This window comes from Vibrio sp. 10N.247.311.51 (genome assembly GCF_041467855.1).
In the GTDB taxonomy this organism is placed as follows: domain Bacteria; phylum Pseudomonadota; class Gammaproteobacteria; order Enterobacterales; family Vibrionaceae; genus Vibrio; species Vibrio coralliirubri.
In genome coordinates this window covers 57,672-115,342 of sequence record NZ_JBFSVK010000015.1, presented here as the reverse complement: position 1 = coordinate 115,342, position 57,671 = coordinate 57,672, and the positions used below count along the sequence as shown (strand labels likewise).

Below are 57,671 nucleotides of genomic sequence, written 5' to 3'. Positions count from 1 at the left end.
ATAAAAAACAAAAGCAAACGGTTGCATTGGTATAGAAAAACAACAAATGACATAAAACCACCTACTTTTCGAGGGCTTTCATCTCTGCTCATATTGATAAATGTAAAGGATACGTGTAAAACTTCTCGCGAAATATTAATCCAATGGTACATCGTACATTGGTGAGTAATTCTGGGATTTTTATATTTAGTAGCACAGAGGTTATGGAAGTGTTAAAAGAAAAGAGTTTACTAAGCAACATCGGCGTTCAAGTCGTTATTGCAATGATCATCGGTACCCTAGTCGGTGCGATGATGGGTGACAGCGCAACTATGTTCGCTCCACTGGGTGCTATCTTCATCAATTTGATCAAGATGCTGGTTATCCCTCTAGTCGCGGTTGCCCTAATTTCAGGTGCTGCTGGTCTAGGCAACAGCTCATCAGCAGGTAAAGTGGGCGTGACCACTCTAGGTTACTTTGCACTAACGTCTGCACTTGCTGTAGCACTAGCGCTAGTAATGGGTGAAATATTCGAACCAGGTCGTGGTATCGATGTTTCTGGCGTTGAAGGCATGTTCTCTTCTGAATACGCTGCCAAAGGCGAACTTCCAACGTTCTGGGCAACCATAACGGGTATGATCCCAACCAACGTTTTCCAATCACTGAATGAAGCAAACATTCTTCAAATTCTAGTTTTCTGCTTATTCTTCGGTATTGCGATTTCTAAACAAGCGAAAGAGAAACGTGACCCTATCATCAATGGCGTAAACGCGATTGTTGACGCAATGGTTTGGATGATCAACAAGGTTATGATCATTGCACCACTTGGTGTATTCGGCCTAATGGCAGAAGCTGTGGGTACATTCGGTTTTGGCGCACTTATGGTTGTGTTCAAACTGTTCGTTGTTTACATCGCTGCGATTCTAATCTTCGGCTTTGTTGCTTACCCGCTAATGATTCAAATCTTCACTAAGACTTCAGCTAAGAAGTTCCTAGTAGCAATGAAGAAGCCTCAAGCGGTTGCACTATCAACAGCATCTTCAATGGCGACACTGCCAGTAACAATGGAAACGGTAGAGAAGGAACTTGGCGTTCGTAACTCTACGGCTTCATTCGTTCTGCCTCTTGGTGCGACGATCAACATGTCTGGTAACGCAATTTACTACGGCCTAGTTGCTATCTTCTTCGCACAGCTGTTCAACATCGACCTATCTATGGGTGCTTACGTTGCTATCATCGTAACGTCGACTCTAGGCGCAGTTGGTCAAGCAGGTGTTCCTGGTCCTTCTTTCCTAGTGGTCGCAGTTCTTCTAGCGGCTGGTATCCCTATCGAAGGTCTACCTCTGTTGTTCGCTCTAGACCGTATCTTCGACATGATCCGTACTGCTCTGAACATCACTGGTGATGCAGCATGTGCAGTCATCGTTGATTCTCTAATCGAAGACGAAGCGAAAGAAGCTGAGCTACAAAAACAGCAAGCGTAATATTAAGCTTCAGTTTTGATTGATAAAAAAACCGCCTTCACACAGGCGGTTTTTTATTAGGTGATGATCAATATTGAGTCGGTAAACCTTACCCTTGTTAGGCTAATTGATTAGTCCAAACGCACGAGGCAGAGCCAAACTAATTTCAGGAATAAAAGTAATAGCCAACAGTGTGACGATCAGTACGGCACAAAACGGCATGATACTTCTTATAACATTCTCAATCTTAGAGCCACTGACACTACAACCCACAAATAGCGCCGTGCCAACGGGTGGCGTTGCAATACCAATACATAAGTTGAAGATAATCATCATCGCGAAGTGAATTGGATGCATACCTAAGTGCTCAGCAATCGGCATAAAGATAGGGGTAAAGATCAATACGGCTGGCGTAAGGTCCATAAACATACCCACGATCAGTAGAATCAGGTTCATCAGAATAAAAATGATAATTGGATTATCTGAAATAGAGAGCATCCAATCGCTGATCATGGTTGGTAGTCCGGTAAACGCCATAGCCCATGACATGATGGTAGAAGCACCAATCAAAAACAGCATAATGCCAGTGACCTGAACTGTTTCTCTACAAATTATCGGGAAGTGTGCCCATTTAAGAGTTCGGTAACAGAGTGACAGTATAAAAGAGTAAAGAACCGCGATACACGCCCCTTCTGTCGCAGTGAAAACACCACCAATAATACCGCCAATAACCACTACAATAAGCCCTAAGCTGGGCGTTGCTTGCCAAACAATATTCAGCACATCTTTCGCTGTGAAGCCGTCATTGGCACTTGTTTTATAGCCTTTCTTTTTAGCGATGAAATAGGCGACGACCATACAACTTAAGCCCATTAGAATACCTGGGACATAACCTGCGATAAACAACGCCGCAACGGATGTTCCACCCGATACCACTGAAAATACGATCAGTGAATTACTCGGCGGTATTAGTAAGCCTGCTGGGCAGGATGCAACGTTTACTGCTGTTGCTAAGTTTTTATCATAACCATCTTTTTCTAATTCAGGACCTAAGGTTTTACCAACCGCAGCAGCTGCTGCAACGGCTGACCCTGAAACAGCACCAAACATCATATTGGCGAAGATGTTGACGTGAAAAAGTGAGCCCGGAATCCAACCAACCAAGAGCTTTGCAAGGTTGATAAGTCGACTCGCAATGCCACCCACATTCATTATATTCCCAGCGAGGATAAAGAAAGGGATAGCTAATAAACTGAAACTATCGATACCGGTAATGATTTTTTGACCCGCAGTAATACTCGCGACTTCAAACGGTAAGATGAAATACATGATGGTTAAAGATGACATAGCAATTGCAATCGCAATCGGCATGCTTATCGCGATCATGAATAAGAATAGGCCTAGCAGCCAAACACCAATGGACAAATCCATAATATAGAGTCCTTTTAAACTTACTTTTTGTTGGGTTCACAAAAAAGATCAAACGTATTCATGACCAAATAGATGAGGATAATAACGGCTGAAATCGGCAATATTGAATACACCGTCGACATCGGTAATTGCAGTGCTGGAGAGAGTTGTTGTGTGGTTCTTCCCATTAAGGCGATGCCACCTTGAAGCATTGCTAGAAATACAAATGCGCCAGAAATCACATTGATGAGTAGGTGTAATGCTATGTGCGCTTTACCCTTAAGATAACCATCCAATAACGTTATAGCTAAATGCCCTTTAATACCGAATAAGTAGCTTGCTCCTAATAGTCCAAGCCATACCATCGCATAACGAGCAAGTTCATCAGTCCAGTTACTTGGGTCATTCAAAACATAGCGACTAAAAACCTGCCAAGTGACAGTAACGACAAGTAACATTAATGCAAAAGAAGAGACAAAAAGAATCAACCTATCAAGTAGGTTTCTGAAAGTTGCTAACATGGTGTGATACCTCAAAAAATTTTGCCTTAGCAAAGCCAAGGCAAAATTATATTTTCACTAAGACTGATTACAGAACTTCAATTTTTTCAATGAACGAAGCTAATTTAGGGTCTTTTTTCGCTTCATCAATCATAGGTTTAACAGCGGCACGGAACGGGGCTTTATCAACTTCAACAAACGTCACGCCTGCTTTCATTCCTTTCTCTTTGTTCATGTCATCTGTTGCATCCCAGATTTTGATCTGCTCTTCAAGAGACTCAGCTGCAGCTTCTTTTAAGATTTTTTGCTCGTTAGCCGTTAAAGAACCCCATTTGTATTCTGAAATGATGATCACGTCAGGTGTCATCATGTGCTGGTCCATAGAGTAAAATTTGGCAACTTCACTGTGTTTCATTTCAACTAAGCTAGAAATATTATTCTCAGCACCATCAATTACACCTTGTTGCAGAGCCGTGTATACCTCATTGAAAGGTACAGGCGTTGCTTTACCACCAAGTAGGTTAACCATTTCCATCATGGTTGGAGAACCAGGAACTCGAACTTTCATGCCAGCTAGATCAGCTGGTGAGTTGATGGCTTTCTTAGCGTAGAAGCTACGTGTGCCTGAATCATAGAATGTAAGACCGATGAAACCTTTACCTTCACTTGAAAGCAGCATCTCTTGTGCAGCTTCACTTCGCATGAAGGTTCTCATATGTGGAACGTCACGGAATAAGAAAGGCAGTGCATTAACCTTAAACGTTGGTTCAAAAGATTCGGCTAACCCACCATTGATTTTGGCCATATCAATCGCGCCAGTAACTACTTGCTCCGCTTGGTCACGTTCAGAGCCTAATTGACCGTTTGGAAAGATCTTAATCGTAAGTTCACCATTCGATTTTTCTTTAACTTTATCAGCCATGATCACCATGCCTTGGTGAGCTGCGCTTTCTAATGACATTGCATGCCCTAACGTCAAAGTTTTTGCTTGAGCGCCAAATGCCATAAGAATTGAAGCCGCTGCAATCGTCAGTAGGTGTTTTTTCATGTTCTTCTCCAGAATCCATTTTGTAAGAGGTACAGTTTTTATATGCAACGCTATAGCTAAGTTTGAAATCTAACGTTCAATTGCACATCGCTCATAGCAGTAACGTTTCATTACAATATTCTTACCCTATGAATTTTGTATTACAATACTATATGTATATTTTGTGAACTAAGGTTTATCTATTGGCCTGAGAACCTAATTGATTGTGATACCAATCATATTTGGGACTAATTAGACCATTAATCAGTTCTACTTTGGATTTTTTGGTAATTTCGATTACTTTCAACTGCTTTAAGAACAATCTCTTAGTAAAAAAGCACCGATCTATTTATGTTATTTTAAGACATTAAATTCAGTTATGGAGCACGACAAAGAAGGTCTCCTCGCTCGAAAACGCGAGTCGTGAACAGCGCTTTGTGAGGTGATGAAGGCAAGGTTTTCGGTTGGATTTAGGTAACAAGAATAGATAAAGGCAATAGAGAGAAGCTTGAGAGGATGAATTATTTGCAACAAAAATCCGAGAGCCTTACAGCCCTCGGATTTTTGTTTTTGGTGTTCTAATTTTTAGGCGTTAGACGAATTACAAATCAGCGCCATAGATATCAAACGTGAAGTACTTAGCGGCGATCTTGTCGTAAGTACCGTTTGCTCTGATCTCTTCAATCGCAGCATTGAATTGTTTCGCCAATTTTGAATCCTGCTTTCTTAGTGCTAACGCCGTACCTTCGCCAATGTAGGCTTTATCGGTTACTGCTTTACCTTTGAACTCAAAGCCCTCGCCTTCTTTCTTATCTAAGAAAGCCAATGAAAGTTGATCTGAGTTGCCGAAGGTTAGATCTAAGCGACCATTTTGCAGATCCAGATACACTTCATCTTGCCCTGTGTAACGCTTAATGTTGGCAACACTGCCAAACTTGTCGGTTACGTAGCGATCGTGAATCGTACCTTGCTGAACACCGATGGTTTTACCCGCTAAGCCTGCCTCATCAACGCTGAATTCTGCGCTTTTAGCAGCAACAAATACGGCTGGTGTTTGGTAGTACTTATCAGTAAACAAGATCTTACGCTTACGCTCTTCGGTGATACGCATCGAAGCCATGATCACATCTGACTTTCTTGCCAATAAGCTTGGAATTAGCGAGTCCCAGCTTTGTGAAACCCAAGTACAATCGAGTTTAGCTTGCTCACATAGAGCATCAGCTATCTCGATATCAAACCCGACAGGCACACCGTCGCTGTTTTTATAGTTGAATGGCGGATACGTAAAGTCCGACGCCAAACGGATTTCTTTCGCCTGTACCGTTGTACCAAGTAAAGCGGCCGCACAAGCAAGTCCTAGTATTATCTTCTTCATCATTGCCATCCTAGATATGATCTTTGTCGAGTTGAAATTGAGGTTCTCTATCTTGAAGCTGTTGGATTTGTTGCTTCTTGTCTAATTCGGTTTGGTAACTTACAAGTGACGCTATCACTTCCCCCATGCTCTCTGGGCTACCAATGCTGATTCGAACACAGTGACGTAATGCGGGCTCATGATGTTGACTCCTTGTCACAATGCCATCTTTCGCCAATACACTAAACAGTTCGTGTTCAGGCTTGTGGCGCAATAACACAAAGTTGGTAGAAGACGGGTAAACGTGCTCAATGAAATCAAACTGATTCAGTTCAGAAGCAAAGCAATTACGTAGTTCAACCAACTTTGACGTTGCTTCTTGCATCACGGCAACACGCTCATGAGATAATGCCTCTAAAACTATCTGAGACGAACAATCTGGCATTGGGTATGGCGGAATGAGCTTAGAGACATACTGCATCACATTTTGACTCGCCAAGATAAAACCACAGCGTACAGCTGCCAGTCCAAATGCCTTAGACAAGGTGCGAATAACAACCAAGTGTGGGTAGCGTTTAACCAGGTTCACAGCTGATGTTTGAGGTTCAAACTCAATATACGCCTCATCCACTACAACCAAAGATTTACCTTGAGTCCCCTCAAGCACATGGATCAGATCTGATTTCGGAATCACATTGCCCGTTGGGTTGTTCGGTGAACAAAGGAAAACAATATTGGCCAACTCAGCTTTATTCACGATGTCAGCAACATCTAAGCTGAAATCTTCCTGCAAAGGAGAGTCGAGCGTTTCAATCGCTAGTGCATCAGCGCAAAACTCATACATGGCATACGTTGGTGAACAGATAAGGATATTATCTTGAGCGGGTTTGCAGAATGTTCTGATCAGTAAATCAATCGCTTCATCGGCACCACGCACCGCAACGGTTGCAGCGTCAGTTTCGCAATAAGCTTGGTAAGCCTTGGCAATGTCTTGTGGTAAAAAATCCGGGTAACGATTATGGCTGGCTTCTCCTTGAAACAGAGCACTTTCCAATTCATTTGCATTTAACCAGACACGTCCATCACCACCAATTCTTCTTGCTGATTGATAAGGTATTAATTTTTTTACAGCCTGAGGCACTAAGCTATCAATAAAAGATGTCAAGAAGCTATCCCTTTCACATAATCACATTGTCTTCATCACTGCTTTCATATTCAAAAAATGTGATTTATACACATATTGAATCACTAATGATGAGTAAGTATTTACATTCAAACAGAACACTATTGATAAATGAATCGAAATAATTACATAATAGCCATGATAAAAAGTCATAGGTAAAGATATGAACAACACACTGCCTTCAACCAAAACCTTGCTCGCATTCCTGTCTACCGCAAGGCATCTCAACTTTACACGCGCGGCACATGAGCTCAATGTGACGCAAGGTGCGGTGAGTCGTCAGGTGTTGTCGTTTGAAGAAAGCCTTGGGTGTGATCTCTTCTATCGCCATGCTCGTGGTCTGTCATTAACGCCTAAAGGGGAAGAACTTGTTCCTCTCATTCAAGGGACCATTCAGCAGCTGCAATCGGCACTTAATCAGGTCGCGAGTTCTCCCTCTAAGATAAAACTCAATGCCCCAAGTTGCATCACTTCTTGGTTGCTACCCAAACTAATGTCGTTTCAACAGGCCTATCCTGAGATTGATGTCGAGCTCACATCGACCATCAAGCACGTTTTTGAGCCAAGCTTTGATCCCTTCGATGCGGTGATTACCTATGGCAAGAAACCAAGCCAGCACTCTATTGTTAGCCAACTGCTATTCAACGAACAACTCGCCCCCATCTGCCAAGCACAGAGTATTGTTCCAAGCCACCTGATTGACAGTACTTCAACTGTCATCAAGCCACACAAGCTCGCTCAATACACTTGGTTACACGCCAACAATGAGCAGAGTGATTGGCGACTTTGGTTAGAACACATCGGCAGCCACGAACTTTCTAGCAAGAACAACCAGCAATTTGCTACGCTTGATCAAGCGATGAACGCAGCCATTCAAGGGTTTGGGATAGCGATAGGCGATATCACGCTGGCTAAACAAGATATTGATTTAGGGCGGTTAGTGAAAGTGAGTGAAGACAGTGTATTTTCAGGAAACGGTTACTTCTTATTGCAACCGAGGAATCGCCAGAATACGTCACTAACCGTGTTAGTTGACTGGCTTTTAGGCTAGGTATTGTCAAAATCGTTGTAGATCACATCGCCGCTCGATCGTCATAATGAGAATCTAATTATTCTCAAAATAAAACTATTATCCGCCAGCTACGTATTGTTTCAGTGAGAAGCGAGAACACTTTATTTTAACTATCTGAAAAGAAGATTATTTCAGGATGGCACGGGAAATGTTCCGGAAAACTAGACAAAATGGCATTTGATTTGCTTTGTCATAGATAACCCAACCAATATACAGCAGGTTGCACTAATTATTATCACTGCAGCTTGTCACGGAGGATAGGCTATGACCTTACAAAGACATACGTATTACGGCTTAATTCACCATGGAATTAAAACCCTACTAATGGACAGAGTCGGCCACTTTACTGAGCGCGAATATCACGAGTATCTTGACCTAACGACAGGAAAATCCACGTGCTTCGCGATGAGTGAACAAGAGCTGGAGAACACTTTAGACAATCTGAAGAGTGAAGGTTATTTAGAAGATATCAAGAAGCTGATCCCTCGCTACCAAACGTCATCGATGCGTTGAAATTCTGCCAGCTTCAATCAGTTTAATACCCAATTGTCTCGAGCTGTTTTGCATCGAGACAATTTTAGTTAGACTGTCGGTAACTCAACTAACCGGATATTCAGTCCACATGAAACAAATTCTTGATTTCATCCCTCTCATCATTTTCTTCGCGCTTTACAAGATGTACGACATCTATACGGCTACTGGGGCATTGATTGTCGCTTCTGCACTACAAATCGTTTTGACGTACTTCATCTACAAAAAAATAGAAAAAATGCAGGTGATAACGTTTCTGGTGGTTGCGGTATTTGGTGGAATGACCATCTTCTTGCACGACGACAACTTCATAAAGTGGAAAGTCACCATCGTTTACGCTCTATTCGCTATTGGCCTAACCGTAAGCCACCTAATGGGTAAACCTGCGATTAAAGGCATGTTGGGTAAAGAGATTACACTTCCGGATGCGGTATGGGGCAAGATCAACTGGGCATGGACATTCTTCTTCACTCTATGCGCAATCATCAACGTATATGTTGCTTTTAACCTACCATTGGATGTATGGGTTAACTTCAAGGTGTTTGGCCTGCTAATAGCAACATTACTATTTACGCTGCTTACGGGCGTCTACATCTATAAGCATTTACCAAAAGAGCAGCAAGAGCTAACTGATAAAAATACTGACAAGAAGTAACCCCAAGGGGTGAGTCCTCATTCCGTTTTTGTTACAATTCTTGTCAATATGCTATACCTAGCGGCCAATGATACTTGTGATCATTGGCCGTTAGCTTTTTGGTGTTGCGGAAACTGGTCAAAATAAAGCCTATTATTTAATGTAAATCGCACTAAATTATTGGCTATCTGATCTCTGTTGTTCATTGCGCTCGTTTGCCAATGCGCTTCACCAACCAACACTTCTGTTTTTATTTAGATAATCAATACCACCAAGAGTACAACAATGACGATTCAATCAACTTTGAACCCAATTGGTTCCCTACTTCTTCGCACATTAGCGATGCCTTCTGATACCAATGCAGCAGGTCAAATCTTCGGTGGTTGGATAATGTCTCAGCTTGACCTAGCGGGCGGCATCTTGGCAAAAGAGATCTCTAACGGCAAAATAGTTACCGTGTCAGTATCGAGCATTGAATTCAAACAACCCGTATCCGTTGGTGACGTGGTATGTGTTTATGGCGATTGTACTAAGATTGGGCGAAGCTCGATGAATATCGACTTAGAGGTCTGGGTTAAGCCGGTCCTGGATCACGGCATTGGCGACCGCTACAAGGTATGTGGTGCAACGTTCAACTACGTAGCCGTTGATGAAAGTGGCAAGCCTCGAACCATTAAGAAATAGTACTTTTCACTAAGTCATACGTATCTGTGGTCTTTAGTTTCAGCAAATGAAATCGCTAAAGACCATACAAGTCTCTCGCACCAATTCACAATTTCTTATCATTAGCTCTTCCAATACCAATTAGTTCGCGTAAATTAGCAAGATAGCTATTTTATAATCTCCCAAATTCAGTGAAGTAAAATAAGGATATGCCAATATGTGGTACGTGATTTTCTCTCAAGATGTCGAAAATTCATTAGAAAAACGCCTCAGTGTTCGCCCACAACATCTAGAACGCCTACAAACACTTCACGATGAAGGCCGCCTATTAACAGCGGGGCCAATGCCAGCGATTGATTCAGATAACCCTGGCGAAGCTGGTTTCACAGGTTCAACAGTAATCGCTGACTTTAACTCTTTAGAAGACGCACAGGCATGGGCAGACGCAGATCCGTACATCGACGCTGGTGTCTACCAAAATGTCATCGTAAAACCATTCAAGAAAGTATTTTAACGTGAAAAAATGGATTATTAGCTCACTGGCCGCGATCCTGCTTGCAGGCTGTGCTTCAAGTGAGCAAGACCAACAAAGACAACTCGAGATGATGGCGCAGCATCGTGCTGGCGTGCTATCTGCAGGGCTACCTATTGAGTATGGCCCACTGTCTGTTATGCGAGTACTAGCAAAAAACACCGTGATTGAAATCATGATGATCTACAACCAAGATGCTAAAGGTGCTAAGCCTTTAAACCAAGTTGTCGATATGAGTGTGAATAGCTACTGTACTAACTCAGAAGTAAGAGCAAACCTAGATATGGGCTTGGCTTACAACATCAAGATCCGCAACACACGCGGACAACTGATGGTTGAGAAGCTGATAAGCAAAGATACTTGCCAGAGCGCCAATTAAGATTCGAGATTCGAGATTCGAACAAGTATAAAACTAGAAGGCCTCGCATTTGCGAGGCCTTTGTTTTATTGAACAATCAAAATCCTAGACTAAATTATGCCTCAACAGATTCCCACTCTTTACGCAATTCCTTAGTCGCGGAGACTAAGTTAGTCAGTGCTGCTTCTGTTTCTGCCCAATTGCGAGTTTTAAGACCACAATCTGGGTTTGCCCATAAGCGCTCTGCTGGTATTTTTTCCGCCGCCTTCTTAAGCAGGCTAATAATCCACTCTTGCGATGGGATATTTGGTGAATGGATATCATAAACACCAGGGCCAATTGCGTTCGGGTAGTTGAACTCTTCAAACGCTTTAAGCAGTTCCATGTTCGAGCGAGACGTCTCAATAGTAATCACATCAGCATCTAATGCGGCCACTGAATCAATGATTTCGTTGAACTCGCTGTAACACATGTGCGTATGAATCTGAGTTTCTGGTTTAGCACTTGCCGCTGAAATCTTAAAAGCATCGACCGCCCATTCTAAATATTCTGCATGGTCACGCTTTTTAAGCGGCAGGCCTTCACGAATAGCTGGTTCATCGATTTGGATAATGTTGATTCCTGCATCTTGCAAATCAGACACCTCATCGCGTAATGCAAACGCCAACTGATTCGTGATTTCTTTACGCGAGATATCTTCACGCGGGAACGTCCAGCACAGAATTGTCACAGGGCCAGTCAGCATGCCTTTCATCTGCTTAGATGTCAGTGATTGAGCATAAGTCGTCCACTCGACCGTCATCGGTTTTTCACGCTCAATATCCGCGACCACAATCGCAGGTTTCACGCAGCGAGAGCCATAGCTTTGTACCCAACCAAACTTGGTGGTTTGGAAGCCTGCCAGGTTCTCTGCAAAGTACTCCACCATGTCGTTACGTTCGGCTTCACCATGCACCAACACATCCAAATCAAGTGCTTCTTGACGCTTCACCGCATCGGCAATATGACCTTTTAGTGCGGTCGTGTATTCCGCTTCGCTCAATTTTCCGGTGCGATACGCGCTGCGTTGAACACGAATCTGGCCTGTCTGTGGGAACGAACCTATCGTTGTGGTTGGTAACAACGGCAAACCCAACACTTCAGACTGGTGTGCAGCGCGTTCTGCATAAGGGGCACTACGCTCTGCCAATGCTTTGGTGATTGTATTAATACGAGCCTGTACCTGCGGCTTGTTTACGTGTGTCGCGCTTTTCCGAGCAACAATCGGTTGGCTATAAGTCTCACACGCTAAGATGGCATTTTGATCTCCGTCTAGCGCGGCACCCAATAAGCTCACCTCCGTCACTTTCTGTTTCGCGAAAGCAAACCAGCTTTTCACTTCTTTGCTAAGCGAATCTTCTAGCTCTAAATCAACCGGGCTGTGTAGCAGCGAACATGAGCTCGCCACCCAAAGCTTATCGCCTAACTTCTCTTTCACCGGTTGCAGTTTTGCTAGTTGAGTCGCTAAGTCTGCTCGCCAAACATTGCGTCCGTTGATCACACCAGCAGACAACACCCACTCCGCCGGTAATTGACTCACAACTTCATCAAGCTGCTGTGGCGCTGCAGCTAGGTCGATATGCAGCCCGTTAACCGGTAGTTTGACGATTTTGTCTAAGGTATCTGTCACCGAATCGAAGTACGTGGTTAATAGCAGTTTCACTTCCCCTTGAATAACTTGGTATGCCAGTTTAAATGAATCAGCCCATTGTTTTTCAAGCTCGAGGGCAAGAATTGGCTCATCAATTTGAACCCACTCAACCCCCAACTTGGCAAGCTTCGCCAAAATCGCTTGGTAGGCAGTCAGCAAGCGGGGCAACAAGGTTAAGCGGTCGAAGCCCTCTTCTACCTCTTTCCCTAAGTACAAGTAAGACAGTGGACCAAGAAGGACAGGCTTCACTTTATGCCCTGCTTGAACGGCTTCATTCACTTCATCAAACAATTGTGGCCAGCTCACCTCAAACGAATCATCTTTACTGAACTCAGGAACAATGTAGTGATAGTTGGTATTGAACCACTTGGTCATATCTGACGCCGCTGCACCGTTGTTCGTGCCTTCAGAAGCGTGTTTCCCACCACAACAAGCAGCTTCAACTTGTGATTGCCCACGTCCCACTCGGAACAAGGTATCTAAATCAGGAAAAGCTTTCTCCTCTTCGCTACCACCAGCATGACGCTTTGGTACATGCCCCAATAGCAAAGTCGTTGTCAGTACATGGTCGTACCATGCGAAGTCACCCGCAGTTGCAAAGCTAAGATTCGCATCAGCTTGTACATTCCAGTTACGATTTCTCAGCTCGCTACCTAGCTGTTTGAGTTCTGATTGGTTGATTTCACCACGCCAGTATTTTTCGAGTGTGAATTTCAGTTCGCGTTTTTCACCGATACGTGGGTAACCAAGAATATGCGTTGTTGTCGTCATGAGTCTGTTCCTTATTCAATAATTGTTAGTATCTTTTCAGATTGCCTATTGTGTTCTTGCTTTCATAAAAAGGCGTCTGGATGGCTAAACTATCTACCGAATCGAATCGCTGAACAACGTCCAAATATTCATCTTGTTTATTAAAAATATTCATCATCAGCGAGTCAGAGATGAATATGGTTAAATCCATCTGGACATCTAGACGTTTACAAATGATAAAAAACCCCGTAGGGTGATTATTAAGAAATATTGAATTAGCTTAGGGAATATGAGGAATACTCATGATAGAGCTTAAACATCTGCGAACATTGACGACCTTGAGAGATAGCGGTTCGCTCACAGCAACAGCGACCTCTCTCCACCTGACTCAGTCGGCACTTTCTCATCAGTTGAAGGATCTAGAGGCACGTATTGGTGGGCAGTTGTTCCTGCGCAAAACTCGGCCAGTAAAGTTCACTTCAGAGGGGGAGATCTTGCTTAAGCTCGCTGATGAGATTCAACCAAGAATCGCTAAAGCAGAGAATGAGTTGGCGAGCCTCAAAGAGGACGTGAATGGGCGTCTGCATATGGCGATCGAGTGTCACTCATGCTTCCAATGGTTAATGCCTGCATTGAAAGAGTATCAAGTCGCTTGGCCAAGCGTGACTCTAGATTTCTCGTCCGGTTTTGGCTTTGAACCGCTACCCGCGCTAATGGCCGGCGAGTTGGATTTAGTGATCACCTCAGACATTCAACCTCGCTCTGAGATCCACTATGAGCCACTTTTCGATTTCGAGATGCGTTTGATCACAGCGATTAACTCTCCTTTGGCCGAGAAACCAAGCATTGATCCGCAAGATCTTAGCGATCTCACGATGCTTTCCTACCCAGTTCAAAAGCAGCGTCTAGATGTGGTGAAACACTTCTTGCAACCTGCAGGTATTGAACCGAAGAAGTGGAAGCAGGCAGACAACACCTTGATGTTAGTGCAAATGGTATCAGCAGGGTTAGGGGTCGCAGCCTTGCCAAACTGGGCAATCAGCGAGTTTTCAAGACAGGGATTAATTGCTAGTAAGCCTCTGGGTAAAGGGCTTTCAAGAAGGCTATTCGCTGCGGTAAGAAACTCAGAGAAAGACAAACGTTATCTGCAAGCATTCTTCAGCACTGCAAGGCAGCAGAGTAAGAGCCACTTGGATGGGATTGAAGTCGTTTAACCATATAACTATTTACGGCATATAGTTATTTACGCCATGTAGTTTTTGCATCACACAGAGTACAAAAACAAAAAAGTCACAGATTACCTGTGACTTTTTAGGTTCAGTAACGCTTATCTTACGATATCTGTTCAATCGCGAAAAATAGACTATCTTGCGTATGACTTAAACTGATTCGTCAGTGGGTCGTATTGATAGCCAAGCATGTCTAGCTTGCCTACGACACTTTCTATATCCATTTCATACATGCTAATGAGTTCTTCAAAACTGTCGCATTCCAAGCGCAGTTTTTCATTCACTATTCCAAGCAAAATAATGCTATCTAGGCTTTTGACGTTGCTTAAATCCATCTCGTACTCCTTACGAACACTCTGACTAGATTAAGTTTAGAACGCTAACTCGCCTCTCGCTAAAAAACAGATCACACTTCTTAACTCAAACGGGTAATTACAGCGCCCAAATTGGTGTTAGACCAACGACAGCGGCTAACAACATCACTAATGATACCGTAAGCTGGACCTTCTCTGGCGTTTTAACAAACAGTAGGTGCCAACACCACACCACGATTGAAGAGATAAGCAGCGCAAAGCTAAACAGCAATGCTGAGATAACCGGCTCTAACTGAGCTTCAGAAAGCGAGTAAACGTTCACAACCGTCGCAAGTACGACCAGCATCCCTGTCAATACACCTACAACAGGCAGCACACGGTGAAACGCTTGTAAGCGCGTTCTTGCAATCGTCAGTAATAGATGTGCAAACGCCGCGCCCAATAAAACCACCAACAATAATGTCGCGATAATACCTACAACGGTTGGTTGCTCAAATGCTTGGATAGCAACGTAAGACAACGCTAAACCACACGCCAGATACATCACCCAAATCGGGCCCGAATCACGTGTTTTCTTAGTCTGAACTTGAGAATAGAAATAAAAGATTGCGAACACGACGAGAAACGCCTCAATTTTCACTGAAGCCACGGCTAACCAAAGTACGCCAATCGCAGGTAACATTTTGTGGATACGACCACGTTGCCCTGGGCAAATATCTCCCTTCACCAGAATCAGGGTTAAGATCAGTTGAGCTCCTAATAACATTGGAGCAAATTGCAGTAATAATGTTTCGACCATTGTGGATCTACTTATCTAGACTTATTTTCGCGAATAATATCAAAAACTGCTGTGAACACTAATCAAAATCACAAATTAGCGACGTTATTCAAGCCTTCAACTATGCTGTTGTTTGGCTCTTTTGTCGTTTTTATCTGCAAAATGGCGAAAGACACCAGAACTAACAGGGGCATGTTCTACTGGCTAGTCAGGGCGCATGCCGCTATAATTCCCGCCTCAAAAATCAGAGGTCGAAATATGTACAGCGATATCACTCCTATTCACGAACACAAAAAATACTGGGCCGAGTGCTACGGAACTGCACCCTTTTTGCCTACCAGTAGAAAGGAGATGGATGCTCTTGGATGGGATAGCTGTGACATTATTATTGTAACTGGTGACGCTTATGTTGATCACCCGAGCTTTGGTATGGCTATCATCGGCCGTCTTCTTGAAGCTCAAGGCTTCCGAGTGGGCATCATCGCTCAACCGAAGTGGGACAATAAAGATGCCTTCATGAAGCTAGGTAAACCAAACCTATTCTTCGGCATCACTGCGGGTAACATGGACTCCATGATCAACCGCTATACCTCTGATCGCAAATTACGTCACGATGATGCATACACGCCAAATAACGAAGGTGGTAAGCGTCCTGATCGTGCAACTCTGGTTTACTCTCAGCGTTGTCGTGAAGCTTATAAAGGCACACCAATCGTATTGGGTGGTATCGAAGCGAGCTTGCGTCGTGTAGCTCACTACGACTACTGGTCGGATAAAGTTCGTCGCTCTGTACTGTTTGATGCAAAAGCGGACATCCTGCTATTTGGTAACGCAGAACGTGCACTGGTTGAAGTGGCACACCGCCTTGCTGATGGTGAAGAGATCTCTAGCCTCACCAATATTCGTGGTACTGCTATCAATCTTCCTGCGGCCCCTGAAGGTTACAAGATCATCGACTCTTCTCGTATCGAAAAGCCAAATAAAGCTTACGTACCAGTAAACCCGTACGAAGTGGAAACGCAATGCGATACCAAAAAAGATGAAGAGCCAAAGGCGCAGCCAATTACGATTCGCCCTTCTCGTCACGATGCGAAAACAACAGCGGTTCGTATACCTGCGTTCGAAAAGCTTAACAACGACCGTATTCTTTACGCTCACGCTAGTCGTATTCTGCACCTAGAGACAAACCCGTACTCAGGCCGTGCTCTGATTCAACGTCACGGTGACCGCGAGCTTTGGGTTAACCAAGCACCAATCCCTCTAGCAACAGAAGAGATGGATTACGTGTTTGGCCTTGCTTATAAGCGTGTACCTCACCCGATGTACGGCCAAGCAAAGATTCCAGCCTACGAGATGATCAAAACCTCGGTAAACATCATGCGTGGCTGTTTTGGTGGTTGTTCTTTCTGTTCAATCACAGAACATGAAGGTCGTATCATCCAGAACCGTTCAAAAGAATCTATCTTGGATGAGATCGAAGACATCAAAGATAAAGTACCTGGCTTTACTGGTACCATTTCTGACTTGGGCGGCCCTACGGCGAACATGTACCGTTTAGGTTGTTCAGACCCGAAAGCAGAAGTGAACTGTCGTCGCCCATCGTGTGTGTTCCCGAAAATCTGTGAGAAACTAAACACAGACCACAAACACACCATCGACCTGTACCGTTCAGCGAGAAAAGTACCAGGCGTTAAGAAGATCATGATCGCTTCTGGTGTACGTTACGACTTAGCGATTGAATCTCCAGAATACGTTCGTGAGCTTGTGACTCACCACGTTGGTGGTTACTTGAAGATTGCTCCAGAGCATACTGAAAAAGGCCCACTGGATCTGATGATGAAGCCGGGCATGGGCACTTACGATCGTTTCAAAGAGATGTTCGAGAAGTACAGCGCTGAAGCCGGTAAGAAACAGTACTTAATTCCTTACTTTATCTCTGCTCACCCGGGCACAGAAGATGAAGACATGCTTAACCTTGCAATGTGGCTGAAAAAGCACAACTACGAGTGTGACCAAGTACAGAACTTCTACCCATCGCCAATGTGTAATGCAACGTCGATGTACTACTCAGAGACTAACCCTCTGAAGCGCGTGAAATATAAGAAGCGTGAAGATGTGCCAGTGCCTAAAGGTGACCGTCAACGTCGTCTGCATAAAGCACTGCTTCGTTACCACGATCCAGAGAACTGGAAACTGATCCGTGAAGCGTTGATCGACATGGGTAAAAAACACCTAATCGGTGATAAACCAGGTTGCTTGGTTCCTGAGGATGACTTTGATGCCCAAACACCTGCGCAGCGTCGCAAGTCTGGTCGTCACGGTTCACAACGTTTTGCTACTAAACACAGCAAATCTCAACCGGGTTTAGGCGGTGAGAAGCCACGTAACCACTCTAAACCTGGTGGCAATAAGCCAAAACCAGGGGGTAAGAAACCTACTGGTAACAGCAATGGTGGCCAAGGTAACGGTGGCGGTAATGGGAACTCTCGTAAACCAGCAACTGGCTTCATCAAGAAAGGGCCTGGTGGTCAATCACAAGGCACTGGCATCGGAAACGGCAAACCAAACCGCAATAAAGGCGGTAACGGCCAAGGTGGAAAGCCGGCTGGTAACGGAAAGAACCGTCAACGAGCTGCACAACGCTAGTATGTAAACAGATACCATTAGCGAACATAAAAACACAAAGCGCAGCTGTTTAGCTGCGCTTTTTGTATCTTTCGTTGGGAAATCTAAAGCGACTCGACTTTTGAGAAAGCCTAGCGGGCGAAAACCCAATACTGACTGAACAAATAGTTCGTCACCATTCCAACTAAGATACCCATTGCCATGGCGAGAAAAACAGCCCCGTCAAATGCAGGCAGCATTTCTGTCATCAGCTTAAAACACAGCAAATTAGGTATTGCCGATATCGATGCTGACAGCATGAACTTTTGCCATTGAATCAACTTATCTGACCAACCGTCCTGCCCTTTGAACTCAAACGTCAGCACACGATTGCCCAACCAAGTTGTCGTGGCGGCAGCAATGAAGGCACCTATCCTTGCACTCATCAATGGCAACCCGGCAAGGTAGTGCAGCAACGAGAACACTGTGCAATCAACAACAAACCCACCAACACCAACCGCAGCGAACCGAATTATCTTATGGTGGGATTGTAAATTCTGGCTGTACACCCGAAGCTTATCTTTGCAAACGCGTAAGCTTGCGTTAAGGCTGACCATAGCTTCCAATTTGATTGTGACTCAACGATTGATTGGGTTTGATGTTCTGGCTATGACAGGTGAACAAAGCTCGCTTTATTTTGACGGTCGGCTCCAAAATACAGGTCAGTGCGTTCTCTTTGATCTTGGTTTCTACTTCCGATTTTTTCCCTATCAAGTAGAACTTGTCGATACCATCTAGCTGCTCAATATCGAGCAATTTCTTTGCCTGCCCATGGCTGTAAAACTGCCCCGAGAACGGTCGTTTACCCACGTAAAAACTTGGCGATGAATCTGTTATTTGTTCGAAGATGATACGGTCACTTTTTTCATTTGCCTTGCCTAAATTCAGGTACACCATCGCGATCATCAACAGCACAGGCAAAACAAGCGCAACGCTAGAGAACCACTTCTTGTCTTTTTCAACCACTAACATCGCCACCAGTAAACCAAGTGCTGGGATCCCCGGGAGCACATACGCAGGAAGAATGTTACCTGCCATGGTAAATAGAATCAGAGGTGAAATTAACCAACATACAAGAAATGAAAACAGCCCACGATTCTCAATGTTGATTTGAGCGATTTTCTTACGGCGAACGAACGCCAATATCGGTAAAACAATCGACCAAGGCGCGGCGGCTTGAATCCAGAATACCCAAATCATACCTCGCGTCTGGTCGTGTGCAGAGCCATAAAGATCCCCTTCCCAGCCGCTCACTACAAAACGCTTAAAATGCTCGCCAACAATAAAGTAGTCAATAAAACCCGGTGTCGCCATTTCTGCCATGATGTACCAAGGCAAGGCAATCGCCAGCATCACACCTAATCCAGACAACAGTGGAAAGCGTTGCCATAACACTTTGAAAGCACCAAAGAAGCCATGTTGTAATACTAACCAAGGAAAAACTGCGATACCCATAATGACAACGGCCACAGGGCCTTTTGCAAGTAAACCTAATGCCAAGCCAATGAAACCGAGATATCCCCAATTTCTATTGGTCTTGTCACTGCCTTCTCCCTGCCAACACAAATAAAACCCTAGCATCGCAATCGTCATAGATAAGGTTAGCGCCATATCCGTCATTACAGCACCGGCAGCAATCGAGAAAATGCCACAGGTCGCCAATACCACTGCCGCAACCAGCGCACTTTGTCCGGTACGCTTCGCCATATACGCGACCAATAAAATTGTCGCAAAACCTGCTAACCAGTGTGGCGCACGCACAGCAAACTCACTCAAACCAAACAGCTCAATGCCAATCGCGCTCATCCAGGTAAACATCGGAGGCTTACCCCAGAAAGGGATGCCGTAATCAAATTGAGGGGTTAACCAATTGCCGGTTTCTACCATCAAGCGAGCCATCTCACCGTAGCGCGCTTCCGTAGTGTCCATTAAAGGGTATGTCGCCAGAGATAAGAGCCTTAGAACCAATGCAAAAGCCAACAAATACCATAGGTGCGTTCGGTTCAGGCTCATGCTGACTCCTCTAATTTAAAATGCGTTTTTAATGCAGGGGTATCGACCACCGATTGGATCAGATACAAAGGACGGTTCTTGGTTTCGATGAAAATACGACCTATGTATTCCCCCATTAAACCAATACTCAGAAGTTGAATGCCGCCAAGGGCAAGTTGAACCACCATCATTGACGGGTAGCCCGTAATAGGCTCACCAAACATCATGGTTTTGAACACGATGAAGACGCCATACACGAAAGCAGTAAGCGCCACTAATCCACCAACGGCCGTCGCAATACGCAGTGGGCGGATAGAAAATGATGTGATGCCATCCATCGCCAATCCGATGAGTTTCAGGTAGTTCCACTTGGTCTCGCCACAGAAGCGAGCGTCGCGCTTAAACTGAATCGTTGCTTGTCTAAAACCTGGCCATGAAAAGATGCCTTTCATGTAACGGTTACGTTCAGGCAGTTGGTTGATATGGTCGACAACCTCTCGGCTTAACAGTCGGAAATCACCCACATTTTCTGGAACATCGATCTTCGCTGCCACGTTCATGACTTTGTAAAAGCTTGCTGCTGAAAACTTCTTAAACCACGTTTCACCATCACGTTGGCTACGCTGCATATTGACGACGTCATAACCTTCGCGCCATTTGGCAATCATTTGAGGAATCAGCTCGGGTGGGTCTTGTAGATCGGCATCGAGCAAGATCACAGCTTGTCCTCGGCAGTGTTCGAGGCCAGCACTCATCGCTGATTCTTTACCAAAGTTACGGCTTAAACCGATCACAGAAATTGAGCTATTGATTGAAGTGAATGAACTCACCAAATCCAAGCTGTTGTCTTTGCTGCCATCATCGACATAAACAATTTCACTGGTGATGGGTAAGCTATCCAGTACCTTGGTTAAGCGAGAATGAAACTCTTCTAACACCTCTTGTTCATCGTAAAACGGCACAATGATCGATAGTGAAACGGCGGGATTGATCCGTGATGTGGAGACTTTAGGTCGGCTAATATGAAGTTCAGACATAATACGTTCTTCTATTTTTTAATCTGAATCCAATCTACCCCCTCATAAGTGAAAGTTATGTTATTGACATATTTTTCACGCTCACTCAGGATAATGTTACCGTCTATTTCTGTATGAGAATCAAAATGAAACGAGTTCTATTAGTCGAAGATAACCGTGAAATCGCAGGTGTCTTGTTTGATTATTTTGAGTGTATTGGCATGGAACTCGATTATGCCGACAATGGTGAGCTTGGCCTGCAACTCGCGATGGATAACTCTTTTGATATCATTATTTTAGATCTAATGTTGCCACGAATGGATGGACTGACAGTTTGCAACAAACTACGAGATCAAGGCAACGCAACGCCGATCCTGATGCTGACTGCACTCGATAGCCGCGAAGATATGCTGAAAGGCTTTGACCACGGTGCAGATGACTATCTCACCAAGCCCTTTGACTTAGATATTCTCGAAGCAAGGATGAATGCACTGGTTCGCCGTTACCGTGGAAAAGTCGCCTCCTCTAAGCTTCAATTTGGCGAGCTCACCATCGACCAGAAAACCCGCAAAGCTTACCGTCAAGACAAGCTACTTGCACTCAACCCAACCACCTATACCATTCTTGAGATGCTGTGCCAGAATGCACCTGAAGTGGTAACGCGTGAAGACATCTCGTACAAACTATGGGAAGAAGACGAACCGAACAACGATGTGCTACGTAGTCACATCTACCAACTGCGTAATCAACTCGATAAGCCCTTTGATACCCAGATGCTGATTACGGTTCCTAAAGTTGGATTCCGTCTGGAGTCTTCCAATTGATTCTCAATGTTCTCACCAGTACTAAGACCCTAACAGGCCGTTTAGCGCTTTTCTTTGGCTTAATGGCGGTGATTGTGACGGCATTTGTCTATGTGGTCTTTATATCAGCACTGTTTTTGTCTGAAGACAGCGTCGGCGAAAGGCGAATCCTGATTGACCGCAACTACGCCATCAGTCAGTTTCAAGCTGGGGAGAATGGTGAATTAAGAATAGATGAACTGACCACGGCCTATAATGACCCAACCCTCATACCGGAAGAATACTCTAAATTTATAAAAGGCAGAGAAAACTTCCTTGGCGAAGTGGGTCAAGAGCCGAATTCACGTATGGTTTATGTAGGGGAATATTCAGACCAAGGAAAAACCTATCCTATTATTCTACTGTCTGAGATAGACCTTATCGAACTGGATCAAACAGAATCAGTGTACGCGACAATGTTTATACTCACGTTGCTTTCTATCCTAATTTTTGGCTTTGGTTCGCTACTTTATCGATTATCGAAACGTCTCATTGAACCATTCAACTCTCTCTCTGCCCAGCTTGAGTCGAACAAACTCAACCTCAACGAGGAATTTGGAGTGAGTGACGATGCTGCGATTGAATTCCGTCAACTGACCGATCAACTCAATCAATATCGTCGAGAAATCAACTCACTAATCAAGCGAGAACAAGCCTTTGCACGCTACGCAAGCCATGAATTGAGAACACCATTAACGGTTGCACGTGGTGCTAATAAGCTATTACTTCGTAGTGATACTACCGAGTTTCAATCTCGTCAGGTTGAGCGTATTGATGACGCCATCGTGCAGATGTCGGAGATGGTCGATGCCTTGCTTGGCCTCGTGAGATATGAAAGAAACAGTGACGACGCACCACTGCGCTTATTTAGCCAGCAAGAATTAGAAGCTATTGTGTCAAAAAGCACTTCACAGGCCTCTGACAAAGAGGTCGATATATCATTAACCGTTGAGTCTGAGCCGACCATTCAAGCCACCAGCGCTATCATGAACATGCTGATTGGTAACCTACTAAGGAATGCTATTGCTGCGACCAATAGTGGTACTGTGACAATTACTTTGTCTCAAAACGGCATCACGATTGAAGACCAAGGCGAAGGCTTACAAGATCAATACAATCCTAACGGCCACGGTTTAGGGCTACTGATTGTTGATGACCTGTGTCAACGCTATCATTGGGACTTCAAACTGTTCAACCGAAGTTGCGGCGGATGCACAGCTCAAATCACCTTTTAGAGCGATCAATATCGAGTGAAAACTTGATGTAGTTGGTTTACAGAGCCAATAACCTGCTAGATACTCGTAAGTCCAATTTGATTTTAAAATGCTGGCTTTTTAGTCAGCATTTTTACTAAGTGCGATGAAACTAAATAATAGCCCTGTAACTCAGCATCAATACAACGACCACACCTTTTTCTTAAAGCGTGATGACCAGCTACACTCCCATTTTTGTGGCAATAAAGCTCGCAAGTTTATGAAGTTGTTAGAAGACGATCATCCGAACATTACCACCCTGATCAGCTACGGCTCAGCTCAAGCGAACTCTCTGTTCTCACTTGCGGCATTGGCAAAGATTAAAGGTTGGACGCTGGAGTTTTACGTCGACCACCTTCCCGAGTGGCTACTAGAACGCCCAATCGGCAATTACCGTGGTGCCATCGACCTCGGCGCTAAAGTCGTTTCAGTCAAAGAGACAGGCTCTGAACTTCATCCACAAGCGTATATTGAGCAAGTAAGACAACCTGACTCGCAATGCATTGTGTTACCAGAAGGTGGACGCTCTCAGCTTTCTGAATACGGCGTGAAGCAACTGGCGATTGAAATACTCAGCTGGACGCGTTTCGAAAACCAACACGATTTCGTGGTGGCACTCCCCGCAGGCACAGGCAGCACGGCTCTGTATCTACATAAGCATTTAAAAGTGCACAACATCCCGGTATTAACCTGTGCATGTGTGGGAGGCAGTGACTACCTAACGCAGCAGTTCAATGAACTTGGCGAAACCGATCACCCGCAGATCTTACCACTTAAAGCCAAACACCACTTTGGTAAGTTGTACCAACAGGACTATCAAACTTGGTTGGATCTACAAGAACAGACTGATATTGAATTCGACCTGCTCTACGACCCATTGATGTGGCAATGCCTAGAGCAATGGCAAGAAGAGAACCCAACCAAAACCGTCATCTATATCCATCAAGGTGGCATCTTAGGTAATGAGTCGATGTTGCCGCGCTATCAACGTAAATACCCAGAACTTCGAAGTAGCCACACCGCTGATAACGCTACTTGGTAGTAATCCGTTCTTTTCTACTCTAATACCCCCGCGTTTCTGCGAACTGAGAATTTCTCAGCGTATCATGAACAGCCATCGCGCTCCCTATCGATGGCTGTTTGTCAGCAATAGCCACCTGTTACCCCTGCCATACATTTCAAGTTAGAAACAGAAATCTGGCGAGAATCATCGCGTTATCTATACTTTCGATTGGAACGTCAATTGTCATCGAAAGGAATTACGCATGCGAAAACTCACTACGCTCGGCCTGTTTTCAGTTTTACTGCCCTTCTCTGCGATATCAGGAGAAAACGTCACTTATCAAGTCGATGGGATGGATTACGAAGGTTATTGGAGTGAAGCCAGTGACCAAGCGCCTTTGGTACTGCTAATACACGATTGGGATGGCTTAACCGATTACGAAAAGAAACGTTCTGAGATGCTCAATGAACTCGGTTACAACGTGTTCGCCATCGACCTATTTGGTAAAGGTATTCGCCCGACCGAAGTGAAAGATAAAAAGCAACACACAGGCGAGCTGTATAAAGACAGAGAAAAAATGCGTGCGCTACTTAGCGCGGGAGCAATGGAAGCGAAAAGGCTTGGTGGTAACTTAGATAACAACGTGATGATGGGTTACTGTTTTGGTGGCGCAGCCGTTTTAGAAGCCGCTCGTGCGGGTATCCCATCGAAAGCTTATGTCACCTTCCATGGCGGTTTATCAACACCAAAAGGACAAGACTACTCTGAGACAAAAGCTCCTGTTGTCGTGTTCCATGGCACAGCTGACGCCATGATCTCAATGCAAGACTTTGGCAACCTCGCCGCTCAGCTTGAAACAACCAAAGTTCCGCATGAAATGATCACCTACAGTGGTGCGCCGCATGCCTTTACCGTCTTCGGCTCAAACAACTATCAACAAGAAGCTGACCAAAAATCATGGCAACGCTTTACTCAGTTGTTAAGTTCGGTATCTCGTTAACTTTCAATCTAGGTAACAGCCCAACGGCAGCCTGTTACCTAATTCGTACTAATTATTAGCGAGTATTTCTTTAAATTTGGTGTTCGTCACTCAAAAAGAAAGCGCTTTCTTGTAGTGTATCTCTATTATCAATCAGGCACTCTGAATCAGATATGCTTTTTTAAATGTGAGAAATTATGAAATATTTAGCAATTCTACCAGCGGTATTCGCACTAAGCGCCTGTTCAACAGTGACAGAGTCACCGGTTAGCTACCACAAAACTTCTCCGGGGCTAGAGTCACTACAGAACAACGAAAACTGCTGTGAAAACCTGAGTACAATTCAATATCAAAGCGTTACGAACCCAGAAGAAACATCTGTTTCGATCACCACAGCAAGCCCTAAGATCGAGTTCAAATCGGGCCGATCCTTTGCTGGAGGGCTAAAGCTTCCTGCAACACTAGATGCTATTCGTTTTTCAGTGACTTCAAATGCTAGTTATTCAGCATTCGTTCCGTCACTTTTAGTCTTAGACAAAAATTACCAGCCGCTAGATGTCATTGGCAATGAAAGTATTAAGTACCAACCACTTAGCCTGCTTGATGGTGCACAATATGGCGCGCAAATCGAACTGCAAGAACGTTACTTAAACGGCGAGGCTCCTGCTTACTTGGTCGTATTCACAACCAGCGAAGCACTCGCGGAAACAACTCCTGTCGAAAAACCAAGTGATATGGCGATACGTTCTGGTGATATCCAGGCAAACATCGCTCATAACACGGACTACGCCATCCCTCATTCTGCAATCGGGAAAGTCTCCTTTGATTTTAAATTCACAGCGGTAACCACCGTTGTTGAAGAACAAAACCGTCAAAAGCGAGTTCAACAAATTATTCCAGCATCAACCGTAGCCCAATCAGATTTATTAACGGAAAATACACTGAATAAGAAAGAGGTTTATCAAACTCTTATAGAAAACTCGGTTTCATCTGGAGATTTTAGTGCAGCACTGACTTACGTTGAAGAATCTGAGCGATTAGGAATCGAAGGGATGCGAAACTCCTTTGTTGACGCGATGAAGCAATATCAAAAAGCACAATAACTCAACCTCAAAGTAGTCGTTTATTTTCTCTCACTTTACCTCTTTTTTGAGCAACGAGAGTTAAATAAACGACTGTTATCCCTTAGCCCTATTCAGGCATAAACGAAAATACTAATTGCTCCAATTCTAAGCCTAATTTGATGAATTCAATATCCAAAGAATAAAAGCCTTTATCAAGCTTAACGGAGAGCCCCTCAACTGAAACTGTCTCGCCATTAGTACCATTCACTGATAGAGACATCGCGTACACGTTATTGAGACTTAAACTACACGCAGATTGAGCCAAAGTGCCACTATCGTAGTTAACAATACCTGCACATCGATACACACCAGCCTGTTTAACTTCCAAAACAATGCTACGGTTTTCTCTGATATTAAGTGGTAATACTATTGCATGTTGCTCTGCCGTCAGAGAGCAAAAGTCTCCATCAGTTTTACTCTGTTGTTTATTAAGATTTTGGATCGCCTCAAAGCTCTTAACTGGATCAAAAGCGACTAATGGGCGACCCATTGCTGGAGAGTCCATAATAAAACGACAAATATTCATCGCGCTTCGTTGCAACTCCCCTAAGCTCAACGTTCCGTTTTCAAGCGCCTGTAACGTATCGTCATTCGACACGTTATTTTCCGCACCATCATGCTCAACAACCATATAAAGATCATTTTGAGAGCGAAGCATAAAGGATGTGTAACTTCGACTTTCAGAGCCACCTTTGATTGGGTCATTCATTTTTGCCCACCAATCCGTCATCACTATCCCTTTATAACCCCACTCCCCACGAAGAATCGTAGTATTGAGGTCGTAATTGGATGCAGCCCAGTGACCATTAATAGGATTGTAGGAGGTCATAACACTCGAAGCTCCTCCTTGTTTTACCGCTATTTCAAAAGGCTTCAGATGAATCTCACGAAGTGCTCTTTGAGATATAACACTATCAACATCAAACCGTGACGTTTCTTGATCATTCGCCACCAAATGCTTGATTGTGCCAGATACTCCTACAGCTTTAAGACCAAGAGTTTGAGATGCAGCTATTACCCCTGAGAGAAATGGATCTTCTGAGAAATACTCAAAATTTCGACCATTCAAAGGGTGGCGGTGGATGTTAATCCCAGGACCAAGCAACGTATCAATATGATTGGCTTGCATCTCTTTCCCCACTAAATGAAATAGTTTCTCATTCAGTTCTGGGTTCCATGTACAGCCTAATAATGTACCAATTGGGACTTGAGATGCTTTATGTCCGCTGTCCATTCGGATACCAGACGGACCATCAGCAGCTGCAACGAGAGGGATGCCTAAATCAAATAAGCTCGGCGAAACACCACCAAAAGCAGCAGCAGTACCTGGCGTCACCTTAGGGCTGCACATACCTTCCCCACGAACAATTGTCGCTAACTGCTTTACGTTCATTTGCGAGACAAATTCGTCAATGTTCGCTCGCCCCTGCTTAACATCCAGTAAACGAATGCCCGTATCTTCACCAAGAGGAATAGAGCTTGGAAGCTCACTCAGAATACGTTTACTCAAATCAATAGTTCGCAGCGGCACAGATTCGTAATCGCAACTGTAAACACCATTTTCCTCGTTGCCTTTTGGGATCAACCTACTAAATCCGGTGACAGGAGCAAGTGCTTCCGTTAATTGCTCAACAACCAACAGCTCTTCTATTTTAACGCTCTCACTAACAAGCTTTGCCTGGCGAACACTTCCTCCTAGATAAAAGTGATATTCTCCAGCTTCAAGTACGTAACTATTTGGATGTCCCGTTTTACCGGAGTCATCAAATGATGCGAAGGAAGATAGAGGACATGAAATAGTCAAACACACCGTATCTTGCGGGCCCAAGGTCGGTGTTTTCACAAACCCGATCAGTGCTCGTGTTGGTTTACCAAGATGACCTTGAGGCGATTCAACATACAGTTGAACCACATCCTTACCACTGTATTTCTCGCCTATGTTTTTAACTTCAATATCGAAGACCAACTCTTGTTCAGAGCCGGAACCAAGAATCGTCAATGCATTTAATTTATTGGAAAAGCGGGTGTAGGACAGCCCAAAACCAAATTCAAATTGAACAGCTTTAGGATTGAAAGTTTCAAAATACCGATACCCGACATAGATATCTTCTTGATATAAATTCCGGTCTTTGTTTCCAAAATTCGGGCTCGAAGGGTAATCAGATAAAGAGTGCGCAATCGTGTCGGTCAAATGGCCACTTGGGCTAACATCACCAGATAAGACATCCGTAAGAGCATGCCCACCTTCCATACCTGCGGCCCAACTATACAGAACAGCCTTAATCGCAGCAGCACCTTTAAGTGAAGTTGTCCATGACATATCAATAATGTTGGTCACGTTCAGTATCACAATGACATCATCAAAATGTTCCGTCACTTTCTCCAACATTTGCATTTCGAGCGCGGTTAAATTGTAACTGCCTTGCTGCTGTGCATTATCTTGATCCTCACCCGCCGTTCGACCGATAAAGATAATAGCTTTGTTAGATTTGGCGGCGGCATCCATCACAACAGAAGTTGAAAGAGGCATTTCATCTTGAAACCAAGGTTCAGCTGCCCAACCACCACCGCCGTCATTAAACGGGTTGTCCTTGATCCAACGTTGGTATACCTCCACCAAACTGAGATTAAGATTGATGTTTGGATTTTCATACAAGCCCTGTAATGCATTTACGGAATAAGGCACATTCACCGCTCCACCAGATCCAGTGCCACTTCGGTAGGTATCAATCTGACAGCGACCAAAAAGAGACACCGTATCACTAGCCTGCAATGGCAATATTGAATCACTATTTTTTAGTAGCACAATGCCCTCAGCAGCCGCTTGTCGACTTATGGGTGCAAGCTGCTTCTGTGCTTCAAGAATTTCCACAGTATTCATTTTGAGTCCTACTATTTTTTTACTTAGAGCAAAAGTTTTGCCTCTCGCTCTAAAAGTTAATATTGTCTTTGTTCAAAAAATAGTAATCTTAACTACGGCGTGTAACTACCAAATAAGCGACAGAAGTAGGTAAAATAGCGACATGAAAACCAAGTTTAGACTCCAAAGTCATCAGAGATATCCTCAGATAAAATTTGCCTATGTCGATGGTCATCACGATTTCGACTTTGACGTACATAGCCATGACTTTTCTGAACTTTTCTTAGTTGTGAGCGGTAGTGGAAAGCATACGGTAGCTAGCCACACCTACCCTTTAAGTACAGGAGATGTATTTGTTATTAATGGGGATATTGAACATGGATTTTGCGAAGTAAATAAACTGAAGATTGTAAACTTGATGTTTGATACGGCATTGCCTTTTTTTGAGGTCCCTTCAATGCGTCAAATGCCAGGCTATCAAGCGCTTTTCAAGGTAGAACCCATTGCTCGACAAGCATCTGAATATCAAGCAAAGCTTACGTTATCACTTTCTCAGTTGAAACGAATTAATGGACTTCTACAACAAATCAAATCGGAATACGACAACGCAGAACAGGGGTTTGAAATCATATTGACGAGCACAATGCAGCAACTTGTGATAGAACTTTCTCGGCGATATCAAGAACAGACCCATAGCTTACCAAAAACAACCTTGGCATTGAGCCGTGCTCTCGCACATATTGACCGTCATTACAAAGAAGTAGGATTAGATACAGAAACCATTGCGCAAGCGGCGTATATCAGCAAGCGGCAACTAGAAAGGTTATTCAGGCAGTTTTTAAATACATCCCCAAACCAATACGTCAAAGACCTTCAAATTCGACACTCGGCAACCTTATTATTAAACGACAACAAAAGCATCCAACACATTGCTGAGTCTTGCGGCTTTTCTGACAGCAACTATTTCTCCAAGTGTTTTAAGGCCCAAAATGGATGCAGTCCTCGCGAATTTAGAAAGCAACATGCTTCCCATAATTCATAACCCTTTCCCCTTTAAGCCTTAAAAGGTTAGATATGTCACACATAAAAAAACCGCTTCTTTCGAAGCGGTCGATGAGTATCTTTGGCAAGAACACACTTGAAACGACATTCAAATATGGAAGACTCATAGCAATAAAAATGAAACTCTTTGTGCTGCTAGGAAAGAGCTCAACTATTGCAATAAATAGGGATATCGAGAGCCTTGCCCGCCCTAAAGGCAAGGCCGTCATACCACTCCCCCGGTATGCTCGATATCACTTAAGACCCGAAGGTAAAAATTCTACCACCACATGTCAGCTTGAATACCTACAACAAAGTCACCCTCTTTACCCGTGCCGTCTTGCATTTCACCATCAAGGTAAGATGCCATGAAGCGAATTTCTGGAGATGGACCGAAGCCAGAGTGCACAACTAGAGTCGGTGCTACTGTTAGCTTGTAATCATAAGAATTCTTTGACTCACCATTACGGTCTTCGTAGTTGTACATATAACCAGCTTCGGTAGCGATAAAGAAGTTTTCTGAAATTGGGAACGTTGGTCGCACCATTGCTGATACCCAGCCGTCTGTGTCACCATTGTCAAAATCGTTGTACTGGGTTTGAAGAGAGTGGAAAATATTCACACCATTTTCAAAAAAGTACCCACCCCATGCTAAAGCACGTAGTGATACATCGTTTTCATCAACAGCCTTCAAACAAGACGTACCACAACCCGTGCCTGTCGTTAACCAACTTTGATAGTCACTACCAGGCTTGTACGTGTTGTAAGTCGTAAGAGTACCGCCTAAAAGGTTACCCGAACCTAAGCCTTTACCAGCCTGCGCGATGTATTTTGTAAAACCTTTATCTGACAACCCAAAGACAGACTCAGTGTGAACAATTGCCGTCATTTCATAGCCATTCTCAGCGAATGCTTCTGGGCCATTACCAAAACCTAAATCGACCATATTGTCTGGCATATACTTAGCCATAGCGTGAAGCTCAACACTGCCAAAGTTCACGCCAGCATGAAGTGCATGCATGATGTTGTTGCTGTCACCCCAGAAACTTGTATCGCCAGAGTCATCGCTCGCAATATAAGCAAAGTCCCACTTATTGCCACCTAGCTCAACACCTTCAATACCAACACCAGTACCTGACATATCCGTGTAGAAAAAGTCGGTCATAAAGATGTAATTATCTTTACCATAAAAGCGCTTACCACCCCATACAACACCGGTTTCAGATACACCTTCAAACTCGACAAAAGTTTCTGCCATACCAATTTCGCTGTTGGTTGCATCGGCATTGGCACCAAGTTGGTTAGTTGCATATTCCGCATTATTGGCTGCAGCTCGTGTTTTGATTCGAATTTTCTGACCACCGTCATTCTCAAAATTTTTCTGCAGTGCTACTTCAAAGTGGCTATCCGACTCAACACCCAATCGACCTAAACGCTCTTTAGATGCTGGGAACTTTGCACGTTTAAAATCGTCATTTTCACTGAATAGAACACCGGCACGGAAATAGCCGTGAAATTCAAATCCATCCGATTTTTCGGCATATGCAGTAGGTACAGTAGACAAGCCAGCAGTAGCGACTAAACAAGCAAGGGTAAGCTTAGAAAGTTTCATAATAACTCCATGTTCCAAATTATACTTTCAAAAAGAAAGCGCTTTCTTTATTTTTCTTAAAAAAACCAATCGAACAGATTTAAAGAAGATCAAATCTAAGCCCACATTCACTATGCACTCTTAACCTTATTGGCTTTAACCGCTCAGTTGGTATGGAAAGAGTATAAATGGATCTTGTGAATATAAACCGTGATCAACCCCACCAAAGAAAGCGCTTTCTTATGCATGAGTCACAAAAATAGAGATGTTAAGTATTTTGTTTGAACAATCATGGAACCAAGTAAAATATCACTGTTCACATATTAAGGACGAATTACTCCGTTCAATCACTCAGAACCTGTTTCGGAATACATCGTCGATTATCTTCCTGGAATGCTCGTCGAAATAAAAAAGGGAACATACATCGTATGTTCCCTTTATATTCAGAATTTTATTCAAACCCTTTTGTTAAAAAGCTTACTTTTCAAATCGAATATTGTCTAATTTAAAACTCATTTCTCCTTGAGGCTCAAACACTAAAAGGTTAGTGATCGTTGTTGGATCAGCTTGATTCCCACCAGCAAAACGGTTGTCTCTCTTTAAAATGTCAGCGATTGGAATACGTACCGTCTTCCATTCATTGATTGCTGATAGCGGCACGGTATAGTCACTTGTTTTCGGCCAGCCACTGTCCATCTTAACCAATAGTTCAACCCCGTCGGCCATGCTCTCTACTTTCAAATCAAAGACCAGTTCACCCGTTTCTTGCCAATGTGTCACATCTGTTACAGGAGAACGAAAATAGATATTTCCTGATCCTTGATTCTTATTCACTTGTAGCACTGTTCCACGATCTGGTTCGGTCACTTCTTGATAGTCAACAATATCCAATGGGTCATAACTTGCATAAGCCAAGCTTGCGTTAAGAGTTTCGGTAAAAATCTCCAACGTTGGTCCATCAGCATAACTATCATCGGTTGCTAAGATCTCTGGAGCTTTGTGCCCTATCACTTGTATTGCATGTTCAGAACGACTTGCACACCCTTTTCCTTTCCAACGATCAACCTTACAACGGTATACCTTGACCGAATCAACTAGCATTGTTTTCGGAAACAAACCTTCGTCGATGCCTTTATCATTTGCGTTCGCTGACCACGCCCCACCGACAGCCAAGTTCAATAACAAATGAAACTTTTCATCAAACGGAGCTGCTCCACTCGCATTAATGAGTTTCCCTTCTTCCGCTTCATATTGGCTGTACCAGCCCTCTTGAGTTTGAGTCGCGTAATGAATATTGTCTACATACCAACGAATTTCACCTTCTTCCCACTCAATCGCGTATGTATGGAAGCCCTCAGTAGGGTTCACACCATTTGGCAATGTCGCGGCTTGCCCTTTATAAACATTGTCTGGCCAATTTCGTCCGTAATGTAACGTCCCGTAGATTCGGCTCTCTAGATCATCATTTTTCGCTCCCGCCGCATCTGAAAGTGTGTTTAGGTTAACCGCTTCCATAATATCGATTTCGCCAGAAGCAGCCCATGTACCATATTTATTGTCGGTTGGCAGCATCCAAATTGCGGGCCATGCACCTTGTCCACCAGGTAACTTTGCTTTGATTTCATAACGGCCATATTTGGTGTCACGCTTGTCTTTTGTGCTCAGCCTCGCAGAAGTATAAGGGAGTGTTTTAGTTGCTCCGCCAGTCGTACCTTCGGCATTGTCAGGCCCAGTATGACTTTGCTTCAGCGCGACAATGTGTAAAAAGCCATCTTTAACAAATGCGTTATTAGAATCATCCGTGTAGCACTGTTGTTCATTGTTCCCTCCTCCCCAACAGTTCACTTCTAATGACCAATTACGTTTATTTATTTGCTCGCCTTCAAACTGGTCTTCCCACACCAATTGCCAGTCTGGACTTAAAGTAACTGGAGCATGGGATAGCACGATCGGTTTTTCAGTTTGAGCTAAGTCAGCACTTTCGGATACCGGCAGCTCTATCACCGTGCAGCCAGACATCAAAGCGGCAGAAATAAAAGACGTTAATATCTTTACCTGATTGGTTAGATCTTGCATTACAACTCCTTGTATCACGACTTTCTAAGCAGGCGACACGTAATATCGGAGCCCATAACAGAAAGTCGATAAATGAATAACTCCGCGATCATGGACCCAATATGCCATGCACGACTGTTTCAAAATGAGTATATAAAAGTGCATAGTTCAAAAAAGAGACAATGCTCACCTTAAGAAAGCGCTTTCTTGTTGAGTTTCACATTTTGCTAAATTTCATTGTGGTTTGTGTAGATTCTCAAGAATTTTTGTAACTTGATTATCTGCATAACACCTTAGAATCCCTTTATTCTCAGGCTTCTATTTTTTCTAGCTTACAACGAAGCTCAGAAAACAGATTCACTTTTATTACAACACAAAGAAAGCGCTTGCTTGATATTTGAACGAGTATATGGAAATATTCGTGACCTTACTTTGTATGCTTAACCTTCAAATTTAGCGTTAAGCAGTTCAGAGTTTTTAAATATTAATCATTGGATTACTAGGCTCTTATTGATCACGAAGGTAATATGGCTTAGTTCACTCCTTGTAGAGATAAGGCCACTACCATTGATCACCATTAAAGAAGTATCTGAACTTGCTCAAGTTTCTCAATCAACCGTCTCACGAGCATTAAATGGTCACCCTACGGTAAAGGAAGCCAATCGCGAAAAAGTATTTAGAGCTATTGAGCAACTGGGCTACAAGCCTAATGCGTTTGCACAAGCTCTAGCCTCCAGTCGTTCAAATAGCATTGGCATGCTAGTTGGTTCGCTTGATGGGCCTTTCTATGGACCATTAATGCATACAGCTGAAGATACCGTTCGCCAAAATAATATTCACTTAATCGTTACAAGTGGCCAGGAGTCACGAACCAAAGAGCTCGATTCTATCCAGTTTTTGCAATCTAAACTTGTGGATGGCCTCATTGTTCACTCAGACAAGCTCAGTGATGACGAACTGATCAAAATAGCGAAAGACAGTGAAACAATGATTGTTCTCAACCGTTTTATTCCTGAGATTTCTGATCGCTGTATTTACATTGATAATGAGCTTGGTGGCTACCTTGCAACGAAGCACTTACTTGAGAACGGGCATAAAAAAGTCGCTTGTATCACAGGCCAGTTGAGTAAAGTTGATAGTAGAGATCGCTTTCAAGGGTATCGAAATGCCTTGTTAGAGTTCGGTATCGAATACGACGCAGGGCTGTTTGTAGAGGGGCGCTTTGATCATCAAGGTAACCACGAAGCTGCGCGACGCTTGTTAGACCGAGACCCTGAGATCACCGCGATTTTCTGTCAAAATGACAACATAGCGCTTGCTGTATATGACGTAGCGGCAGAGAGAAACCTCATTATTGGGCGAGACCTTTCGGTCGTAGGCTTCGATAACGATACTCACAGCCAGCATATTCGTCCTCGCTTATCGACGGTCGACTTTCCTGTCCATGAAATGGGAGAAGAAGCTGCAAAAGGTGTTTTATCGTTAATTAATAAACGCGACTACCCATTGAAACATAAACTAACACCGACATTGATTGTAAGAGAGTCCGTGGCTAAGCTTTGATTTTTGTATATCAAGCACCCCATTTTTTACACTTAAAAGAAAGGCTCTAAGTATTCACTTAGAGCCTTTTTATTTCACTTTAAATTAGAATTAGAGTAACTGGTGCTTTGACAACACGACAACGACTTTCTCAATGAGACCACTACGAGAAAAGAGCTGTGAAGCCATTTCATGATTTAGCGTTAACGATGCAAATGCCTCACTTGTTCCGTCTTTAAACTGAACTTCAATACCCTGTGTTGGCTCATCATTGAGTTGGTAAATAAACGGTACCTGGCAGTAAGTAAAAGCCAGTTGCCCAGCCTGAACAATAAAGCTCTGCATTTGTCCTTCAATATTTTGGCAGTCAAAAGTCGCCGCTTTTTGTAAGAACTCTTTAGGACTAAGAAGTGAAGGGTTAATTACAATTGTTCCATCAACGACCTCTAGACCTAGCTCGCCAAAACGGGTAATCACTTCTTCCTTAACTTGCCCTGTCATCCCTGGCTGCTGTGCTCCAGAGTGCTTTGGCGTATGAGAATACGGATCCGTCGGAAACGCACCGTAGTTTTCCGGCGTTTTGTTGAAACCAATACCAGCTCTCACTTTGTAATAGTAATCCGCTAATTTAAGAGTTTCCTGGCTATTAGAATCCATACTCCAAGCATGCTGATAGTTTTCTTGCACAGCTAGCAGCAACTTAGAAACCATATGCCAATAGATACAACCTAAACCTTCATAACCAAACATGGTTCCCGAACGCCCAGTAAAGGCTTTATGGTTGAATACACGCTCATACAAACTAGATACATGACAAAATTCATCATCACTAATTGACGGGTAATCGGCTTTAATTTCATCAATCGCAGCCTGAAGGAAACCTTTGTTTTCAAAGCTTGAATTGAAGTGGTAAGAACCTTTGCTGTCTTGGTTTACTAATCGGTTATCTTTGGCAACAACCATCATGCTTAACAATTTGCTCTGGTCAATGTCTTTAGCGTCTAAACAGTTTTTGTCCATAAAAGAAGCCAGCTCACGGTCAGGGTAAAGCATGAAGCTATTTTGATCAGCACGATACATGTCACTGGCAAACAATTTATCCAACAACTCAACCGCTTGTTTAGATGATAATAGACCCGAGCTCAATACTGCAACTTGCCCTTCTAGCATAGGGTAAAGCTCTTCAACCATTAAGCTCTCACCAGAACAACTCAAGATGTTATACGCATTGTACAAACCGTCTTCACGCAAGTTGTTTGCAATCGTAGAATCTAGGACTTTTAAGCTCGCGCCCATCAATTGAACAATCGCTTCTTTCTCAACTTTCGTTTTCCCTGAGAATCCATTTACTCGGTACACGCGCTCACGATAATTAGCAGCGGATTTAGCCAGCTTAGTCAGCATTGCTTTACGCGTTTGACGAGTGACCGTATCTTGACGAATCTCTGTATTTGCCTCTGAAACGATCTGTGTAACAGAAGACATCCACTCAAACACTTCTTTGGAAATACTGTATGACGATGGTGACTTCTCTAACAGGCGCTGCATAAAGGCAACATAGCGACGCATGTAGTACAAGGTTACCATTGAGAGGCCGTTGCCAACGATAGCGTTGTTTGCATCATTCCATTCTGGACGTTGTGTATTGAGCCAAATACCACCATCAAGCACTAAGTTACTCAATTTCGCCAATAAAGGGACGAGTATCTTCTCCATTAAGTTGACCATATAAACTTCTTGGTCACCCGTCATCAACAAGCGACCGTCACTGCCTAAGCTCTTTACACGTTGCTCTGTCAATTCCTGCAAGTCTTGGTTGAACTCTACGGTATCTTTAGGGTTATCAAAGAGGCCTTGAACTCCACAAAGCTCGTAAGGCACGTTGGCATAACTAAAAATGTCACTCTCTAGTAATTCGATAAGATCGCTTTGCTCAAATTTGTCTGCTAACTCAAGGAATTTTAATAGATAAATGATTTGATGATCGCCCCAGTAACCAATGTTACTCCAAGGATCATCCGCCTCTAACAGCTCCCAATCTACACCATCTTTAGTAATTCGATACGGATTGTAACCATCCACCGTTGAAGCATTAACAAACTTAGAGATGAATGATTTGATGAACCCTGGATAACTAAGAGCCATCGCTTCCCAGTTTTGGAAAATATCACGCCAGTTGCCTTGATAAGAAAGTAAGCGTTCGCCATTTTCATCTTTAAGCTTAATCTCATAGTGGTTCCAAGGGCGACTAGGGTCACCATGACGACGTCCAAAAGTAAGCGGTAGATACTCGTAGCTCAATCGAACTAATTGAGAATCCCCTGTCGCTTTAGCGCGCGAAACTAATTCAGAATGGCTGAAAACATCCCCTAACTGATCAAAAAAGTCTTGATGGCGGCCAGCTACCTGAGAGTTGGCCTTTTCCATAGTTTTAACTACGTCAACCTTTTCTAACATATAGCCGTTTTCAAACACGCCACCACGCATGTTATTGAACAACACATTGGCGTAATGGTGAACGCTGGTATTTTCTTCAGCTGTTATTTGCCACGCATCCGCGCCAGACATTAATGTGATCAATTCATCTTGATTATCTGCAACGCTCTTTTCTAAAGCTAGTGCTAGGTTAGCAGGAACAGAGAGCTCAGATTGAAGCTGACAGATATCGGAATGAGTCTTGTCTATATCAGCGACAATCGACCAAACTTTGGTTTGATGTGCTCGCAGCGTCAGAGACTTATGAACTAAATAGCTCCCTCTAACCCCTTTCGTTAAAGGTTCACTTTTAACCGCTCGACCTTTTCTGAACGCATTAACTTGAGCACTCGTCAATAAAATTTGGCTGCTTTCCGTTTCTAAGCTGAAGACTGTCGTCGCTAGCAAAGATTCAGCAGGGTCGGCTCTATCGCTCAATTTCGCGTACATGCTGAACAGAGCTAATGAACTACCATCAACTTGTTCATTCCACTTGTACGCATCAACTAATGCACTTCTTGTTTGAAGAGCTGATAACGGAGCGCCTGAAGGAAGTATATTTTGTAAGCCATCTAGTGCTTCGACTTTACGCTCAAAGCTCGCGAGGTTGGTCAGTTTTGAACGACGAATAAAGCCGTATTTTTCACTCGTATTCCAGCTGTATTGGAACTGTAGTTGCAAAGTATGGTTTATCTCTTCAAATACAATCTTGTCTCCAATCGTATTTTTATAAAGATTGCGTTCAACATCAAAAATACCATCATGGAATGTATTAAACGGTTCCCAAAGTACAACCTTGTCGCCATGTTCAATACGGAAGATGGATTTTGAGCCGGTGTTTTCCGCATTTTCATGAATATGGTCAACAGACTTGTAAGGAAAAAGCGCATTTTCCGGACGAATGCGTCCAGCTGAAAGGCTGCCTGTTGATGAAATAAATAACCAGTGATCGCTCGACGATACAACGCTAATAAAGAATGGCGTCATTTGGTCAACATTAGAGATTTGGTAGTAACGCTCACCATCTAAATCAACGAACTTGCCATCGACCTCTGGTGTTGAGTTGTAGTCTTGTTTCATATCAAAATTCCAAAAAATTCTTACACTTAAACTTTGAAAGCGCTTTCTTTTGCGTTTCAAAAAGGATTTAAAGTTTACAAATGATGACAACGAGCAAAATGCTCTTCTGCAATTTGAGTCGGTTCTGGTATTGATTGCGTGCAAAGTTTATCGGCTTTCATACAACGGCTTGCGAACGGGCAACCTACGCTACTTGGCTTCCAAGAAGGGATATCGCCTTTTTTCACGTTCATGTCACGCTTGCCCGATTTACCGACTTCTGGCACTGCTGACAACAACAACTGAGAATACGGATGTTGTGGGTTCTGAGTGACGTTGTCGCTATTGCCCCATTCGACCATATGTCCTACATACATCACCGCCGTTTTCTCAGCAAAATAACGCGCTGTCGCAATGTCATGAGTGATGTACATGAACGAAATACCATGCTTATCCTTCAAGTCAGCCATTAGGTTTAAGATTCCTAACCGCACAGACACATCAAGCATAGAGATAGGTTCATCAGCTAGGATAACTTCAGGGCTAACAGCAATTGCGCGTGCAATTGCGACACGCTGTCGTTGTCCACCACTTAGTTCATGGGGGTACTTCTCTGCGGTCTCTTTAACTGGTGTAAGCCCAACCATTTCAAGCAATTCATAAACGAGGTTCGGAATCGCTTCTTTTTCTGCTCGTTTATGGATAAGTAATGGTCGCGCAATATGGTGGTAAATCGTATGTACAGGATTCAACGAGCCAAACGGGTCTTGAAAAATCATTTGCACTTGGCGTGCATATTCAAGCTCACCATATTTTTCAATATAATCAGACAGAGGCTCACCTTTGAATTCGATATCTCCAGCCGTCTTATCGTAAATTCGGGTAAGAATTCGAGCTCCTGTACTTTTCCCTGAGCCAGATTCGCCAACAATCGCTAATGCTTCTCCTTTACGAAGATCAAATGAAACATCATTTACGGCTCGCATCATATTGCTTTTGACTGACTGGCCAAGTGGGAAATCTTTTACCAAATTCTTAACTGATAAGATAACTTCGCTTTTATCAACGTTCTTTAAAGTATTCATAATCTTTCGCTCAAACTAGGTGACAAGATACGTGATGCCCAGTCGCAATAGCGCCCAAACGAGGCTCACTTTTAATGCACATTGAAATGCATTCGCCACATCGCTCTTGGAAGTTACATCCTTGAGGTGTATCCAAAAGGTTGACAGGATTCCCAGGGATCCCGTAGAGACGTTCTTTTGGCCCATGAATAGTCGGAAATGAAGAGATAAGCCCTTTTGTATAAGGATGCTTAGGTTCACTAAATACCGTTTTCGCATCACCTAATTCGATAAGGTTACCCGCATACATCACGCCAATTCGATCAGCAATTTCGCCCATTAGGCTTAAGTCGTGACTAATAAACAGAATAGAGAATCCAAACTTACTCTTCAGCTCATACAGTTCATTCAAGATTTCACGTTCGACCACCACATCAAGTGCCGTTGTTGGCTCATCCATGATGATCAATTTAGGTTCCAGCGCCAAAGCAATCGCAATAACAACTCGCTGACGCATCCCTCCACTCAGTTGATGGGGAAAGCTCGACATTCTATCGCCATGAATCCCAACCGTTCCTAACAGCTCGACCGCACGATCGTGAGCCTGTTTATAAGGTATTTTTTTGTGCGCTAGAATAACGTCCGTTAGCTGCTCACCGATGGTAATAACGGGATTAAGTGAATTCATTGCGCTTTGAAAAACAATAGAAACGTCATTCCAACGGAAGTCACGTAGCTGCTTGTTATTCATCTTTAAAACATCCTGCCCTTTGTAGAGTATTTCACCCTCAGAGATAAGCGCTGGTGCTTTATGTAATCGTGATATAGCAAAAGCCAATGTACTTTTACCGCAACCAGATTCACCGGCAATACCGAGCGTTTCACCGGGCGCAATGGAAATACTAACGTCATTAACGGCTCTTGCTACGCCATTAGGAGAAACGTAATCAACACACAGGTTATTAATTTCTAATAGATTGCTCATTATAGGCCTCGGCGTTTATCTGCTTCTTTTTTAAGTTTGTGCCACAGTTTGATGTGTGGGCCCGTACGTAATTTAGGGTTGCTCACTTGGTCAATAGACATGTTAATCAATGCGAGTCCACCACCAGTAATCGCTAACGCTAGTGCAGGCACCAGCATTTCCCACCATGCACCGGTATATAACGATGAAGAGGTCTGTGCCCAATACAACATAGAGCCCCAACTCACCTCTGTTGCATCACCTAAACCTAAAATACCTAGACCAGCTTCGGAGCCCATTGCGTAGATAACCGTGCCTAGGAAGCCACCAAAAACAATCGAAACTAAGTTTGGTAAGATCTCGACTAAAATAATGCGGATTTTTGATTCCCCCATCACCTCTGCAGAAATGATGAACTCTTTGCTTCTAATTGCCATGGTCTGTGCACGAATCACCCTAGCCCCCCAAGGCCAGGAGGTTATCCCTAACAACACGGTAATAACCAGCGAACCGACCTGCCCTAAGAATGCGGCGAGAACAATCAGCAAGGGTAATTGTGGAAACACAAGAAATACGTTAGTAATGAAGTTCAAGCGTTCATCGACTTTTCCACCAAAGTAACCAGATGAAACCCCAACTAGCACTGCTATTGTCATGGCTATTACGCCCGCAGAGATCGCAACAGTAAGCGACTTTCTTGCTCCAAATAGAACCTGGCTATATACATCACGTCCGCTACGAGTCGTGCCCATAATATGCTCAGAGCTTGGTGCAACATGTGGACGTGCTACGCGCTTTTCTGGGTTATGAGTCGATAATACAGGTGCAAATAACGCCCCGGCTAAGACAATCGTAAGTAAAAAAGTACCTATAATGGCCGGGGGGTTACCGTAGAAAAATGCGTAAGCTTTACCGAGAGTTTTCTTTACGTTTTTCCACGACCATTTTGGCTCACGTACTGGCATATTCGGCTGGTTAGCGGTTTTTTGAGTGTCCATTAAATTATCCATCATGCGCCTCAATTCGAGATTCTAGGGTCAAGCCAGACATATAGGAGGTCGGCAATAAAGTTAGCGGTAAGTACCGCTGTCACCAAGATAAGAAGAATGGCTTGGATAAGTGGGTAATCACGAGCAACGATGCCTTTAAGAAGGATGTTCCCCAAGCCTTGGTAGTTAAAAACCACTTCGGTCATGATTGAACCTGCGAATGAGAATCCGATTGCCATTGCAATAGCGGTCGCAACAGGAAGGATGGCATTTCGACCAGCATAGCGAGACATAACACGATAACTACTCAAGCCTTTGGCCTCTGCCATCGTTACGTAATCCTCACCCAACACGTTGATCATCGCATTACGCATATTGAAGACCCATGTTGCGATACCAACCAAGACCATTGAGCCCATAGGCAACACAGCGTGTTTGGCCACACTAGAAATAAACTCCCATGTAAAACCTGGCTCTAACGATGGGTCATAGGTGTATGCCAAAGGCAATAGTTCAAGTTTTAAACCGAAGAAATAGAACAACAGTAACGCGGTCACGATGTACGGGAAATTACTAATAAATGCCAAAACTGGCGGAACAATTTGTCCAAATAGCCCTTCACGTCGATACGATGCATACGTACCAATACTGACACCAATGATGAGAGCGACAATCAACGAACCAAGCGCGAGAAACATAGTCCACGGCAGTGCCATAGCAAGGACATCTGAGACACTTACAGGAAACATAAGTACTGATGGCCCCAAATCCAGAGTAAATACGCTTTTCATATAAGCGAAGTACTGTTCGAAAACATTGCCATCAACAAAACCGTACATTTCTCGAACAGCATCCATTTGAGCAGGATCCATTCGACCTTGAGCTGCAGCGAAAAGAGCATCAACAGGATCACCTGGCATTAGGCGAGGCAACATGAAATTAAACGAGATAGCGATTAAGAAAGCGGTAAAATAGAAGCCAAATCGGCGAATTAAAAACGACATAAAAATCTTTTAACCTAGGGGCTACAACCTAAGCTGTAGCCCTCTCAAAAATAACTTACTTAAGGTGTAGATTGTTGAGAATAATTACTCTCTTACCACCGTCGTACCATACTGGCTGTACGTATGGGTCTTTTTCACTTGGCCAACCAACAATATGTTTAGTACTGTATTGGAACCAAGTTGGGTTAGAAAATAGAGGGATAAAGGGAAGGTTTTCAGCGGTAAACTCCTGAAGTTCACTCAACACTTTCTCTTGCTGCTCTGCATCACCAATGTTGCCGAAGCTGTCGATCAATGCGTCGATTTCTGGTGAATTAACACCGTGACCAGCATGCCAAGTTTTTCCGATTCGAGATGTTGAGAAGTACTCTTGGTACGCCAAGATTGGATTTGTCGCTACCATTGACCAGTTAATTGACATGGTATATTTACTTTCTTTCAAATTGCTGTCATATACCGCCCAATCCACGGTCTTAACGTTTGCTTTCACACCCACTTCTTCAAAGTATTCAGATACCATCTGAACCACTTGGATCCAGTCGGTCCAACCGTTTACAACCTCAATATCAAACTCAACCGTTTCCCCGTTTGCTTTGTCGCGGAATCCATCACCGTTTTTGTCAACTAAGCCCGCTTCATCAAGTAAAGCGTTTGCTCTTTCAACATCGTACTTAGTTAGATAGCCATATTTCTTAGATACATTTTTATCAATGTGCGTTTCGTATAGCTCACCGATGCCACCAGCATTGAAGTTTGCAGTCGGATAACCGTAGGCAGCAATATCAACGATGGTTTCACGATCAAGTGCCATAGAAAGTGCTTGTCGTACTCTTAGGTCATCAAATGGCGCTTCTTTGGTATTTACGTAAAGGTGGATCGCATCATTCGCTGGATACCAAAAATGATTATTTTCTTTGTCCATATCGACAAATGTTGACTCAACGTCAGCAATAAAATTTGAACCCCAATCAATCTCACCTTTGATTAAGGCAGGTTGGATCTGAGAGTTGTCATTGTAAGAACGGAAGTTGATGCAATCTAAATAAGGTCTATTTTCTAAATAGTAATTTGGGTTTCGGCACAGCTCCATCTGTTGCGGTTTAATGTATTTAACCGTCGTCATTGGGCCACTACCTACCGGGTTAAGGTTGGTAAACGTTGTCAGCTCTTCAACTTTCGACCAAATATGCTTTGGTACAATATGGTAACGCTCTAAGTTCCAAGCAAATGTAGAATCCGCTTCCGTCAGCTCAAACACGACAGTTCGCGCGTCAATAGATTTGATTTCTTTTAAGTTACCTGAAGACCAAATACCTTTCTGGTCAAAAGCTGGTGCCTCTTTAGTCAACATAAAGCTAAAAACAACGTCGTCTGCAGTTAACTTTGAACCATCAGACCACTTCAAATTCTCTCGTAACTTAAGCGTCAATGTTTTCAGGTCAGTTGAATACTCAACCGACTCAGCCAGGCGATAATCAACATCACCTGTCATGTTGTTGAATACGACCAATGGCTCAAACATTACCCCATGCAGTAAGTCTTTAGTTGTATAAGGGTTAAAGTTTTCAACAAAGCCAGTATTGATAATTGGCACCGTTAGTGTACCACCCTGCTTAACTTCATCTGCTTGTACAGAGGCTCCGAATAAAGCTCCAATGGCGAGCGAAGCAATCAATGTCTTTTTGTGCATCACGTTGTCCTTTTAATGATAATAACCAGAAAGAAAGCGCTTTCTTTTAACTTTAAAAAAAGGGGGTGTTTTCGTATTCACTATCGGCCACTTGCATCAAGAAACCGCTTTCTTTAGGTGGATAATAAGCCGATAGAATGATTCTTCAACTTACATTTCGGTGAAACGAACCATAGATCACAAATTTAGAATAGATTGAGAATAGAAATACACAACAGTGCCATTCGTCGCATTAATTGTTTACTAACACGAAAAATAAATTAAAAACAATAAGTTAAAATACACTAATGGTACTCCATCGTCTTCCCTAATCGTCGAATCTCTCACCCATCAATAAACTTATGTGCTTTCTTTAAAATAGCCTTTCCGTCACGATTCTCAACATTCATAAGCTGTATCTATATATGATTCTCTCAAAAACAGAAGAAAGCGCTTTCTTGAGTGCCAAACCTATGTCAGCATACCAGTCATGAAATGTAAGCTCCCCCTTAGGACAACTATGTTTAACTTTTGGAATGGCAATAAATCAGGTAAAAGACAGCACTATGAGTTGGAGCTAATTCATAGCTTGTTGAATTGGGATCCGAACGAACCTATTGTCGTTCACAGCGATAATACTGACTTTCCAAGGGCTGAGGATGAAGGAAATATATTCCGCAAGAATTATGATGTACTCGTCACGGTGGCGGGAAACCGTAAATTTGCTGATAAGCCTACAATCAAACTCAACTCTCCAATTTGTAAAGGCTTACTAGGGCACCGTATCCTAATAATTAGGGAACAAGATCAACCCACCTTCCATAATATCAACAGCAATAAACTGAAATCACTTATCGCTGGAATTCCTGCCACATGGTCTGATGCTGAGCTGTTTAGAGCAAATGGATATCGAGTACTAGAGCAAGGAACGTTACCAGAGACTCTTAAACTTCTCTCAGATAAAAAATGTGATTATGTGTCACTCGGTGCCAATGAAGTAGAAAGCATATACCAAGAACACACCAATTCTCTGGATGGGCTAGTCATAGAAAAAAGTATTGTGCTTTATTACCCTCTTCCACTGGTCTTCTATGTCCACCCAGACAAAGCACAACTAGCTCAATTACTGCATGACAAACTGCAAGAACACATGCTCAGCGGTAAGTTTGATTCACTATTTAACCAACATTTTGGGGACGTAGTGAGCTCCATTGGATTAGAACATCGTAAAGCTATTAACCTCGTAAATAAGGGGCTACCGCCAGAGCTAAGGTCATTTAAGTCTCAATTCATCTCGTGATTATAAATAGAAGAAACTTAAAACCATGCACCTAGATTTACAACATTAGGAGCATCCTATTTATGCTCCTAATGTCGATATCATCAAGCCATAGGCAAGATAGCTAACGGCTTGCTTTTACATATAGCGGTGGATACTTAAGTCATCAGTTTTAATATCACTGGCAGAGCCACTGATCACGCTTGCCAAGATCTTTCCTGAGCCACATGCCATTGTCCAACCTAGAGTTCCATGGCCCGTATTGGTAAATAGGTTCTTGATAGGCGTCTTCCCTATGATAGGCGTACCATCTGGTGTCATTGGTCTTAACCCAGTCCAGTATTCAGCCTTAGAGAAATCCCCCGCTTGTGGGAAAAGATCTTTTATCACCATATCAATCGTGGCTTTGCGTTTTTCAGGGATAAGGTAATTAAAACCCGCAAGCTCGGCCGTACCCGCGATACGAATACGGTCATCAAATCGCGTCATCGCTACCTTGTAGGTTTCATCCATCACAGTCGAAGTTGGTGACTTATCTGCATTCACGATCGGTAGTGTTAACGAATACCCTTTCACTGGGTAAACCGGAATCGACAAATCGACTTGCTTCAGCAATTCTCGAGAATAGCTTCCTGAAGCAACCACGTAAGCATCCGCTTTGAACTCGCCTTTAGTCGTTGTAATACTCTCAATGGTTTGATTCTGATGATTGAGCTTGACCACTTCAGTATCAAATACGAACTGAACGCCGAGTTGCTTGGCTTTCTCAGTCAAGGTTAAACAGAACTGGTGACAATCACCGGTTTCATCATGTGGTAAATACAGGCCGCCCACTAGCTTGTCTTTAACGTCTGCTAAGCCCGACTCCACTGACAGACACTGTTCAACATCAAACAGCGAGTGTTCGATTCCACTCTCTGTTAATAGCTTCATATCCTGCTGAATAGCGTCCAATTGCTTTTCGCTTCGAAACACTTGTAGCGTCCCTTTTTGCCTACCTTCGTAAGACAGTTGTTCACTGGTTCTTAGATGAGTGAGACACTCTCGGCTGTAGTTAGCGACTCGCAGCATGCGCGATTTATTCTGTGCGTATTTGGCTTCATTACAGTTGGCGAGCATCTTAGTCGCCCAAGACACCAATTCAGGAGAAAGTGAAGGCTTAACTTTTAAAGGGGCATGCTCTTGGGTAAGCCACTTCATCGCTTTCAAAGGGATACCAGGCGCCGCCCATGGTGAAGAATAACCATAAGAAATTTGTCCTGCATTCGCAAAACTGGTTTCTTTACCACTGCTATCTTGACGATCAATAACCGTAACTGAGTGACCTTCTTTCGCCAAATACCAAGCGCTGGTCAACCCAATAACACCACTGCCAATTACAATAACTTCCATTATCTTCCCCTAATGCCCGACAAAACTAAAATCTGTCGAACACAGCTGTCAGTCTAAAACTCGTTTCATTAATAATTTGTAACTTATTCCGCTCGTGTTGACTTAACAATAGATAGCGCGTTGACAAAAAATCAATTCGACTTAAAAACGAATTCGGCAGTTTGGAAGTGTGATATTGGCGGTATTTGAAAGCTTAGGTAGGAGTCGCTAAGTAAATCGATTAAGCCTAGATATTGTAAGCGTCATGACTCAAGAAAGTGGCGTTCTCGAGTAAGAAATCCAACAAGGTTTCGGCTTGTAGCGTGAGTGCACGGCCTTTCAAAGATTGAACCTTAACCGTCGCCTTCGATAACATCTCCAACTCGGTCGCAACCACTTCAATCTGCCCTGACTTTATTTCATCGATCACAGTGAGCTTAGGCATAAAGGTTACGCCCAACCCTGCTGAAACAAAGTTAGTCAGAGCAGTGACTGAGTTAGTTTGAAGCTTTGGCTGCAAGGTAAGATGGGAAATTTGTTCAGCCTGCTTTACTAGCCTCCCCATACCGGTCGAGTTATCGATCAAGGCGAGAGAAGCGTCTTGAATATCTTGCATTACCACAGGCGCTTCTTTCATCGTAAGGAAATGCCCCTTAGGTGCAATCAATTCGAGCGGATGGCTGCGTTCAACGTGGGAGTGCAGTTTAGGGTGCGGTGCAGACGCATAGGTTATCGCAAAGTCTATCTGTTGATCTTCCAACATCTTGACCGCATCCAATGCCCCAGCGATCTCTATAGAAAGATTGATATCAGGGTAACGAGTCATGAAAGTTTGCATCGGTTTTGACACCAAGTTGGTAATAAACCCTTCACCGATGGCAATGCTGACATTGCCTCCTTTCAGATTTTTAAGCTTGGTTAGTCGAGCAAGTACAGCGGCCTCTCCACGAACAATGGAACGGTAGTAATTCAGCAGTTCATTACCCGCTTCGGTTAACAGTGATTGGCGGTTGTTGCGCTCCCATACTTTCATTTCCGCTTGCGCTTCTAACTGGGTCAGCATCCGACTCATCGCGGCAGGATCAACGTTCATCATCTTAGATGCCTTACGTAACGCCCCGTATTTTGACAACGCGTTTAAATACTCAAGAGCACGGATATTAAAGTGGTGCATTCAACTTCCTTGTGATTCGACTGACACTTAATCAAGCGTCTCACAATTTTCTCATTTGCCCATCTAGGAATTGAGTTACCGACACAACAAGTTTGCAAGTTGTGGGCTGAGTCACCAACAGAAGTATTTAAAGAAGGCTCGAAAGCCATGTGAAGAAGCGAACACTTATCTTGTGATAAAACAAAAACACAACTCAATTCTACGAGGAAGTGAGTTGTGCTTAATGTTAATCATCGGCAGTTAAAACCGCCAACCGAGTGCTATTTTAACGCAAGTAACTTGTCGACAAACTCTGAGAAACCGTACCCGCCCGGCTTGCTCATCACCACTGATGGATGATGCTCAAGTCGTTCCCAGTAATGCTGAATATTTGCTACACCGACACTGTTAGGCAAAATTTCAAACATATATTGGTCATTCATCGAGTCACCGACATAGCAACTACGCTCAAGTATCTCTTGGTCAGATAGCCCCTTCTCTTTGAGAAACGCGGTCGATGTCGCTTTCTTAGAGTGCTCACCATACCAAGCATTGATGTGAATAGAGCTTGCTGTTGCATGTGCACCTAATGCGTGAATCTTAGAGACAATCTCTTCGATAATGGCATCGTCGACTTTAGGACGGTTTTGACCGATATCGATTGCCACCTCACACAGGCGGTACGACTGATCCAGCGTTAAACTGAGCTCTGGGTAATCGCCCAAAATAGCTAATACTTGTTCTTTCAGCTTACTCTGATTGGCACTGATTTCTGGTAAAGGAACATCAGAACGCAATGTCAGATAGCCATTTTTCTTTTCCATAATAAACGCGCCGTTCTCGCCGAGAACCGCATCAACAGGCCACAACTGAGCAATGTGATCACACCAACCTGCACAAGCGCCCGTTACCGCAACCACTTTTTTCCCTGAATCACGAAGCTTGCTTAACGCAATCAAGGTTTCAGGTGGCAATTGACCTTGCCACGTTAAGGTGTCATCCACATCGGTTAACACCCAATCTATCTTTTTCCAATTTTGGTTCAATTCATTCGATACCGAATTCATTTCTACACCTCTAAATAATCAATCACTAAACAGTGTTAAAGCAAATTCGGTAAAAACATCACCAAGCTTTCAGAGAAAGTCAGCAACATCAGAACCGTGAGTAGTGCTAGCAACAAAGGAGCCACTTCTTTCACGAAGTCGACCATACGAACTTTTAAAATCGAGCAAACCGTAAACATCATCGAGCCAAATGGCGGAGTCACACCACCAATCATGATATTCACAATCACGATAATGCCGAAGTGAACTGGGTTAACGCCGAGGTTAAGTACAGCAGGAAGCAGCAATGGCGTGAGTATGATCATTGCCGCGCCGCCTTCGATGAACATGCCGACCACTAACAGCAATACGTTAATCAACAACAGCAAAACTAACTTGTTGTCGGTAAGCTCAATCAAAGCAGAAGCAACATTGTGAGGGATCTGCTCTAGCGTCATGTAGTAACCGAAGACCATGGCACCAATAATGATGAACATAACGCTACTTGTGCCCTGCACGGTTTCACGCATGATGAGCGGGATATGACGTAAACCCAGTTGACGATAAACGAAGATGCCAATAATCGCACAAAGCAATACGGCGATAGCCCCCGCTTCGGTAGGCGTAAACAAACCAAAACGCATGCCTAAAATAATGCCGAACGGGATCAGCAGTGCCGGAATCGCTTTTAGGAAGTAATGAAAACGCTCTTTGGCAGACGCAGGCTCCGAACGAGAAGGCTTGTAACGACGTTTACGCGCGATGAACGCGATCGTCACCATCAACGACAACGCCATCAAAAATGCAGGAACGTAACCCGCAATAAACATTTGATGAACCGACACGTTCGCTAACAACGCAAAAATGATTAAGTTGATACCGGGTGGAATCACAGGGCTGATACTTGAAGACGCAGCTGTCACAGCGGCCGTGAATGGCAAATCATAACCACGCTTGGTCATTTCAGGGGCTAGAATCTTCGATTGCATCGCCGCATCCGCATTTGCAGATCCAGAGATACCGCCCATCAGAGTACTCAATGCGACATTCACTTGAGCAAGGCCACCGGTTTTGTGACCAATCATCGAATCAGCAAAGGCAAGCAAGCTCTTACTGATCCCCGCATAGTTCATCACCGAACCCACCATGATAAAGAACGGAATGGCCAACAACGGAAAAGACTCAGAAGAGCTAATAAAGCGCTGCATGACCAAGCTCACCGGAATAGAGTCATTGATAAAAAGAAAGTAAACCATCGCCGATGCGATCAGAGAAAATGCGATGGGTATGTTCAATAGAAATAGAACAAACAGAATAAGGATTGGAAGATAGCTTTCCATAAATCGTACCTACTTAGAAGAGCGCTTTAGAGAAGCGACATCGCTCGCGATAAATCGAACGGTGTGGATCGCCATCAATGAGAAACAAAGCAACAGCACGCCATTGATAACAAAATACGACACGCCCATTACTGGCGTTACCTTGTTAGATAGCATGAGATACTGATAACTCAGAACCGCCATTAAGATGTTCAGAGCCAGTAGGAAAACGGAAACACATAGCCTAAATGGAATTTTTGCTTTTTCTGGCAACATGGCAACCACCACATCGACTCCCATGTGAAGCTTGTGTTTGTAACAGGAGCTAATTCCTAAGTAGACAGCCCAGATAAAGCAAATAACCGACAGCTCTTCACTCCACGGGACAACAAAGCCAAATCCATAACGCAAGACGACGTTAACGATAACAACCAAAACGGTGATCGAAATAGCGATAGAAGCGAGGATTTCTTCAATATTTTTTAATAAAAACAAAAGACTTCTCCAGCGAAATACCTAATACGACGTGGTATTTCAGGAATAAAACGGCCTAAAGATGTTTAGGCCGTAATCATTAACTAATTAAATTTTATGTGTGCAGGATTACTGTGCCGCTCGAATCGTTTCCAACTCTTGCATGATCGTTGCGTGTATACCTTCGCTCCATGTTGGGAATTGGTTGTATACGTCCGCAGTCAGTTGGTTGAACTCATCAGAATTAACTTCGTTGAAGGTAACGCCTAGCTCTTCAAGTTTCTGAGTGTATTCAACATCCAGTTTAACTAGCTCAGCAGTGTTAGATTCAGCACCCGCTTCTAACTCTTCGTTAATGATCTGCTGTTGCTCTGGCGTAAATTTGTCCCAAAGCGTTGGTGAAATGTAGATACCCACTGTGCCAAGGAAGTGCTTAGTCAAAGACATGTTCTTAGCCACTTCGTAGATCTTGGTTGAGTACATAGTCAGAATAGAACCCTCAAGACCGTCAACAACGCCTTGTTGAACACCTGCATAGGTCTCAGGGAATGGAAGAGAAGCTGGAGCTGCGCCCATTGCTGAAAGCGTGCTAATGAACAGCTGACTTTGTGGAACACGAATACGCATGCCTTTCATGTCTTCAGAGTTCACGATCTCTTTATTAGTGATCATGTGACGGAAGCCAAACATGTAGTCTGCATTCAGTACTTTGATGCCTTTCTCTTCGGCTTTAGCCTTTAGACCAGCGACAAATTCAGTGCCCATCATCGCTAAGTATTCATCGTAAGTGTTGTACAACATTGGGCCTGCAAGCGCTGCAAAATCAGGTACGTAATCACCTAGGTAAGTCAAATCCTCTACAGCGATCCAGTTTGCGCCGTTAACCACTTGTTCCAAGTTATCTTTATAAACAGGTAACTGACCACCAGGGAAAACTTTAATATTGACCGAGCCATCGGTTCTTTCTCTAATTTTGTCGGTCGCTTTAATAAGTTCTTGTGTTAACAACTCATTTTGAGTGAACACAAGGCTCATGTTGATATTAATCGGCTCATCTTTAGCTTCAGAACCAGCCTTGTCAGCTTCACCACAACCAACAAGCAGCGTTGCCGCCATAATTACTGTACCTAATAGCTTTTTCATTTCTAATCACCTTTTCTTGGCTATCGTTTTCTAAATATAGAGGGTGTTATTAAGTTTTCGTAGAGTATGTAAGCGAATTATTACATTCATATGAACATTAATCTTGGCGACTTGAACATTGCGAGCATAAGGTCTCACTATTGTATAAACTCTGTACAACACTTTTAAGCTAGCTCTCATATAAAGTAAGCAGATATGGCGAATAAATAATAAATCTGTAATAAAGTAGAGATACTGTTTCCTGAATTTTCAAATGAACATCGAGATTGAATTATGATCACAGGCCACCGCGGTGCCGCTTCTTTAGCACCGGAAAATACGTTAGTGAGTATTGAACAAGCCGCGAAAGCTGGTGCTAAATGGATTGAAATTGATACCCAGTTAAGCGCTGATGGCACCCCAATGGTTTTTCATGATAAGACGGTAAATCGTTGTACCAACGGAACGGGCAATATTGCAGACTTAGATTTAACCGCACTCAAGGCGCTAGATGCTGGCAGTTGGTTTGGTAGCGAGTTCGCGGGGACAACTATTCCTACGTTGAGTGAAGCGCTCGACAAGTGCCTAGAGCTCGATGTGACTTTGAACCTTGAAATCAAAATTTATGACGATAAAGCTATCCAACCTTTAGTTGAGAAAGTCGCGGCACTGATTGAACAAAAGCAGTTCCCTACTGAAAAGCTACTCATCTCAAGCTTCAAAAAGGAGGCGCTAAGCCTTTGCCAACAGATGATGCCAGAAGTTAAACGAGGCTTTATCTGCGAAGTGTGGAATGATTTCAGCTTGGAATCACTCAAATCACTCGACCTTTACAGCATTCATATTGACCACCGAATTCTTGATGAGAAAACGGCGAAGGCGATCAAAGCTTCAGGCGCGGTTCTGAAAATATGGACTTTGAACGATCCACAGTTGGCGGCTAAATATTTTAACCTTGGCGTCGATAACATCATCACCGACGTACCAAACCAATTTTAGTGAACTTCTATGGAACTGAACCATCGTCAGAAAGAAATACTCGCAACGCTTAAGGCTAACCAAGACATACAGATCGACCACTTAGCCGAGCTTTTTTCTGTCACCACTCAAACCATTCGTCGTGATGTAAACCACTTGTGCGAGCAAGGCCTAGCACGAAGAGTACACGGAGGAGTGAGCTTACCCACTACGCTCACTAATACTAGCTACCGATTCCGTGCTGGTGTTGAGTCTGAAACAAAAGACAGTATTGCGATAGCGGTTGCCGACGCGATACCTGAAGGTTCAACGGTCATGATGGGGATTGGTACGACCGTCACTCGCATCGCTCAATATTTGTTGGCAAAACCCGCATTGCGAGTGATCACCAATAACCTACAAGTGGCTCGCATTCTTGAAGCAAATGAACAAATTGAAGTGTATTTGGCTGGCGGTTTGTTCAGACGAGAACACCAAGATATGGTGGGCAGTAGCGTAGTTCACTTCTTTTCCGATTTTGAAGCCGACATTGGTATTTGTGGGTGTGGCTCAGTAACAGACAGTCATTTCGCCATGGAGCATGAGCAAGTTGAGGCTGACCTATCCAAATCAATCATAAAAAACAGCCGCGAAAGCTGGCTTGTCGCGGATGCCAGCAAATGGGGACGCTTTGCTGCTCTAAAGGTAGCGTCACTGAATGACTTTGACCGCATATACACCAATAGCAGCCAATTACCTTCGGAGCTAAACATACACTTAGTAGAAGAGAATGCTCATACTTGAATACAACAAAGCCTAGCATCAACGCTAGGCTTTGAAGTCTACGTTTAGGAACTAGCCGACAAGGTTACATACCAACAAAGAAACTGATCACCAATGCGTTGATCAAATCAACAAAGAAACCACATACTAATGGCACCACAATGAACGCTTGTGGGCTTGCGCCATAGCGGTGAGTTACTGCCGTCATGTTCACAATTGCGGTTGCGGTCGAGCCTAGAGTGATACCACCGAAGCCTGAACATATCACCACAGAGTCGTAGTTTCTTCCCATCAAGTAATAAACGACAAACACAGTAAACAGCAGCGAAAGTAAGATCTGGATACTCATGACAACAGAGATATAGCCAAACAGTCCATCGAGATCCCAGATACGCAACCCCATCAATGCCATGGTCAAGAACATGCCTAAGCAGATGTCAGAGATCATCGCTAAGCCTTTACGGCCTTGAGCGATTTTCTCTTGTGTACGACGCTTCTTAAACAGTGCTCGACCGACGTTTCCGATTAGGATACCTGCGATTAAACAGCTAACGAATAACGGCAGTTTTAGGCCCATTGAGTCGATAACTTCACTCAAACTGTAACCCAGCATCAGTGTTAAGTTAAGAATCAGCCATGCCCAAAGAACGCCATAGTGGCTTAGCTCTGTCTTTGTTTCACTCTCTTGGAATGCACCAACCGTAACCTCTTCTTCATTAGAAGGACTCACTTTGTGTTTATTGAGTAGGTAGTTGGCAATCGGGCCACCAATCACACACGCAGCAATTAAACCAACCGTGTTTGAAGCGACACCAAGTTCGAGCGCGTTAGCAATACCAAACTCTTCCACAAACATTGGCGCCCACGCTAACGTTGTGCCTACGCCGCCTATCAAGCTAACAGAACCGGATAGTAAGCCAGCTTTCGCATCCATTCCAAAACCAGAAGCGACCGCCATTCCGACTACGTTTTGCAACACGATAAAAATGGCAGCAAGACACAGTAGGATGAACAACGGTCGCCCGCCTTTAATCAGTGTTTTAATATCCGCTTGGAGCCCGATGCCAGCAAAAAAGTAGAGAAGCAAAAAGTCTCTGACATCTAGGCTAAAAGTGATTTGGATTTCAAAAATATAGTAAAGCGCCGCTACGGTCGCTGCGCAGACAAAGCCACCAATCACAGGCTCTGGCAGTGAATACTTTCTTAATACTTCAGATCGCTCAATCAAACCTTTACCGATAAACAGTAACGAAATCGCGATCGTAAAAGAGAGCATTGGAGAAACTAGGGTTTCTGTCATAGGGTTATGGATTCCTAATAGTTAGATTATTCATAATATTGCGTACTATTAATAATCTAGGTTCATGCCAAAAATCAAGCGATTATCGATGATAAAAACACCTAATATGGTTAATTCTGCGACGGTATTAATAGAGGTAATAACTATAAAGAAATGATTAAAGGAACGGATACTAGGGAGATATACAGATGAGGTGGAATATAGGGGCTCTAAAACGAGAAAACCCCAGCATTTCTGCTAGGGTTTTGAATAGTGGTGGAAGGATGGGGATTTGAACCCCAGATACGCTATAAACGTATACTCGCTTTCCAGGCGAGCGCCTTAAGCCACTCAGCCATCCTTCCACAAATTTTGTGTTGAGCATGTCACTCAACGAGGCGCTACTTTATTGATTCTGCTTGCTTTGGTCAAGGGGCATTCTCAAAAAAAGTGGCTTTTTCGGTTTGTTCGATTACAAATTAACTCATTAGATCAAAAACAAACCAAATTTCATTCTTTCGCTGCACTTACGCTTGTTGCTTTTCTTAAGCTTGTTGATAGTAGCCAGGAACTCGAAACCATTTACGACACATATCGAGGAAGTAGCCGTAAAGTACGCCCATACCGCACGAGATAACGGCATTACTGGTTACAGCCGTAACGATCTGGTCGCCTGAAGCACCCACTGCCAACAAAATACCAGCATACACAGGAGACTGGAATAACACGTATGCCATCAAATCAGACAAATTTTTCATCAATGAGCTTTGTGAAAGTTTTGCACCATTGCGCAAGAACCAATCACGAAAAACGCCATAAGGCCAAGCGATAGCAATGTTTACAGGAATAGATAACGTTCGAGAAGCAAGAGATTGCTCAAACGTCATACCAGAAATAAACACTTCTACGATCATGCCAGAAATAAAACAGAAAACGACCATAGCAAATGTATCCGCAGCTGCGTTTCGAATACAAAATGGACCACGAGACTTCATTGACGACAAACCTAAAATATATCACTGCTTAATTAGTGATTTAGTAACATATAAACAAGGCACATTTGCACCTCACCAGATAATGTCGCTATTAAATCACAAGATTAGTAGTCATACATTCCAAATTAAAAATCAAGTTGTAAATTAACAACCAAAAACCACTTTAAAAGCAGTCACTTTCACCAAAAAATCCAACCAAGGTCAAATATTGGACAATTCGTCATTTACTTACCGTAATTAAACAACATTTAAGCCATAGGTAGATTTACAGTAATGATATTAATGACATCTTGTGTAGGTAGTGATCCTAAAGAAACCTGCTCTAAGGCTTTATCGACTTGTTCAGTAAGTTCAACGTTGTTCATAGGTTCAACATGGACACGTAAGCTCTCTAGTGCAAATTGAATCAGTTCTAGGTTGTTGTCTTCTAGCGCCACATACAGCGTCACTAACAGCTCTTCAGTGTTATCTTTGTTTCGAAGATCTGGTTTAGGCAGTGACTCGCTTTTACTTTTCGAATCGTGTGGTTTTACGTCTTGGCTTTCGAGCTCATCCACTTTTACTTCATGGTATTGGTAAAGCTTATTTGAATAGCGGAACAAGGCGTCATCCAGTTCACGCTCATCAATCGGCTTAGCAATAATATAATCCACACCCGCCCCCAGCATACGCTCGCGAGTCTCTTTAAAGACATCAGCCGTGCAACCAAACACCAATACCGATGACACGTCGCCTATCAAAGCACGAATCGCAGTGGTTGATTCAACGCCGTCCATAACAGGCATATGGTTATCCATGAGCACCAAATCAAAGCGCTCAGCAACCACGGCTTGTATCGCAAGTTCACCGTTTTCGACGCTCTTACAAGTAAAGCCTTTACTGCTCATGAAGGTTTCAATGATCACCGTGTTAGTTCGGTTGTCCTCGACGATCAGTACTTTTAAGCCTGAGTAGTCCAACTTCTTGTGTGGCAAGCTCTCGATTTCTCCTGGCTGGCATGGCTGAATCTTCAAGCGAACATCAAAACTCGTGCCTATCCCTTCTTCACTGGTGACGGTAATACTGCCATCCATCAACTGGGCAATTTTCTTCACAATCGCGAGGCCAAGGCCAGTACCGCCAAAACGCCTTGTGGTCGAAGACTCCGCTTGTTCAAACGGTTTAAAAATACGCTTTTGAGCTTCTTTAGAAATACCAATTCCGGTATCGCGAACTCGAATACTCAGATAGGTGTCACTCC

Annotated in this window: 48 protein-coding genes and 1 tRNA gene (1 of these 49 only partly in view); 19 read left to right on the top strand and 30 right to left on the bottom strand. The window is 43.5% G+C overall.

The genetic code is table 11. The features are described from left to right. The first annotated feature begins 203 nt into the window (after positions 1-203). Complete coding sequence (locus AB6E85_RS14805) at positions 204-1,463, top strand: dicarboxylate/amino acid:cation symporter (protein WP_017067401.1); 1,260 nt, start codon at positions 204-206, stop codon at positions 1,461-1,463. 102 nt (positions 1,464-1,565) lie between these two features. Here AB6E85_RS14805 and AB6E85_RS14800 read toward each other — a convergent pair whose 3' ends face one another. The 5 genes from AB6E85_RS14800 to hisC all read right to left on the bottom strand — a co-directional run bounded on the left by AB6E85_RS14800 (position 1,566) and on the right by hisC (position 6,898). After that, positions 1,566-2,873, bottom strand: coding sequence for a TRAP transporter large permease (locus AB6E85_RS14800; RefSeq protein ID WP_017083908.1), 1,308 nt, complete (start codon positions 2,871-2,873; stop codon positions 1,566-1,568). A gap of 20 nt (positions 2,874-2,893) precedes the next feature. Beyond that, complete coding sequence (locus AB6E85_RS14795) at positions 2,894-3,373, bottom strand: TRAP transporter small permease (protein ID WP_048613908.1); 480 nt, start codon at positions 3,371-3,373, stop codon at positions 2,894-2,896. Between the two features lie 67 nt (positions 3,374-3,440). After that, the gene (locus AB6E85_RS14790) at positions 3,441-4,400 is read right to left on the bottom strand and encodes a TRAP transporter substrate-binding protein (RefSeq protein ID WP_102447670.1); all 960 of its coding nucleotides are present in this window, start codon (positions 4,398-4,400) and stop codon (positions 3,441-3,443) included. Between the two features lie 580 nt (positions 4,401-4,980). Next, complete coding sequence (locus AB6E85_RS14785) at positions 4,981-5,754, bottom strand: ABC transporter substrate-binding protein (protein WP_029235360.1); 774 nt, start codon at positions 5,752-5,754, stop codon at positions 4,981-4,983. Positions 5,755-5,764: 10 nt separating this feature from the next. After that, on the bottom strand, positions 5,765-6,898 hold the full coding sequence (gene hisC / locus AB6E85_RS14780) for a histidinol-phosphate transaminase (protein ID WP_372143129.1): 1,134 nt from the start codon (positions 6,896-6,898) through the stop codon (positions 5,765-5,767). 181 nt (positions 6,899-7,079) lie between these two features. Between hisC and AB6E85_RS14775 the strand changes: the two genes are divergently transcribed. The 6 genes from AB6E85_RS14775 to AB6E85_RS14750 all read left to right on the top strand — a co-directional run bounded on the left by AB6E85_RS14775 (position 7,080) and on the right by AB6E85_RS14750 (position 10,727). Beyond that, positions 7,080-7,967 (top strand): LysR substrate-binding domain-containing protein, encoded by an 888-nt coding sequence (locus AB6E85_RS14775; RefSeq protein WP_372143128.1) that lies wholly within the window; start codon positions 7,080-7,082, stop codon positions 7,965-7,967. Positions 7,968-8,252: 285 nt separating this feature from the next. After that, on the top strand, positions 8,253-8,501 hold the full coding sequence (locus AB6E85_RS14770) for a hypothetical protein (RefSeq protein ID WP_004741237.1): 249 nt from the start codon (positions 8,253-8,255) through the stop codon (positions 8,499-8,501). Positions 8,502-8,610: 109 nt separating this feature from the next. Beyond that, positions 8,611-9,174 (top strand): septation protein A, encoded by a 564-nt coding sequence (locus AB6E85_RS14765; RefSeq protein WP_372143127.1) that lies wholly within the window; start codon positions 8,611-8,613, stop codon positions 9,172-9,174. 264 nt (positions 9,175-9,438) lie between these two features. Then, positions 9,439-9,837 carry an acyl-CoA thioester hydrolase YciA gene (gene yciA, locus AB6E85_RS14760; protein ID WP_004741235.1) on the top strand — a complete coding sequence of 133 codons (399 nt, stop codon included), beginning with the start codon at positions 9,439-9,441 and terminating at the stop codon, positions 9,835-9,837. A gap of 196 nt (positions 9,838-10,033) precedes the next feature. Further along, on the top strand, positions 10,034-10,330 hold the full coding sequence (locus AB6E85_RS14755) for a YciI family protein (protein WP_017069992.1): 297 nt from the start codon (positions 10,034-10,036) through the stop codon (positions 10,328-10,330). A 1-nt stretch (position 10,331) separates the two neighbouring features. Next, the gene (locus AB6E85_RS14750) at positions 10,332-10,727 is read left to right on the top strand and encodes a GspS/AspS pilotin family protein (RefSeq protein WP_017069993.1); all 396 of its coding nucleotides are present in this window, start codon (positions 10,332-10,334) and stop codon (positions 10,725-10,727) included. A gap of 94 nt (positions 10,728-10,821) precedes the next feature. On the opposite strand, the gene metE is transcribed toward AB6E85_RS14750, so the two are convergent. Continuing rightward, positions 10,822-13,167, bottom strand: coding sequence for a 5-methyltetrahydropteroyltriglutamate--homocysteine S-methyltransferase (metE, locus tag AB6E85_RS14745; protein WP_372143126.1), 2,346 nt, complete (start codon positions 13,165-13,167; stop codon positions 10,822-10,824). A gap of 281 nt (positions 13,168-13,448) precedes the next feature. Here metE and AB6E85_RS14740 point away from each other — a divergent pair, with 281 nt between their 5' ends. Beyond that, positions 13,449-14,360: a LysR substrate-binding domain-containing protein gene (locus tag AB6E85_RS14740; protein WP_008219852.1), complete on the top strand. Its 912-nt coding sequence runs from the start codon at positions 13,449-13,451 to the stop codon at positions 14,358-14,360. A 149-nt stretch (positions 14,361-14,509) separates the two neighbouring features. Here the strand turns inward: AB6E85_RS14740 and AB6E85_RS14735 are convergent, their stop codons facing one another. Together AB6E85_RS14735 and AB6E85_RS14730 are read right to left on the bottom strand one after the other, a co-directional pair. Further along, a complete protein-coding gene (locus AB6E85_RS14735; protein ID WP_004741624.1) occupies positions 14,510-14,710 on the bottom strand; it encodes a DUF4250 domain-containing protein in 201 nt (66 codons plus the stop codon). Positions 14,711-14,807: 97 nt separating this feature from the next. Then, positions 14,808-15,488 carry a hypothetical protein gene (locus tag AB6E85_RS14730; RefSeq protein ID WP_372143125.1) on the bottom strand — a complete coding sequence of 227 codons (681 nt, stop codon included), beginning with the start codon at positions 15,486-15,488 and terminating at the stop codon, positions 14,808-14,810. Positions 15,489-15,725: 237 nt separating this feature from the next. Here AB6E85_RS14730 and AB6E85_RS14725 point away from each other — a divergent pair, with 237 nt between their 5' ends. Then, positions 15,726-18,113, top strand: a complete 2,388-nt coding sequence (locus tag AB6E85_RS14725) for a YgiQ family radical SAM protein (RefSeq protein ID WP_372143124.1) — start codon at positions 15,726-15,728, stop codon at positions 18,111-18,113. Between the two features lie 110 nt (positions 18,114-18,223). Here AB6E85_RS14725 and AB6E85_RS14720 read toward each other — a convergent pair whose 3' ends face one another. From AB6E85_RS14720 to AB6E85_RS14710, 3 genes are read right to left on the bottom strand one after another with little or no spacing between them, the layout of a single operon-like run. Beyond that, a complete protein-coding gene (locus tag AB6E85_RS14720) occupies positions 18,224-18,688 on the bottom strand; it encodes a GtrA family protein (RefSeq protein WP_372143123.1) in 465 nt (154 codons plus the stop codon). Further along, positions 18,675-20,144 carry an ArnT family glycosyltransferase gene (locus AB6E85_RS14715; protein ID WP_372143122.1) on the bottom strand — a complete coding sequence of 490 codons (1,470 nt, stop codon included), beginning with the start codon at positions 20,142-20,144 and terminating at the stop codon, positions 18,675-18,677. The genes AB6E85_RS14720 and AB6E85_RS14715 overlap by 14 nt, the downstream gene beginning before the upstream one ends. Beyond that, positions 20,141-21,160, bottom strand: coding sequence for a glycosyltransferase family 2 protein (locus tag AB6E85_RS14710; RefSeq protein ID WP_050634924.1), 1,020 nt, complete (start codon positions 21,158-21,160; stop codon positions 20,141-20,143). Before AB6E85_RS14710 ends, AB6E85_RS14715 begins: the two co-directional genes overlap by 4 nt. Positions 21,161-21,285: 125 nt before the next feature. Here AB6E85_RS14710 and AB6E85_RS14705 point away from each other — a divergent pair, with 125 nt between their 5' ends. From AB6E85_RS14705 to AB6E85_RS14685, 5 genes are all read left to right on the top strand, one after another. Continuing rightward, positions 21,286-21,963, top strand: coding sequence for a response regulator transcription factor (locus AB6E85_RS14705; RefSeq protein ID WP_372143121.1), 678 nt, complete (start codon positions 21,286-21,288; stop codon positions 21,961-21,963). Further along, on the top strand, positions 21,960-23,216 hold the full coding sequence (locus tag AB6E85_RS14700; protein WP_372143120.1) for a sensor histidine kinase: 1,257 nt from the start codon (positions 21,960-21,962) through the stop codon (positions 23,214-23,216). The genes AB6E85_RS14705 and AB6E85_RS14700 overlap by 4 nt, the downstream gene beginning before the upstream one ends. A gap of 124 nt (positions 23,217-23,340) precedes the next feature. Then, positions 23,341-24,276: a 1-aminocyclopropane-1-carboxylate deaminase/D-cysteine desulfhydrase gene (locus AB6E85_RS14695; protein WP_372143119.1), complete on the top strand. Its 936-nt coding sequence runs from the start codon at positions 23,341-23,343 to the stop codon at positions 24,274-24,276. Positions 24,277-24,499: 223 nt separating this feature from the next. Then, positions 24,500-25,237 carry a dienelactone hydrolase family protein gene (locus AB6E85_RS14690; protein ID WP_372143118.1) on the top strand — a complete coding sequence of 246 codons (738 nt, stop codon included), beginning with the start codon at positions 24,500-24,502 and terminating at the stop codon, positions 25,235-25,237. 176 nt (positions 25,238-25,413) lie between these two features. Next, positions 25,414-26,319: a MalM family protein gene (locus AB6E85_RS14685; protein WP_372143117.1), complete on the top strand. Its 906-nt coding sequence runs from the start codon at positions 25,414-25,416 to the stop codon at positions 26,317-26,319. Between the two features lie 88 nt (positions 26,320-26,407). On the opposite strand, the gene AB6E85_RS14680 is transcribed toward AB6E85_RS14685, so the two are convergent. Beyond that, positions 26,408-29,221, bottom strand: a complete 2,814-nt coding sequence (locus tag AB6E85_RS14680; protein ID WP_372143116.1) for a glycoside hydrolase family 3 C-terminal domain-containing protein — start codon at positions 29,219-29,221, stop codon at positions 26,408-26,410. 142 nt (positions 29,222-29,363) lie between these two features. On the opposite strand from AB6E85_RS14680, the gene AB6E85_RS14675 reads away from it, so the two are divergent. Then, a complete protein-coding gene (locus tag AB6E85_RS14675) occupies positions 29,364-30,242 on the top strand; it encodes a helix-turn-helix domain-containing protein (protein ID WP_372143115.1) in 879 nt (292 codons plus the stop codon). 279 nt (positions 30,243-30,521) lie between these two features. On the opposite strand, the gene AB6E85_RS14670 is transcribed toward AB6E85_RS14675, so the two are convergent. Both AB6E85_RS14670 and AB6E85_RS14665 read right to left on the bottom strand, forming a co-directional pair. Next, positions 30,522-31,853 carry a carbohydrate porin gene (locus AB6E85_RS14670; RefSeq protein ID WP_048659629.1) on the bottom strand — a complete coding sequence of 444 codons (1,332 nt, stop codon included), beginning with the start codon at positions 31,851-31,853 and terminating at the stop codon, positions 30,522-30,524. 456 nt (positions 31,854-32,309) lie between these two features. Then, positions 32,310-33,908 (bottom strand): family 16 glycosylhydrolase, encoded by a 1,599-nt coding sequence (locus tag AB6E85_RS14665; protein WP_372143114.1) that lies wholly within the window; start codon positions 33,906-33,908, stop codon positions 32,310-32,312. Between the two features lie 546 nt (positions 33,909-34,454). On the opposite strand from AB6E85_RS14665, the gene AB6E85_RS14660 reads away from it, so the two are divergent. Further along, a complete protein-coding gene (locus tag AB6E85_RS14660) occupies positions 34,455-35,450 on the top strand; it encodes a LacI family DNA-binding transcriptional regulator (RefSeq protein ID WP_372143113.1) in 996 nt (331 codons plus the stop codon). A 90-nt stretch (positions 35,451-35,540) separates the two neighbouring features. Here AB6E85_RS14660 and AB6E85_RS14655 read toward each other — a convergent pair whose 3' ends face one another. The 6 genes from AB6E85_RS14655 to AB6E85_RS14630 form a co-directional block, all read right to left on the bottom strand. Beyond that, entirely contained in the window at positions 35,541-38,984 is a 3,444-nt protein-coding gene (locus tag AB6E85_RS14655; RefSeq protein WP_102319663.1) for a hypothetical protein, read from the bottom strand. A gap of 74 nt (positions 38,985-39,058) precedes the next feature. After that, entirely contained in the window at positions 39,059-40,048 is a 990-nt protein-coding gene (locus AB6E85_RS14650; RefSeq protein WP_017071889.1) for an ABC transporter ATP-binding protein, read from the bottom strand. A 10-nt stretch (positions 40,049-40,058) separates the two neighbouring features. Further along, a complete protein-coding gene (locus AB6E85_RS14645) occupies positions 40,059-41,012 on the bottom strand; it encodes an ABC transporter ATP-binding protein (RefSeq protein ID WP_019821072.1) in 954 nt (317 codons plus the stop codon). Continuing rightward, positions 41,012-41,989: an ABC transporter permease subunit gene (locus tag AB6E85_RS14640; RefSeq protein ID WP_019821070.1), complete on the bottom strand. Its 978-nt coding sequence runs from the start codon at positions 41,987-41,989 to the stop codon at positions 41,012-41,014. The genes AB6E85_RS14645 and AB6E85_RS14640 overlap by 1 nt, the downstream gene beginning before the upstream one ends. A 20-nt stretch (positions 41,990-42,009) precedes the next feature. After that, positions 42,010-42,984, bottom strand: a complete 975-nt coding sequence (locus AB6E85_RS14635; RefSeq protein WP_017071753.1) for an ABC transporter permease — start codon at positions 42,982-42,984, stop codon at positions 42,010-42,012. A gap of 55 nt (positions 42,985-43,039) precedes the next feature. Then, complete coding sequence (locus tag AB6E85_RS14630) at positions 43,040-44,674, bottom strand: ABC transporter substrate-binding protein (RefSeq protein ID WP_372143112.1); 1,635 nt, start codon at positions 44,672-44,674, stop codon at positions 43,040-43,042. Positions 44,675-45,173: 499 nt separating this feature from the next. Between AB6E85_RS14630 and AB6E85_RS14625 the strand changes: the two genes are divergently transcribed. Then, positions 45,174-45,953: an ABC transporter substrate-binding protein gene (locus AB6E85_RS14625; RefSeq protein ID WP_372143111.1), complete on the top strand. Its 780-nt coding sequence runs from the start codon at positions 45,174-45,176 to the stop codon at positions 45,951-45,953. A 117-nt stretch (positions 45,954-46,070) separates the two neighbouring features. On the opposite strand, the gene AB6E85_RS14620 is transcribed toward AB6E85_RS14625, so the two are convergent. The 6 genes from AB6E85_RS14620 to AB6E85_RS14595 all read right to left on the bottom strand — a co-directional run bounded on the left by AB6E85_RS14620 (position 46,071) and on the right by AB6E85_RS14595 (position 52,438). Then, positions 46,071-47,324, bottom strand: coding sequence for a D-amino acid dehydrogenase (locus tag AB6E85_RS14620; RefSeq protein ID WP_372143110.1), 1,254 nt, complete (start codon positions 47,322-47,324; stop codon positions 46,071-46,073). A gap of 226 nt (positions 47,325-47,550) precedes the next feature. Beyond that, the gene (locus tag AB6E85_RS14615) at positions 47,551-48,477 is read right to left on the bottom strand and encodes a LysR family transcriptional regulator (protein WP_372143109.1); all 927 of its coding nucleotides are present in this window, start codon (positions 48,475-48,477) and stop codon (positions 47,551-47,553) included. A gap of 260 nt (positions 48,478-48,737) precedes the next feature. Next, a complete protein-coding gene (locus AB6E85_RS14610) occupies positions 48,738-49,523 on the bottom strand; it encodes an HAD-IIB family hydrolase (protein ID WP_372143108.1) in 786 nt (261 codons plus the stop codon). A gap of 35 nt (positions 49,524-49,558) precedes the next feature. After that, positions 49,559-50,842 (bottom strand): TRAP transporter large permease, encoded by a 1,284-nt coding sequence (locus tag AB6E85_RS14605; protein ID WP_059020681.1) that lies wholly within the window; start codon positions 50,840-50,842, stop codon positions 49,559-49,561. Between the two features lie 9 nt (positions 50,843-50,851). Continuing rightward, entirely contained in the window at positions 50,852-51,316 is a 465-nt protein-coding gene (locus tag AB6E85_RS14600; protein WP_052879053.1) for a TRAP transporter small permease, read from the bottom strand. Positions 51,317-51,424: 108 nt separating this feature from the next. Beyond that, the gene (locus AB6E85_RS14595) at positions 51,425-52,438 is read right to left on the bottom strand and encodes a C4-dicarboxylate TRAP transporter substrate-binding protein (protein WP_372143107.1); all 1,014 of its coding nucleotides are present in this window, start codon (positions 52,436-52,438) and stop codon (positions 51,425-51,427) included. A gap of 273 nt (positions 52,439-52,711) precedes the next feature. Here AB6E85_RS14595 and AB6E85_RS14590 point away from each other — a divergent pair, with 273 nt between their 5' ends. Next, positions 52,712-53,416: a glycerophosphoryl diester phosphodiesterase gene (locus tag AB6E85_RS14590; RefSeq protein ID WP_052879052.1), complete on the top strand. Its 705-nt coding sequence runs from the start codon at positions 52,712-52,714 to the stop codon at positions 53,414-53,416. A 9-nt stretch (positions 53,417-53,425) separates the two neighbouring features. Then, positions 53,426-54,178 (top strand): DeoR/GlpR family DNA-binding transcription regulator, encoded by a 753-nt coding sequence (locus AB6E85_RS14585; protein ID WP_372143106.1) that lies wholly within the window; start codon positions 53,426-53,428, stop codon positions 54,176-54,178. Positions 54,179-54,242: 64 nt separating this feature from the next. Here AB6E85_RS14585 and gltS read toward each other — a convergent pair whose 3' ends face one another. The 4 genes from gltS to AB6E85_RS14565 form a co-directional block, all read right to left on the bottom strand. Next, on the bottom strand, positions 54,243-55,457 hold the full coding sequence (gene gltS, locus AB6E85_RS14580) for a sodium/glutamate symporter (RefSeq protein WP_048612760.1): 1,215 nt from the start codon (positions 55,455-55,457) through the stop codon (positions 54,243-54,245). 253 nt (positions 55,458-55,710) lie between these two features. Continuing rightward, positions 55,711-55,801, bottom strand: a tRNA-Ser gene (locus tag AB6E85_RS14575). Between the two features lie 180 nt (positions 55,802-55,981). Then, positions 55,982-56,431, bottom strand: a complete 450-nt coding sequence (locus tag AB6E85_RS14570; protein WP_048616306.1) for an L-alanine exporter AlaE — start codon at positions 56,429-56,431, stop codon at positions 55,982-55,984. A 248-nt stretch (positions 56,432-56,679) separates the two neighbouring features. Continuing rightward, a protein-coding gene (locus AB6E85_RS14565; protein WP_372143105.1) for an ATP-binding protein crosses the window boundary here: on the bottom strand, positions 56,680-57,671 show its 3' portion. It continues 1,462 nt past the right edge of the window; only the last 992 of its 2,454 coding nucleotides appear in the window; its start codon lies off the right edge, out of view; it ends in the stop codon at positions 56,680-56,682.

What these genes read in the sequence shown, in the direction of transcription:
- AB6E85_RS14795 (WP_048613908.1), bottom strand. Translation starts at nt 3,373, where the DNA reads ATGTTAGCAACTTTCAGAAACCTACTTGATAGGTTGATTCTTTTTGTC.
- AB6E85_RS14785 (WP_029235360.1), bottom strand. Translation starts at nt 5,754, where the DNA reads ATGAAGAAGATAATACTAGGACTTGCTTGTGCGGCCGCTTTACTTGGT.
- AB6E85_RS14650 (WP_017071889.1), bottom strand. Translation starts at nt 40,048, where the DNA reads ATGAATACTTTAAAGAACGTTGATAAAAGCGAAGTTATCTTATCAGTT.
- AB6E85_RS14625 (WP_372143111.1), top strand. Translation starts at nt 45,174, where the DNA reads ATGTTTAACTTTTGGAATGGCAATAAATCAGGTAAAAGACAGCACTAT.
- AB6E85_RS14790 (WP_102447670.1), bottom strand. Translation starts at nt 4,400, where the DNA reads ATGAAAAAACACCTACTGACGATTGCAGCGGCTTCAATTCTTATGGCA.
- AB6E85_RS14800 (WP_017083908.1), bottom strand. Translation starts at nt 2,873, where the DNA reads ATGGATTTGTCCATTGGTGTTTGGCTGCTAGGCCTATTCTTATTCATG.
- AB6E85_RS14635 (WP_017071753.1), bottom strand. Translation starts at nt 42,984, where the DNA reads ATGTCGTTTTTAATTCGCCGATTTGGCTTCTATTTTACCGCTTTCTTA.
- AB6E85_RS14665 (WP_372143114.1), bottom strand. Translation starts at nt 33,908, where the DNA reads ATGCAAGATCTAACCAATCAGGTAAAGATATTAACGTCTTTTATTTCT.
- AB6E85_RS14725 (WP_372143124.1), top strand. Translation starts at nt 15,726, where the DNA reads ATGTACAGCGATATCACTCCTATTCACGAACACAAAAAATACTGGGCC.
- AB6E85_RS14640 (WP_019821070.1), bottom strand. Translation starts at nt 41,989, where the DNA reads ATGGACACTCAAAAAACCGCTAACCAGCCGAATATGCCAGTACGTGAG.
- yciA (WP_004741235.1), top strand. Translation starts at nt 9,439, where the DNA reads ATGACGATTCAATCAACTTTGAACCCAATTGGTTCCCTACTTCTTCGC.
- AB6E85_RS14585 (WP_372143106.1), top strand. Translation starts at nt 53,426, where the DNA reads ATGGAACTGAACCATCGTCAGAAAGAAATACTCGCAACGCTTAAGGCT.
- AB6E85_RS14805 (WP_017067401.1), top strand. Translation starts at nt 204, where the DNA reads ATGGAAGTGTTAAAAGAAAAGAGTTTACTAAGCAACATCGGCGTTCAA.
- AB6E85_RS14675 (WP_372143115.1), top strand. Translation starts at nt 29,364, where the DNA reads ATGAAAACCAAGTTTAGACTCCAAAGTCATCAGAGATATCCTCAGATA.
- AB6E85_RS14695 (WP_372143119.1), top strand. Translation starts at nt 23,341, where the DNA reads ATGAAACTAAATAATAGCCCTGTAACTCAGCATCAATACAACGACCAC.
- AB6E85_RS14770 (WP_004741237.1), top strand. Translation starts at nt 8,253, where the DNA reads ATGACCTTACAAAGACATACGTATTACGGCTTAATTCACCATGGAATT.
- AB6E85_RS14570 (WP_048616306.1), bottom strand. Translation starts at nt 56,431, where the DNA reads ATGAAGTCTCGTGGTCCATTTTGTATTCGAAACGCAGCTGCGGATACA.
- AB6E85_RS14740 (WP_008219852.1), top strand. Translation starts at nt 13,449, where the DNA reads ATGATAGAGCTTAAACATCTGCGAACATTGACGACCTTGAGAGATAGC.
- AB6E85_RS14685 (WP_372143117.1), top strand. Translation starts at nt 25,414, where the DNA reads ATGAAATATTTAGCAATTCTACCAGCGGTATTCGCACTAAGCGCCTGT.
- metE (WP_372143126.1), bottom strand. Translation starts at nt 13,167, where the DNA reads ATGACGACAACAACGCATATTCTTGGTTACCCACGTATCGGTGAAAAA.
- AB6E85_RS14590 (WP_052879052.1), top strand. Translation starts at nt 52,712, where the DNA reads ATGATCACAGGCCACCGCGGTGCCGCTTCTTTAGCACCGGAAAATACG.
- AB6E85_RS14620 (WP_372143110.1), bottom strand. Translation starts at nt 47,324, where the DNA reads ATGGAAGTTATTGTAATTGGCAGTGGTGTTATTGGGTTGACCAGCGCT.
- AB6E85_RS14710 (WP_050634924.1), bottom strand. Translation starts at nt 21,160, where the DNA reads ATGTCTGAACTTCATATTAGCCGACCTAAAGTCTCCACATCACGGATC.
- AB6E85_RS14630 (WP_372143112.1), bottom strand. Translation starts at nt 44,674, where the DNA reads ATGCACAAAAAGACATTGATTGCTTCGCTCGCCATTGGAGCTTTATTC.
- AB6E85_RS14730 (WP_372143125.1), bottom strand. Translation starts at nt 15,488, where the DNA reads ATGGTCGAAACATTATTACTGCAATTTGCTCCAATGTTATTAGGAGCT.
- AB6E85_RS14765 (WP_372143127.1), top strand. Translation starts at nt 8,611, where the DNA reads ATGAAACAAATTCTTGATTTCATCCCTCTCATCATTTTCTTCGCGCTT.
- AB6E85_RS14680 (WP_372143116.1), bottom strand. Translation starts at nt 29,221, where the DNA reads ATGAATACTGTGGAAATTCTTGAAGCACAGAAGCAGCTTGCACCCATA.
- AB6E85_RS14645 (WP_019821072.1), bottom strand. Translation starts at nt 41,012, where the DNA reads ATGAGCAATCTATTAGAAATTAATAACCTGTGTGTTGATTACGTTTCT.
- AB6E85_RS14670 (WP_048659629.1), bottom strand. Translation starts at nt 31,853, where the DNA reads ATGAAACTTTCTAAGCTTACCCTTGCTTGTTTAGTCGCTACTGCTGGC.
- AB6E85_RS14755 (WP_017069992.1), top strand. Translation starts at nt 10,034, where the DNA reads ATGTGGTACGTGATTTTCTCTCAAGATGTCGAAAATTCATTAGAAAAA.
- AB6E85_RS14705 (WP_372143121.1), top strand. Translation starts at nt 21,286, where the DNA reads ATGAAACGAGTTCTATTAGTCGAAGATAACCGTGAAATCGCAGGTGTC.
- AB6E85_RS14605 (WP_059020681.1), bottom strand. Translation starts at nt 50,842, where the DNA reads ATGGAAAGCTATCTTCCAATCCTTATTCTGTTTGTTCTATTTCTATTG.
- AB6E85_RS14615 (WP_372143109.1), bottom strand. Translation starts at nt 48,477, where the DNA reads ATGCACCACTTTAATATCCGTGCTCTTGAGTATTTAAACGCGTTGTCA.
- AB6E85_RS14720 (WP_372143123.1), bottom strand. Translation starts at nt 18,688, where the DNA reads ATGGTCAGCCTTAACGCAAGCTTACGCGTTTGCAAAGATAAGCTTCGG.
- AB6E85_RS14735 (WP_004741624.1), bottom strand. Translation starts at nt 14,710, where the DNA reads ATGGATTTAAGCAACGTCAAAAGCCTAGATAGCATTATTTTGCTTGGA.
- gltS (WP_048612760.1), bottom strand. Translation starts at nt 55,457, where the DNA reads ATGACAGAAACCCTAGTTTCTCCAATGCTCTCTTTTACGATCGCGATT.
- AB6E85_RS14715 (WP_372143122.1), bottom strand. Translation starts at nt 20,144, where the DNA reads ATGAGCCTGAACCGAACGCACCTATGGTATTTGTTGGCTTTTGCATTG.
- AB6E85_RS14610 (WP_372143108.1), bottom strand. Translation starts at nt 49,523, where the DNA reads ATGAATTCGGTATCGAATGAATTGAACCAAAATTGGAAAAAGATAGAT.
- AB6E85_RS14775 (WP_372143128.1), top strand. Translation starts at nt 7,080, where the DNA reads ATGAACAACACACTGCCTTCAACCAAAACCTTGCTCGCATTCCTGTCT.
- AB6E85_RS14690 (WP_372143118.1), top strand. Translation starts at nt 24,500, where the DNA reads ATGCGAAAACTCACTACGCTCGGCCTGTTTTCAGTTTTACTGCCCTTC.
- AB6E85_RS14655 (WP_102319663.1), bottom strand. Translation starts at nt 38,984, where the DNA reads ATGAAACAAGACTACAACTCAACACCAGAGGTCGATGGCAAGTTCGTT.
- AB6E85_RS14595 (WP_372143107.1), bottom strand. Translation starts at nt 52,438, where the DNA reads ATGAAAAAGCTATTAGGTACAGTAATTATGGCGGCAACGCTGCTTGTT.